The 57671-nt window shown below is 71.2% G+C and carries 53 protein-coding genes (2 of these 53 only partly in view); 24 read left to right on the top strand and 29 right to left on the bottom strand.

Translation table 11 applies throughout. From position 1 onward, the window contains the following. Positions 1-267, bottom strand: partial view of a YlbL family protein gene (locus G401_RS0111955; RefSeq protein WP_027342701.1) — the 5' end (the start) only. Its footprint begins 753 nt before the window's first position; 267 of the gene's 1020 nt are visible here — the first part of the coding sequence; it begins with the start codon at positions 265-267; the stop codon falls past the left edge of the window. Between the two features lie 136 nt (positions 268-403). Here G401_RS0111955 and G401_RS45065 point away from each other — a divergent pair, with 136 nt between their 5' ends. Continuing rightward, positions 404-1708, top strand: coding sequence for a zinc-dependent metalloprotease (locus G401_RS45065; RefSeq protein ID WP_051366514.1), 1305 nt, complete (start codon positions 404-406; stop codon positions 1706-1708). Here G401_RS45065 and G401_RS0111945 read toward each other — a convergent pair. Beyond that, a complete protein-coding gene (locus tag G401_RS0111945) occupies positions 1705-2241 on the bottom strand; it encodes a M48 metallopeptidase family protein (RefSeq protein WP_027342700.1) in 537 nt (178 codons plus the stop codon). The genes G401_RS45065 and G401_RS0111945 overlap by 4 nt on opposite strands. Before the next feature lie 273 nt (positions 2242-2514). Between G401_RS0111945 and G401_RS56695 the strand changes: the two genes are divergently transcribed. The 3 genes from G401_RS56695 to G401_RS0111930 all read left to right on the top strand — a co-directional run bounded on the left by G401_RS56695 (position 2515) and on the right by G401_RS0111930 (position 5126). Further along, entirely contained in the window at positions 2515-2670 is a 156-nt protein-coding gene (locus G401_RS56695; protein ID WP_169734174.1) for a DUF5679 domain-containing protein, read from the top strand. A 163-nt stretch (positions 2671-2833) separates the two neighbouring features. After that, entirely contained in the window at positions 2834-3712 is an 879-nt protein-coding gene (locus G401_RS45060; protein WP_051366513.1) for a hypothetical protein, read from the top strand. An 85-nt stretch (positions 3713-3797) separates the two neighbouring features. Beyond that, positions 3798-5126 carry an ABC1 kinase family protein gene (locus G401_RS0111930; protein WP_027342699.1) on the top strand — a complete coding sequence of 443 codons (1329 nt, stop codon included), beginning with the start codon at positions 3798-3800 and terminating at the stop codon, positions 5124-5126. A 205-nt stretch (positions 5127-5331) separates the two neighbouring features. Here the strand turns inward: G401_RS0111930 and G401_RS55735 are convergent, their stop codons facing one another. The 4 genes from G401_RS55735 to G401_RS0111910 form a co-directional block, all read right to left on the bottom strand. Next, positions 5332-5487, bottom strand: a complete 156-nt coding sequence (locus tag G401_RS55735) for a hypothetical protein (protein WP_157545608.1) — start codon at positions 5485-5487, stop codon at positions 5332-5334. A 90-nt stretch (positions 5488-5577) separates the two neighbouring features. Continuing rightward, positions 5578-5934, bottom strand: a complete 357-nt coding sequence (locus G401_RS0111920) for a WhiB family transcriptional regulator (protein WP_027342698.1) — start codon at positions 5932-5934, stop codon at positions 5578-5580. Between the two features lie 118 nt (positions 5935-6052). Beyond that, a complete protein-coding gene (locus G401_RS0111915; protein ID WP_157545606.1) occupies positions 6053-6373 on the bottom strand; it encodes a hypothetical protein in 321 nt (106 codons plus the stop codon). 118 nt (positions 6374-6491) lie between these two features. After that, positions 6492-8642, bottom strand: coding sequence for an ATP-dependent DNA helicase UvrD2 (locus G401_RS0111910; protein ID WP_245601690.1), 2151 nt, complete (start codon positions 8640-8642; stop codon positions 6492-6494). A gap of 81 nt (positions 8643-8723) precedes the next feature. Between G401_RS0111910 and G401_RS0111905 the strand changes: the two genes are divergently transcribed. The 5 genes from G401_RS0111905 to G401_RS45050 all read left to right on the top strand — a co-directional run bounded on the left by G401_RS0111905 (position 8724) and on the right by G401_RS45050 (position 12473). Beyond that, on the top strand, positions 8724-8957 hold the full coding sequence (locus G401_RS0111905) for a mycoredoxin (protein WP_027342695.1): 234 nt from the start codon (positions 8724-8726) through the stop codon (positions 8955-8957). 92 nt (positions 8958-9049) lie between these two features. Beyond that, positions 9050-9976, top strand: coding sequence for a DUF5753 domain-containing protein (locus G401_RS45055; RefSeq protein WP_051366511.1), 927 nt, complete (start codon positions 9050-9052; stop codon positions 9974-9976). A 191-nt stretch (positions 9977-10167) separates the two neighbouring features. Continuing rightward, positions 10168-10413, top strand: coding sequence for a hypothetical protein (locus tag G401_RS0111895; RefSeq protein WP_027342694.1), 246 nt, complete (start codon positions 10168-10170; stop codon positions 10411-10413). 247 nt (positions 10414-10660) lie between these two features. Then, complete coding sequence (locus G401_RS0111890; protein ID WP_157545604.1) at positions 10661-11221, top strand: winged helix-turn-helix domain-containing protein; 561 nt, start codon at positions 10661-10663, stop codon at positions 11219-11221. A gap of 13 nt (positions 11222-11234) precedes the next feature. Next, entirely contained in the window at positions 11235-12473 is a 1239-nt protein-coding gene (locus G401_RS45050; RefSeq protein WP_051366510.1) for an MFS transporter, read from the top strand. Here the strand turns inward: G401_RS45050 and nudC are convergent. The 8 genes from nudC to G401_RS58285 all read right to left on the bottom strand — a co-directional run bounded on the left by nudC (position 12433) and on the right by G401_RS58285 (position 26094). Further along, the gene (gene nudC / locus G401_RS0111880) at positions 12433-13356 is read right to left on the bottom strand and encodes an NAD(+) diphosphatase (protein WP_027342692.1); all 924 of its coding nucleotides are present in this window, start codon (positions 13354-13356) and stop codon (positions 12433-12435) included. The two genes, G401_RS45050 and nudC, sit on opposite strands and share 41 nt — an antisense overlap. Next, on the bottom strand, positions 13353-14690 hold the full coding sequence (locus G401_RS0111875) for a M16 family metallopeptidase (RefSeq protein WP_027342691.1): 1338 nt from the start codon (positions 14688-14690) through the stop codon (positions 13353-13355). Before G401_RS0111875 ends, nudC begins: the two co-directional genes overlap by 4 nt. Beyond that, a complete protein-coding gene (locus G401_RS45045; protein WP_051366509.1) occupies positions 14687-16057 on the bottom strand; it encodes a M16 family metallopeptidase in 1371 nt (456 codons plus the stop codon). Before G401_RS45045 ends, G401_RS0111875 begins: the two co-directional genes overlap by 4 nt. 68 nt (positions 16058-16125) lie before the next feature. Beyond that, positions 16126-17406 (bottom strand): FAD/NAD(P)-binding protein, encoded by a 1281-nt coding sequence (locus tag G401_RS45040; RefSeq protein WP_051366557.1) that lies wholly within the window; start codon positions 17404-17406, stop codon positions 16126-16128. A 108-nt stretch (positions 17407-17514) separates the two neighbouring features. Then, positions 17515-18627 (bottom strand): S8 family serine peptidase, encoded by a 1113-nt coding sequence (locus G401_RS45035; RefSeq protein WP_051366508.1) that lies wholly within the window; start codon positions 18625-18627, stop codon positions 17515-17517. Positions 18628-18887: 260 nt separating this feature from the next. Next, positions 18888-22148 (bottom strand): ATP-dependent helicase, encoded by a 3261-nt coding sequence (locus G401_RS0111850; protein ID WP_027342690.1) that lies wholly within the window; start codon positions 22146-22148, stop codon positions 18888-18890. Continuing rightward, complete coding sequence (locus G401_RS45030; RefSeq protein WP_051366556.1) at positions 22141-25386, bottom strand: ATP-dependent helicase; 3246 nt, start codon at positions 25384-25386, stop codon at positions 22141-22143. Before G401_RS45030 ends, G401_RS0111850 begins: the two co-directional genes overlap by 8 nt. Positions 25387-25962: 576 nt before the next feature. Then, positions 25963-26094: a hypothetical protein gene (locus tag G401_RS58285; protein ID WP_281174164.1), complete on the bottom strand. Its 132-nt coding sequence runs from the start codon at positions 26092-26094 to the stop codon at positions 25963-25965. A gap of 151 nt (positions 26095-26245) precedes the next feature. Between G401_RS58285 and G401_RS45025 the strand changes: the two genes are divergently transcribed. Beyond that, a complete protein-coding gene (locus tag G401_RS45025) occupies positions 26246-26980 on the top strand; it encodes an LOG family protein (RefSeq protein ID WP_084557105.1) in 735 nt (244 codons plus the stop codon). 107 nt (positions 26981-27087) lie between these two features. On the opposite strand, the gene dapE is transcribed toward G401_RS45025, so the two are convergent. Continuing rightward, a complete protein-coding gene (gene dapE / locus G401_RS0111830; RefSeq protein WP_027342689.1) occupies positions 27088-28158 on the bottom strand; it encodes a succinyl-diaminopimelate desuccinylase in 1071 nt (356 codons plus the stop codon). Positions 28159-28186: 28 nt separating this feature from the next. Between dapE and dapD the strand changes: the two genes are divergently transcribed. The 3 genes from dapD to G401_RS0111815 are packed head-to-tail and all read left to right on the top strand — an operon-like array spanning position 28187 to position 32648. Continuing rightward, a complete protein-coding gene (gene dapD / locus G401_RS45020; protein ID WP_051366555.1) occupies positions 28187-29140 on the top strand; it encodes a 2,3,4,5-tetrahydropyridine-2,6-dicarboxylate N-succinyltransferase in 954 nt (317 codons plus the stop codon). Then, on the top strand, positions 29141-31273 hold the full coding sequence (locus tag G401_RS52600; RefSeq protein ID WP_157545602.1) for a hypothetical protein: 2133 nt from the start codon (positions 29141-29143) through the stop codon (positions 31271-31273). It begins immediately after the preceding gene. Continuing rightward, positions 31266-32648, top strand: a complete 1383-nt coding sequence (locus G401_RS0111815; protein ID WP_084557084.1) for an AAA family ATPase — start codon at positions 31266-31268, stop codon at positions 32646-32648. Before G401_RS52600 ends, G401_RS0111815 begins: the two co-directional genes overlap by 8 nt. Positions 32649-32800: 152 nt before the next feature. Here G401_RS0111815 and G401_RS45010 read toward each other — a convergent pair whose 3' ends face one another. The 3 genes from G401_RS45010 to fdxA are packed head-to-tail and all read right to left on the bottom strand — an operon-like array spanning position 32801 to position 35160. After that, the gene (locus G401_RS45010; RefSeq protein WP_051366506.1) at positions 32801-33670 is read right to left on the bottom strand and encodes an endonuclease domain-containing protein; all 870 of its coding nucleotides are present in this window, start codon (positions 33668-33670) and stop codon (positions 32801-32803) included. 48 nt (positions 33671-33718) lie between these two features. Further along, complete coding sequence (gene dapC, locus G401_RS0111805) at positions 33719-34837, bottom strand: succinyldiaminopimelate transaminase (RefSeq protein ID WP_245601697.1); 1119 nt, start codon at positions 34835-34837, stop codon at positions 33719-33721. Further along, the gene (fdxA, locus tag G401_RS0111800; protein WP_027342686.1) at positions 34834-35160 is read right to left on the bottom strand and encodes a ferredoxin; all 327 of its coding nucleotides are present in this window, start codon (positions 35158-35160) and stop codon (positions 34834-34836) included. Before fdxA ends, dapC begins: the two co-directional genes overlap by 4 nt. A 116-nt stretch (positions 35161-35276) precedes the next feature. Between fdxA and G401_RS0111795 the strand changes: the two genes are divergently transcribed. Further along, the gene (locus tag G401_RS0111795; RefSeq protein ID WP_034591277.1) at positions 35277-36230 is read left to right on the top strand and encodes a GNAT family N-acetyltransferase; all 954 of its coding nucleotides are present in this window, start codon (positions 35277-35279) and stop codon (positions 36228-36230) included. On the opposite strand, the gene G401_RS0111790 is transcribed toward G401_RS0111795, so the two are convergent. The 3 genes from G401_RS0111790 to mshB are packed head-to-tail and all read right to left on the bottom strand — an operon-like array spanning position 36227 to position 38009. Continuing rightward, complete coding sequence (locus G401_RS0111790) at positions 36227-36679, bottom strand: hypothetical protein (RefSeq protein ID WP_027342684.1); 453 nt, start codon at positions 36677-36679, stop codon at positions 36227-36229. The genes G401_RS0111795 and G401_RS0111790 overlap by 4 nt on opposite strands. A 59-nt stretch (positions 36680-36738) precedes the next feature. Continuing rightward, positions 36739-37152, bottom strand: a complete 414-nt coding sequence (locus tag G401_RS45005; RefSeq protein ID WP_051366505.1) for a hypothetical protein — start codon at positions 37150-37152, stop codon at positions 36739-36741. A gap of 2 nt (positions 37153-37154) precedes the next feature. Continuing rightward, positions 37155-38009, bottom strand: a complete 855-nt coding sequence (mshB, locus tag G401_RS0111780) for an N-acetyl-1-D-myo-inositol-2-amino-2-deoxy-alpha-D-glucopyranoside deacetylase (protein ID WP_027342683.1) — start codon at positions 38007-38009, stop codon at positions 37155-37157. Between the two features lie 116 nt (positions 38010-38125). On the opposite strand from mshB, the gene G401_RS45000 reads away from it, so the two are divergent. Beyond that, on the top strand, positions 38126-39916 hold the full coding sequence (locus tag G401_RS45000; protein WP_051366504.1) for an alpha/beta hydrolase family protein: 1791 nt from the start codon (positions 38126-38128) through the stop codon (positions 39914-39916). 32 nt (positions 39917-39948) lie between these two features. Here the strand turns inward: G401_RS45000 and G401_RS0111770 are convergent, their stop codons facing one another. The 5 genes from G401_RS0111770 to G401_RS0111750 all read right to left on the bottom strand — a co-directional run bounded on the left by G401_RS0111770 (position 39949) and on the right by G401_RS0111750 (position 46179). Continuing rightward, the gene (locus tag G401_RS0111770; protein WP_051366503.1) at positions 39949-40977 is read right to left on the bottom strand and encodes an ABC transporter ATP-binding protein; all 1029 of its coding nucleotides are present in this window, start codon (positions 40975-40977) and stop codon (positions 39949-39951) included. Continuing rightward, complete coding sequence (locus tag G401_RS0111765; protein WP_027342681.1) at positions 40974-42032, bottom strand: ABC transporter ATP-binding protein; 1059 nt, start codon at positions 42030-42032, stop codon at positions 40974-40976. Before G401_RS0111765 ends, G401_RS0111770 begins: the two co-directional genes overlap by 4 nt. Before the next feature lie 14 nt (positions 42033-42046). Then, the gene (locus G401_RS0111760; protein ID WP_027342680.1) at positions 42047-43054 is read right to left on the bottom strand and encodes an ABC transporter permease; all 1008 of its coding nucleotides are present in this window, start codon (positions 43052-43054) and stop codon (positions 42047-42049) included. Between the two features lie 123 nt (positions 43055-43177). Continuing rightward, positions 43178-44926 carry an ABC transporter substrate-binding protein gene (locus tag G401_RS0111755; protein WP_027342679.1) on the bottom strand — a complete coding sequence of 583 codons (1749 nt, stop codon included), beginning with the start codon at positions 44924-44926 and terminating at the stop codon, positions 43178-43180. Between the two features lie 131 nt (positions 44927-45057). Beyond that, positions 45058-46179, bottom strand: coding sequence for an ABC transporter permease (locus G401_RS0111750; RefSeq protein ID WP_169734172.1), 1122 nt, complete (start codon positions 46177-46179; stop codon positions 45058-45060). Positions 46180-46476: 297 nt separating this feature from the next. On the opposite strand from G401_RS0111750, the gene G401_RS0111745 reads away from it, so the two are divergent. The 5 genes from G401_RS0111745 to G401_RS0111725 all read left to right on the top strand — a co-directional run bounded on the left by G401_RS0111745 (position 46477) and on the right by G401_RS0111725 (position 53148). Beyond that, positions 46477-47913 carry a TldD/PmbA family protein gene (locus G401_RS0111745; RefSeq protein WP_027342677.1) on the top strand — a complete coding sequence of 479 codons (1437 nt, stop codon included), beginning with the start codon at positions 46477-46479 and terminating at the stop codon, positions 47911-47913. After that, on the top strand, positions 47910-49235 hold the full coding sequence (locus G401_RS0111740; protein ID WP_027342676.1) for a TldD/PmbA family protein: 1326 nt from the start codon (positions 47910-47912) through the stop codon (positions 49233-49235). The genes G401_RS0111745 and G401_RS0111740 overlap by 4 nt, the downstream gene beginning before the upstream one ends. A gap of 220 nt (positions 49236-49455) precedes the next feature. After that, complete coding sequence (locus G401_RS0111735) at positions 49456-50262, top strand: hypothetical protein (RefSeq protein WP_027342675.1); 807 nt, start codon at positions 49456-49458, stop codon at positions 50260-50262. Continuing rightward, on the top strand, positions 50255-52153 hold the full coding sequence (locus tag G401_RS0111730; protein ID WP_407636853.1) for a fumarate reductase/succinate dehydrogenase flavoprotein subunit: 1899 nt from the start codon (positions 50255-50257) through the stop codon (positions 52151-52153). The genes G401_RS0111735 and G401_RS0111730 overlap by 8 nt, the downstream gene beginning before the upstream one ends. Continuing rightward, positions 52150-53148, top strand: a complete 999-nt coding sequence (locus G401_RS0111725; protein WP_027342673.1) for a succinate dehydrogenase/fumarate reductase iron-sulfur subunit — start codon at positions 52150-52152, stop codon at positions 53146-53148. The genes G401_RS0111730 and G401_RS0111725 overlap by 4 nt, the downstream gene beginning before the upstream one ends. A gap of 60 nt (positions 53149-53208) precedes the next feature. Here G401_RS0111725 and G401_RS0111720 read toward each other — a convergent pair whose 3' ends face one another. Continuing rightward, positions 53209-53613, bottom strand: a complete 405-nt coding sequence (locus G401_RS0111720; protein WP_027342672.1) for a (deoxy)nucleoside triphosphate pyrophosphohydrolase — start codon at positions 53611-53613, stop codon at positions 53209-53211. Positions 53614-53793: 180 nt separating this feature from the next. On the opposite strand from G401_RS0111720, the gene G401_RS0111715 reads away from it, so the two are divergent. Next, positions 53794-54102: a 4a-hydroxytetrahydrobiopterin dehydratase gene (locus G401_RS0111715; RefSeq protein WP_027342671.1), complete on the top strand. Its 309-nt coding sequence runs from the start codon at positions 53794-53796 to the stop codon at positions 54100-54102. Here the strand turns inward: G401_RS0111715 and G401_RS0111710 are convergent. Together G401_RS0111710 and ychF are read right to left on the bottom strand one after the other, a co-directional pair. Continuing rightward, entirely contained in the window at positions 54099-54563 is a 465-nt protein-coding gene (locus tag G401_RS0111710) for a hypothetical protein (protein ID WP_027342670.1), read from the bottom strand. The two genes, G401_RS0111715 and G401_RS0111710, sit on opposite strands and share 4 nt — an antisense overlap. A 17-nt stretch (positions 54564-54580) precedes the next feature. Continuing rightward, a complete protein-coding gene (gene ychF / locus G401_RS0111705) occupies positions 54581-55666 on the bottom strand; it encodes a redox-regulated ATPase YchF (protein ID WP_027342669.1) in 1086 nt (361 codons plus the stop codon). Positions 55667-55755: 89 nt separating this feature from the next. Between ychF and G401_RS44995 the strand changes: the two genes are divergently transcribed. The 3 genes from G401_RS44995 to G401_RS0111690 form a co-directional block, all read left to right on the top strand. After that, the gene (locus tag G401_RS44995) at positions 55756-56325 is read left to right on the top strand and encodes an RNA polymerase sigma factor (protein ID WP_034591275.1); all 570 of its coding nucleotides are present in this window, start codon (positions 55756-55758) and stop codon (positions 56323-56325) included. Beyond that, a complete protein-coding gene (locus G401_RS52595) occupies positions 56322-57104 on the top strand; it encodes a hypothetical protein (RefSeq protein WP_157545600.1) in 783 nt (260 codons plus the stop codon). The genes G401_RS44995 and G401_RS52595 overlap by 4 nt, the downstream gene beginning before the upstream one ends. Before the next feature lie 202 nt (positions 57105-57306). Further along, positions 57307-57671 carry the start of a DNA-3-methyladenine glycosylase 2 gene (locus G401_RS0111690; RefSeq protein ID WP_027342667.1) on the top strand. It continues 988 nt past the right edge of the window, so only the first 365 of its 1353 coding nucleotides appear in the window; its start codon is at positions 57307-57309; its stop codon lies off the right edge, out of view.

Genomic DNA, 57671 nt, shown 5'->3' with positions numbered 1-57671 from the left:
CTCGTGCGGGTCGAACCAGGCCTTCATGGCCTCCAGCAGTGTGATGTTGTCGGTGATGTTGACCGTCACCATCCGCAGCTGGCCGTCGCTCGTACTCGTCGGCTTGCCGGTGACCTGGATCACAGACTTGCCGTCGTACTGCCCGAGGGTGTTGAAGGTCGGGCCCGGCCCGAGGATGACGTAGCGCACGGGCGCCTGGCCGATGAGGTACACGAGGAACGCCGCGAGGAGCGCGCCCATCAGTACGGTCCACCCGCGACGTCTCATGGCACACACCCTAATTCAGCGGGTACGCGCGCCGGCGCCGGTGTGCGCCGTCGGCCCGGATCCACAGCCTTCCCACAGCCAAGATCCGGGTGCTCCCTGAGTCGGCAAGACTCAACTTCGTTGTACCGTGGGGAGCGTGCCTGACACTCCTTTCGGCTTCGGCCTGCCGGGCGGCGCGCCCGACCCCAACGACCCGCGGCAGATGCAGCAGTTCCTGGCGGGTCTGCAGCACATGCTGGCGCAGAGCGCCGCGACCGACGGCCCGGTGAACTGGGACCTGGCCCGGCAGGTGGCGACCGGCCAGCTCAACAACGTCGGCGATCCGGCCGTGACGCCGGCCGACAAGGCGGCGGTCGCCGAGGCCCTGCGCCTGGCCGACCTCTGGCTGGAACCGGTGACGAGCTGGCCGAGCGGGCTGTCGAACTCGGCGGCGTGGAACCGCAACGAGTGGCTCTACCACACCCTGGACGCCTGGAAGAAGCTCTGCGACCCGGTGGCCGCCCGCATGGTCAACGCCATGGGCGACCTCGTGCCGGAGGAGGCGCGGGCCCAGCTCGGCATGATGCAGGGCATGCTCTCCGCGCTCGGCAGCGCCGTCTTCGGCGGCCAGCTCGGACAGGCGCTGGCGTCGCTCGCCGCGGAGGTGCTCTCGGCCGGCGACATCGGCCTGCCGCTCGGCCCGGCCGGCACCGCCGCCATCGTTCCGGCGAACCTCAAGGCGTACGGGGACGGGCTCGAACTCGACCCGGGCGAGGTGCGGCTGTACGTCGCCCTGCGTGAGGCGGCCCACCAGCGGCTGTTCATGCACGTCCCGTGGCTGCGCGGACACGTCTTCGCGGCCGTCGAGGCGTACGCGGGCGGCATCCGGGTCGACCGGGACGCGATCGAGGACGCGATGAGCCGCGTCGACCCGAGCGACCCGGCGTCGATGCAGCAGCTGCAGATGGCCGGCATCTTCACGCCCGACGACTCGCCCGCCCAGCAGGCCGCGCTGCGCCGGCTGGAGACCATACTGGCGCTGATCGAGGGCTGGGTCAGCCACGTCGTGGACACCGCGGCCGAGGGCCGCCTGCCCAACGTCGCGCGGCTGAGCGAGGCCTTCCGCCGCCGCCGGGCCGCCGGCGGTCCCGCCGAGCAGACGTTCGCCGCCCTGGTCGGGCTGGAACTGCGGCCGCGCCGGCTGCGTGAGGCGACCCAGCTCTGGAAGGCGCTGACCGAGCAGCGCGGCGTCGGCGGCCGGGACGGGCTCTGGGGCCACCCGGACCTGATGCCCACCGACGAGGCGTTCACCGACCCCGAGGCGTACGCGCGGGCGGACGGCGACGTCGGCATCGACCTGAGCACGTTCGACGAGGACCTGGACAAGCTGCTCAAGGGCGAGACCCCGCCGCACCGGCCGGAGACCGGGGACGGTGGCGAGCCGGACAAGCCGGCCGACTAGTCCTCGGCGTACGCGTCGCCGGCGACGGCGGCGACTCCCTCCAGGAAGCCTCGGGCGCGCTCGGTCTTCGGGTAGCGCCCGACCAGGCGCCAGAACGCCGCGCCGTGGTTCGGCTCGATCAGGTGCGCCAGCTCGTGGATCAGCACGTAGTCGGCGACCCAGGCCGGCATGTCGCGCAACCGGTCCGACAGCCGGATCGTGCGCTCGTCCGACGAGCAGGAGCCCCACCGGCCGCGCTGGTTGCTGACCCAGCGCACACCGGCCGGGACGGCGGCGGTGCCGTGGTCGCCGAAGTAGCGGGCGGCGAGCTGGCCGGCCCGGGCCGTCAGCGCGTCGTCGGACCGCGGGCCCCGGCTCTCCTTCGCCTCCAGCCTGGCCAGCATCTTGTCGATCCAGGCCGACTCCTCCGCCCGGGAGAACTGGCTCGGCATCAGAATGACGACCCGCTCGCCCTCGCGATAGGCGGCGACCGTCCGGCGTCGGCGCGTACTGCGCCGCACCTCTACGAGGGGCGTTTGCTGGGGGCCGGCCATCGCGTGTGCCAGATGGCAGGTTCAGCCGACGCCGAGGGTGACGTTCCGGCGGTTCATGCGTTGGACGGTAGCGGGCCGGGTCCAGGGGTCCGCAAGACCCGTCCGGCGCCTTTTTTCTTCGCATTCAGCGGGAAACCGGCAAATCATCTGAAGATCATCGGGAGAGCGCCCGGCGTGTCCCGGCGTACCTGACAAATCCGGAACGTTGGGGAAGGCACACTTCCGGGCGGACCCGTCGCAATTCCGGGTGGAGAAGGCAACAGGAGGGGCATCGTGGCTGAAGAGACGTACAACGGGTACTGCGTGAAGTGCAAGGAGAAGCGCGACTTCAAGGGAACCGTCAGTGTCTCGAAGACGGGGATGCGGATGGCGAAGGGCCCGTGCCCGGTCTGCGGCACCACGGTGAACCGCATTCTCGGCAAGGCCTGAGACACGCAGCGATAAACCCGTGGCTCCCGCTGCCGGTGACCCCGGCGGCGGGTGCCCGTAGCTGTGGATAACTCGCTGTGTTCTGTGGATAACTGGCCGTCGGCGTATACACAGCCTGTGGATAACTCGTCCACGGGCCGACAGCGCCACCACACTTGAGGCTGTGAAGGCTCGCCCCGCGCTCCTCCCCGGCATCCGCCCGCTGTGGCGGGACCGGCACCGCGTGCAGCTCGGCGTCGGCCACCGCCGCGCCGTGGTCCTCGAACTCGCCGACCCGGCCGCCGGCCGCCTGCTCGACCTCCTCGACGGCTCGCGTACCGAGCCTGACCTGGTCGACGCCGCCGCAAGGCTGGGCATCGACGGCACCGCCGCGCGGACGCTGCTGGCCGATCTCGCGGCGCACGGCCTGCTGATCGCCGCCGACCAGCTCGCCGTCGCCGGTCCCGAGGCCGGTGCCCTCGCCCTCGATCACGACCGGCCCGCCGACATCATGCGCCGCCGAGGTGGCCGCCGCGTGGTCGTGGGCGGCGCCGGCCTGCTGCCGCGGCTCATCGCCGAAGGCCTGCGCGAGGCCGGGGTGGGCAGGGTCGCCGCGCGCAGTCCGGGCCACCGGCTGGCCGGTCACGACCATCCCCGCGTACGCGTGGCGTCGTCCTCGCTGCACGTGGAGGTCTCCGCGGGCCGCCCGGCCGACCCCGGCCCCCGGCCGTACCTGCAGGTCGTGGTGCATGAGGGGATCGTGACGGTCGGTCCGCTCCAGGTGCCGAACCTGGGACCGTGCCTGGGTTGCCTGCGACTGCGCCGGGCGGACCGCGACCCGGCCTGGCCGAGGCTGGAGAAGCAGCTGCCGCCGGACATCACCGGTGAGCCGTGTTCGGCCGCGACCGCGTACACGGCGGCGGGACGGGTGGTCGCCGAGGCTGTGGCGCTGCTCGACGGCGAACCACCGGTGCTGGTCGGGGCCAGCGTCGACATCAAAGGCCCGCACGAGATCGCGGTACGCCGCTGGGACCGCCACCCCGCCTGCCACTGCCCGCCCTGAACCGCCATGTAGCGGAGAGTGCCGACGTGCTCACGCGCCACCGTCGATACCCAAGTCACCGGGCCGGATGAGGGAGAATGGCACGGTGACCGAGATCCCGCGCCGGGCCGTCGCCCGCACAGCCAAGCTCGCCTCCCTTCCGCTGGGCTTCGCCGGGCGTACCGTTCTCGGGTTCGGCAAGCGGGTGACGGGCATGGCCGCCGACGTCGTCGCCGCCGGGATCCAGGAGCGCACCGCCGAGCAGCTGTTCAGCGTTCTCGGCCAGCTCAAGGGCGGTGCGATGAAGCTCGGCCAGGCGCTGAGCGTCTTCGAGGCCGCCCTGCCCGAGGAGCTGGCCGGCCCTTACCGTCAGGCGCTCACGAAGCTCCAGGAAGCCGCCCCGCCACTGCCGGCCGCGTCCGTCCACAAGGTACTGGCCGGGCAGCTCGGCGAGGACTGGCGGTCGCTTTTCGTCTCGTTCGACGACCATCCGGCCGCGGCCGCCAGCATCGGCCAGGTGCACCGGGCGGTGTGGAAGCTGCCCCGCCGGAGGGCCGGGCTGCCCGTCGCCGTGAAAGTGCAGTACCCCGGCGCCGGGGACGCGCTCATCGCCGACCTCGCGCAGCTCGCCCGGTTCTCGGCCCTTTTCGGCGTGATCCAGCCGGGGCTCGATGTGAAGCCCCTCGTCGCCGAGCTGCGCGAGCGCGTCGTCGAGGAGCTCGACTACGACCTCGAAGCCGCGTCGCAGACCGCCTTCGCCGAGGCGTACGCGGACGACAAGGAGTTCTACATCCCGCGGGTGCTCAAGTCGTCGCCCCGGGTGCTCGTCACCGAATGGGTCGAGGGGCAGCCGATCAGCGCCGTGATCAACTCCGGCACGGTCGGCGACCGGGACCGGGCCGGGCAGCTGCTCGCGACCTTCGCGTTCTCCGCCCCGGCCCGGGCCGGCATGCTGCACGCCGATCCGCACCCGGGCAACTTCCGCCTGCTGCCCGACGGCCGGCTGGGCGTGATCGACTTCGGGGCGGTCGCCCGGCTCCCCGGCGGCCTGCCGGCCCCGATCGGCCGGCTGACCCGGCTCGCGCTGGCCGGCGACGCCGACGCCGTCCTCACCGGACTGCGGGACGAAGGCTTCGTCAAGCCCGATGTGGACATCGACGCGGCGGCCATCCTGGACTGGATCCAGCCGATGCTGGAACCGTTGCGGGCGGAGGAATTCCGGTTCACCCGTTCGTGGCTGCGGGGAGAGGCGGCCCGCATCGCCAGCCCGCGCAGCCCCGCGTACGCGATGGGCCGGCAACTGAACCTGCCGCCCGCGTACCTGATGATCCAGCGCGTGACGATGGGCACCATCGGCGTCCTCTGCCAGCTGGAGGCCAAGGCCCACTACGGCGAGATCATCACCAGCTACCTCCCCGGGTATGAGGAGGAATGAGGGCTCCTACCGAGGCAGGCGGATGAACCGCCCCGCACTCGGCCGCGACGTCCGGCAGTGCAAGATCCGCAAGCGCGAAGCGTTTGAGGATCTCTGTGCTGCCGGACGTCGCATAAGGGCCGACGTGCCCTCGTCTCGCCCGAAGGGCGAACGGACAGTAAAGCCCGGTCCGCTCTCGCGGACCGGGCTGGAGATCACCGGTGTATCAGAGGTTGCCCAACGTACGGGCCTGCTTGCGGCGCGCCTTCATGGCGATGCGGCGAGCGGTGCGGGGAGCCTCGGCCTGAGGCTCCGTCATTCGGGCCCGGGTCAGCGCTTCGTTCATTAGATACATCTCGGTGAGACCGTTGATCTGATTCATCTTCCTTCTCTTTTCTTTTCGGTCCGCCGTCCGGCGGGTTCAGGTTTTTCCTTGCCGGTAAGACCGGCTGGTGTTGTGCGAAGCTGCCGATCAGGCGGCGAGGCGTACCGACTCGCGGCCGGTGACCTCCGCCACCCGGGCGACGGTCTCGGCCCGCAGGTCGGCGTCCCGGGCGAGGTCCTCCTTGCGAGGACGGCCACGCGGCCGCTTGCGCGCCACGATCGCCCCACGCTCGAAGATCTCACCACCCCAGACGCCCCAGGGCTCGGCCCGCTCCAGCGCGCCCGCCAGGCACTCGGCCTTCAGCGGGCATTCGCCGCAGAGGGCCCGGGCCAGCTCCAGCTCGGCTGGAGCGTCGGCGAACCACAGGTCGGGGTCGAACTTCCGGCAGGGCAGCTCCGCACCCAGCTCGACGGTGATGTCGAGAGGGGCCAACGCCAGACTCATAGTCCTACTCACCTCTTCTTCCTTCAGGGGGTGTCCCAGGGCTGTGCGGTGCAAATAAATGAGGCCGCGGATCCCGGTGTGCGGGTTCCGCGGCCTCGAAGTGTGCCGGTGGTCTGTGTTAGACCGGCCTACCTCGAGGCGGAACGCCGCGGAATCCATCGAACGTGGGCAGCTTCTGCAGTCCCTGCGTCCGGACGGTCTCCGGCTTGATCATGGTCAGAGTGGTGGCGTGGCTACCGCTGGCGCCCGGGGCCTGGAGGGACTCCTGGCTCGGGACGGCATACGGCCGCGGCGCGGCCACCGGCGAAACGCCGCCGATGACGTGGCCCTCGACGAGGACCGGCAGGTAGGACACACCGTTCGGGCTGATCGCGGCGACCGCGCCGATCGGCGACGGGCACAGGGACGCCAGCCACGGACGCTGCGACGTCAAAGTCACGTTCAGCATCTGGCTCGCCTCCATCTCTGCTCTCGTCGTCGTCGGGCAGCGTTTCCCACGCCGCTCGAAGTGGTGTGACCGAAGGTTATTCCGCCTGCTAAAGACGGCGCAAACGATTTTACGGTTCTGTTGCCAAGTTTTTTTCGGCGACAAGATCGACTGTAAGTTCGTCCACGTCAGCCCCACCCAGCAGGGCCAATGTAGCGGCACCATAGAGTTCGATCTTCCGCGGCCCCACCCCAGCGATGGCCAGCAGGTCATCGGTGCTGGTGGGACGGCGTTCGGCCAGCGCGGTGAGGGTCGCGTCGGTGAACACCACGTACGCCGGAACCTGCTGGGCCGCCGCCACCCGCGTACGCCATTCGTGCAGTTTCTGCAGGATCTGCTCGTCCACGTCGGCGGGGCAGCCCGAGCAGCGGCCGAGTTTCCGTTCGGCGCCGCCGAGCAGGGTGGTGCCGCAGATCCGGCACGAGACCGCGATCGCCCGGCGCCGGTCGACCTTGGCCGCCTCCCGCCGGGCCCGCACGGTCGACGCCGATTCGCCCGTCAGCTGCGGCAGGAACCGGCACGGCTTGCGCGCCCGGCCACCCGGCGACCGCGCCTGCCCGTGGCTGAGCCACAACCACTGCCGGGCCCGGGTGATCCCGACGTAGAGCAGCCGCCGCTCCTCCTCGACCGCGTGGGGCGTCTTCGCGTACGCGGTCGGCAGCGTCCCTTCGACCAGGCCGACCAGGAACACCGCGTCCCACTCCAGCCCCTTCGCCGAATGCAGGCTGGCCAGGGTCACGCCGTCGATGGTCGGGGCGTACTGGGCGTCGGCGCGGCGGCCCAGTTCGGCGGCGAAGTCGGCCAGGGTCGCCGCCCGGGACTCCTGAGCCAGCCGGTGCAGGGCGGCCAGCGCCTCCCACCGCTCGCGGGCGGCCCCGCCGGACGGCGGCTGCGCGGGTTCCCAGCCGAGGCCGCGCAGCACGTCGGCGGCCGCGTCGGGCACGTCGGCCCCCTCTGGCACGGAGCGGCCGGCCGCGCGCAGGGCGACCATCGCCTGGCGTACCTCCGCGCGCTCGAAGAACCGTTCGCCACCGCGGACGACGTAGGGCACCTGCGCCTCGGCCAGTGCCTCCTCGTAGGCCTCCGACTGGGCGTTGGCCCGGAAGAGGACGGCGATCTCGGCGGCGGGGGTCCCGGCGGCGATCAGCTCCCGGCAGCGGGCGGCCACCGCGTTCGCCTCGGCGACCTCGTCCGGGAAGGTACGCATGTCCGGCGCGGGTCCGCTGGGCCGCTGGCCGATCAGGTCCAGCCGCAGCCGCGCCTCCTGCCCGGTCGCCTGCCGGATGACGTGGTTGGCCAGCCCGACGACCTCCGGGGTCGACCGGTAGTCGCGGACAAGGCGTACAACGGTGGCGTTTCGGTGGTGGCGGGGGAAGTCGATGAGGTAGGCGGCCGTGGCGCCGGTGAACGAGTAGATCGTCTGGGCGGCGTCGCCGACGACCGTGAGGTCGCGGCGGCCGCCCAGCCAGGCCTCCAGCAGGCGCTGCTGCAGGGGGTTGACGTCCTGGTACTCGTCGACGACGAGGTGGCGGTACTGGCTGCGGACCTGCTCGGCGACGTCGGAGTGCTCCTCGATCCCCCAGACCATGGCGCGCAGCAGGTCTTCGAAGTCCATCGCTCCGGCCCGCCGCTTGACCTGCTCGTACGCTGTGAACACCGCGCTGATCTCGGGCGGCGTCAGCGGCCCCTCGCGGGCCGCCTTGGCCGCCTGCACCTCGTACTCGTCCGGCTCGACCAGGGACGACTTCGCCCATTCGATCTCGGCGGCGAGGTCGCGGGCGGTCGTGCGGTCGGCCCGGATGCCGGCGCGGGTGGCGGCCAGGCCGATGAGCCGGGCCTTGCTGTCGACCAGTTCGGGCATCGCCCGGCCGCGCAGCAGCCGCGGGGCGAAGTAGCGCAGCTGGCGCAGGGCGGCGGCGTGGAAGGTCCGCGCGGCGACCCCGGTCGCGCCGAGAGCGGCGAGCCGTTCGCGCAGCTGGGCCGCGGCGCGGGCGGTGAAGGTGACGGCGAGCACGTGCCTGGCCTCGACCTGCTCGGTGGTGACCCGGTGGGCGATCCGGTGGGTGATCGCCCGCGTCTTGCCGGTGCCCGCACCCGCCAGGATGCACACCGGCCCCGCCGGCGCCGTCACGGCCGCCAGCTGCTCCGGATCCAGGCCGCGCAGCGATGCGGCCGGGCCGGCGTCCGGTCTGGGGAGGGAACCTCCGGAGTCACGCGCCACAGCTGGCATCATTCCAGGCCGGTGCGACGTTACGGGTAGCACCTGATGCGACACCGGCTCGATCTCGGAGGTTTCCCGACCATGGTCACGATGTACTCCACCACCTGGTGTGGCTACTGCCACCGGTTGCAGTCCCAGATGGACCGCGAAGGCATCGGCTACACGGTGATCGACATCGAGCGGGACCCGGCCGCCGCCGAGTTCGTCATGAGCGTCAACGGCGGCAACCAGACGGTGCCGACCGTCCTGTTCGCCGACGGCACGACCATGACCAACCCGAACATCGTCCAGGTCAAGCAGCGCCTCGGCGATTGAGCGACGAACCCGTGTGGCGTACGCGGGCGCAACCGCATTGTCGGCTTATGCTATGTCTTCCATCACTGTGCGTACTGCCTCAGTGACATGACATGGCGGAGGTCCCCGGCCCCATGCAGCGCCCGCCCAGTCCCGACATGCGCCGGCGCCGCCTCGGCTTGGAGCTGCGCCGGCTGCGCGTCGCCGCCGGCCTGACCGGTGACCAAGTCGTCGAGCAGGTCGGCTGGGCGGCGAAGTCCAAGCTGTCCCGGCTCGAGAACGGGCGCAGCCGCCCGGACCTCGCCGACATCCTCGATCTGCTGGACGCCTACGGCGTACGCGGGCCGCAGCGGGACGATCTCGTCACCCTGGCCCGTGACGCCGGCAACACCCGCTGGCTGCGCGCCTATTCGGTGATGACACCGCGCCAGCGGGGGTACGCCGAACTCGAAGGCAGTGCCGCCGACATCCGCGAGTACGCCGCCACGACCATCCCCGGCCTGCTCCAGACGCCCGATTACGCCCGCGTACGCATCCGGTCGACGCGCGCTCTGCTGTGGACGCCGGCCCTCATCCCCGCCCAGCCGGCCGCGTCCGGGGCCGTCAACGAGGACCACGAGGTCGAGGCCCGGCTGGCCCGGCAGAGCATCCTGACCCGGTCCGACGACGCACCGGCGTACGAGGCGATCCTCGACGAAACGGCCCTCGGCGGGCGGTCCGCGCCGAAGGATGTCCTTTGCGGACAGTTGAACCATCTCCGGGCCATGGCTTCGTTACCGAACGTGACGCTACGGGTGCTTCCAGGCAACGCCCGCGTGTCCGACTTCTATCAACCGCAACACGGGTTCTCGATCTACGCGTACGCCGGCCCGGACGACCTCCCCACCGTCGCCGTCGAAGCCCTCGCGAGTGATCTGATTCTCACGGACCGCGCCGCTGCCAGCCGATATGCCAGAGTGTACGAGTGGCTGCGGTCGGCCGCGCTGACCGCGGAGCAGACGGCGACCTGGTTGGCCGACCATGTCAATGCGACTCGCTGAGGTCCACTGAAAGACCGTCGGGATTCATCCGTACGGACGGGCCTGCGCCCCGTTCGGGGTGAAGTCCTTGTTAACGCTCCGTGCAGTACCGGAGGATAGTCCTCACTCGTGGAAGTTCCACCGATGGATCTCCCCGACCCCCTCCGCCGCCCGGCGCGCACCCGCCCCGGACCAGAACACGGAGACGCAACATGCGGTACCTCATCGTACGGACCGAGGTTCGGCCCGTAGGACTTGACGACATCAACAACCTCTGGTCCGATGACGTGCCGCTTCGCGACGAGACCGAAACCCCCGAACCGCGCCGTCAGACAGCCGAGGCCGACTCGCTGGAAGCGGCGCTTCGTCTTGCCCGGGCACTGGCGTCGGTCGGCGCGGTCCGCGCGGGTCGCCAGCGGGTGAAGGTCCTCAAACTCGGCCAGCCCCGCCTCATCTGATCCACCTCGCGTCACCCGATCAGGCTCCGCCTCCTGATTCCTCTTCGCGCCCGTCGCGTCGGTATTCCCGCTCGCGCATCGCCCGCCCGGCTCGCGCCTTCCGCGCCCATCGGTCGACGATCTTGCGCGAATGCCTCACATCCCGGGGGCTTTGTCCTCAATGCCCGAACATTCGCGCAAGATCGCCGCGTAAACAGCGTTGAAAGAAGTCTTTCGAAAGATTGCTTTCGAGGCGTACAGTGTGGGCGTGACCGAGTTTCGCGAGCACACCGACCCGCAGGCGCTACGCGCCATGGCCCACCCGCTACGCCTGCGCCTGCTGGAAGAGCTGGCCCTGCGCGGGCCGCTGACCGCCACCGAACTGGCCGACCGCCTCGGCGACTCCGCGCCGAACTGCTCGTGGCACCTGCGCCAGCTGGCCAAGTACGGCTACATCGAGGAGGCACCCGGCGGCGTCGGCCGGCAGCGGCCCTGGCGGGCCGTGGCCCGGGGCAACCGCTGGGGTGCACGGACGGACGCCCCGGAACTCGCCCGGGCCGGTGACGAGACCGAGGCCTACCTGGTCGATCGGGAGGTCGGGGAGCTGTCCGGCTGGCGCGAGCGCAAACGCCGCGAGCCGGCCGCCTGGCAGGACGCCGCATTCCTGAGCCAGAGCCTCGTCTGGGCCACCGACGAGGAACTCGAAGCCATCGGCAAGGAGATCAAGGACATCGTCTTCCGCCACCTCGACCGCATGGCCGAACCCCGCCTGCGGCCGCCGACCGCCCGCCCCGTGCGCCTGGTGGCGTGGGGCGTTCCGACGGAGTGAAAGGGCACCCCTGATGCGTTCCGTGCTGCGCCGTCCCGCCTTCCGCCTGCTGTTCACCGGCCTATGCTTCAGCATGACCGCCGAGTCGGTGCTGCTGCTCGCGCTCGGCATCTGGGTCAAGGACATCACCGGCTCCGACGGCCTCGCCGGCGCGACGTTCTTCGCGCTGTTCGCCCCGACCATCCTCGCGCCGCTGGTCGGCCTGGTCGCCGACCGCTTCCGGCGGCGGCCCTTCCTGATCGCCGCCAACGTCTTCTCCGCGATCATCCTCACGCCGCTCTACCTGGTCCACGACCGCGGCGGGCTGTGGATCGTCTACACCGTCGCCGCGCTCTACGGCCTGTCCTACATCGCCGTCGGCGCCGCGCTGTCCGGACTCATCCAGGTGGTCGTCCCGGCGAGCAACCTCAGCGAGGCCAACGGCGCGCTGCAGACCGTCAAGCAGGGTCTGCGCCTGTTCGCTCCGCTGCTCGGCGCCGGCCTCTACACCGCCCTGGGCGGCTGGGCCCTCGCCACGCTCGGCATCGCCGGCTTCCTGTCCGCCGCCGGCGTCATCACCGTCCTGCGCGTGCAGGAACCTCCTCCTGTACGCGTACCCCAGCGGTGGGGTGCCGAGGTGTCGGCCGGCGTACTCCACCTGCTCGGCCGGCCCGCCCTGCGCAGGGTCGCCCTCGGCACGGCGCTGGCCCTGGTCGTCTTCGGGCTGGGCGAGTCGGTGTTCTTCGCGTACAACGATCAGGGCCTGCACCGGCCGGCCGCGTTCCTGGGCGTGCTGATCAGCGTGCAGGGCATCGGCGGCCTCCTGGGCGGGCTCACCGCGGCGGCGATGATCCGGCGGCTCGGCGAGGTCGGCACGGTGGCGCTGGGGCTCGCCCTGTTCGTTCCGATCTACGGCTCCGGCGCCCTGTACGCGTCGCTCTGGCTGGCCTTCCCCGGCATGGTCCTGGCCGGATTCGGCCTGCCGTACCTGATCGTCGGCCTGAACACGCTGCTGCAGCGGTCGACGCCACCGGAGATCATGGGCCGGACCTCGGCCGCGCTGGACGCGCTGGTGAGCGGTCCGCAGGCGCTGTCCATCGGAGCCGGCGCGGTCCTCGTCGGGCTCGTGGACTACCGGCTGCTGCTCGGCGTGATGGCCGCGGCGGCGCTGCTGACCGGCGCGTGGGTGTTCCGGGGGCGGCGGCTGGCCGTGCCCGCCGCCCCGGCGGAACCTACAGAGCCAGCCACCGTCGCAGCAGGAAGTGCGAGATAGCCGAGGACATCGGCAGCCCGAAGGCGGCCGCCTCGGGGTCGGCCAGCGCGGCCGCCACCTCGGTCCGGGTGAACCACCGGGCGTGGGTGATCTCGTCCGGATCCGTCACGATCCGCTCGGCCGGATCGGCCTCGGCGAAGTAGCCGAGCATCAGCGAGCGCGGGAACGGCCACGGCTGGCTGCACACGTACGCGATCTCGGTCAGCTCGACGCCGACCTCCTCGCGTACCTCGCGGGCGACCGCGGCCTCCGCCGACTCGCCGGGCTCCACGAATCCGGCCAGCGTCGAGTAGCGGGGTTTGGGCGCCTTCTGCCACATCGCGTTGCTGCCGAGCAGTGCCCGGCCGTCCGGACCGGCGACCCCGTCGTGGACCAGCACGATCATCGCCACGTCCGTACGCGGGAAGTGCTGGCGGCCGTCGGGGTCACGGCGTACCCAGCCGCCGTCGGAGATCTCGGTCTTCTCCCCGGTGGCCGGCGAGAACAGGTGATCGCGGTGCCACTGGACGAGCGCGAGGGCCTCGGTGAACAGCCCGGCTTCGAGATCGCTGAGCCGCTCGCCCACCTGGTGCAGGAACATCTCCTCGCCCAGCGGCTCGGGCGCTTCTCCAGTAACCGGTTCGACCTGGGCGCTCAGGTCGGCGGTCACTCCGAAGTAGGGCTGCTCGCCGTCGACTCCGAGGAACAGCCGGTCTCCCGCCGGTGCCTTGTGGGCGGGCAGCAGGACGAGCGCGTCCCCGCGTACGAGGGCGCGCCCGTCGACGCCGATGACGAGCACGAGCGCCCGATCCCAGGCGGCCGCCAGCCATTCCGGATCCTTACGCCGATGCGCGGCCCGGTCGAGCGCGGACCGCGACAGCGGCGGGAGTTCGCTCTGCCTCATGCGGAGGTGGACGGCTGCACGGTCACCGGCAGGACCGCCGACAGCGAGTCGCCGACGACGTCCGCGTCGCCGAGCACCACCACGACGCCCTTGGCCGGGCCCATGTACTTCTCGGCCGCCGCCGCCACGTCCGCCAGGGACGCCGACGCCAGCCGTTCCGAGTGCTCGGCCAGGAAGTCCAGCCGCAGGCCGTAGCCCGCGTAGGTGCTGGCGAGACCGGCCAGCCCGGCCTGGGTCGACATGCCGAGCTGCAGGGTGCCGAGCGCGTACTGGCGGGCCTGCTCCAGCTCGGCCGCCTCGACCGGCTTGGTGGAGATCCGGCCGAGCTCGTAGAGCGTCTCGACGAGGGCCGGCGCGGTCACCCCGGTGGCCACCTCGGCGCTCACCAGCAGCGCGGAGCCGGCGATCGAGTGGTCGATCAGCGAGTGCGGCCCGTAGGTGTAGCCCTTGTCCTCGCGGATGTTCTCGACCCAGCGGCTGGAGAAGTAACCGCCGAACACCAGGTTCGCCAGCTGCAGCGCGGCGTGCTCCGGGTGCTTGCGCGACACCGCCGGCAGGGCGATGCGCAGCGACGACTGCACCGAGTCCTTGCGGTCGGCCAGCACCAGCGGCCCCGCCACCAGCGCCGGGGTCGGCGGCAGCTCGACCGGCGAACCCGCGCCCGCCCAGCCGCCCAGCCGCCGCTCGACGACGTCGAGCACGGTGTCCGGGTCGAGGTCGCCGACCAAGATCAGGTGGCCGCCGGTCGGGTGCAGCCGGTCGCGGTGCAATGCCAGCAGCGTGTCGCGCTCCACCGAGCGCGCCTGGTCGACCGTGGGCGTCTGGACGGCGTACGGGTGGTCGGCGTACATGCGGCGCTGCAGGGCGACCCGGGCGAGATGCGAGGGCTGCGACTGGAGCACCTGCAGCCGGTCGATCAGCCGGGCCTGCTCGGTCTCGACCTCGTTGGTCGGGTAGTTGGCGTCGGTCAGCACCTGGGCGAGGATCTCCAGGAACCGGTCGAGGCCGGAGGCCAGCGAGTTGCCCGAGATCATCAGCCGGTCGGGGTCCACACCGGACCCGAGGGCGCCGCCGACCGCCTGCAGTTCGGCGGCGATCTCGACGGTGCTCATCGTGCTGGTGCCGGAGAACAGCGTGTTCGACATCAGCGCCGAGGTGGCCAGGTCCGCGCCCGCGAACGGTACGCGCAGCCGCGCCTCGATGAGCGGCACCGCCGGCCGGCGGATCGCGATGACGGTCAGCCCGTTCGACAGCGTGCGCTCGGCCGCCGGCGGGATGGTCAGCGGCCGGGTCGGGCCGAGTTCGGGCAGGGTGTGTACGGCGGTCGCGGTCACTGCTCGTCTCCTTCGGCGGCCGCGGGGGCCTGTGCGCCGGCACCGGCGCCGGGAATGACCTCGATGGACGCCCGGCGTTCCGGGCGGAGGGTGGCGGCGGCCGCGACGATCTGCTCCTCGGTGACCGCGGCCAGCATGTGCGGCAGCTCGTTCAGCAGGGCGGCGCCGGAGATGTCCGTACCGGCAAGGGTCTGGGTTCCGCGCTGCTGCTCCAGGACCGCCATCCGCAGCGCCCGGTTCAGCGCCGCGTCGTTGTCGCGCAGCAGCTGCGTCGCGATCCGCGCCTGCGTACGCGAGAGTTCGCCGGGGGTCAGGCCGTCGTGGGCCAGCCGGTCGAGCTCCTCGTCGACCGTCGCCAGTACGCGGTCCACGCTCCCGCCCGGGGGCAGGTGCGACTGGAGCACGAGGGCGGTGGGGTCGCGTACCTCGAAGGGCTCGCCCATGAAGCCGATGTAGCCGCCGACACTGGTCACGCTGCGGTCCTTGAGGACCAGCCGCTCCACGAGCCGGGAGGCGTCGCCGTCGGTCAGCACCTCGGCGAGCACCACATAGGACAGATAGCCGGCCAGGTCCACGGCCGGGTCCGGTACGCGCCACGCCGACGCGACGGCCGGCAGCGGGGCCAGCCGGTCGGTGTAGATCTCGCGGCGCTCACCGGTGAGGTCGGGCTCGCTGAAGTCCGGGCGTACCGGCGCGGGGCGGGCCTCGACGTCGCCGAAGTGCTTCTCGATCAGGGCCCGCGCCGCGTCCACGTCGAGGTCGCCCGCGACGGACAGGACGGCGTTGCCGCACGCGTAGAAGCGGTGGAAGAAGTCGGCCGCGTCCTCGACCGTCGCCGATTCGAGGTCGACGAAGGAGCCGTAGCCGTCGTGCGCGTTCGGGAAGGTGTCGAAGAGGATCGGCGGCAGCTTGAGCCACGGGAACCCGCCGTACGGGCGGTTCAGCACGTTGACCCGGATCTCTTCCTTGACGACGTCTACCTGGTTGCGCAGGTTTTCCTCGGTCAGCCGCGGCCCGCGCATGCGGTCGGCCTCCAGGAACAGCGCCCGCTCCAGCGCGTTGCTGGGCAGCGTCTCGTAGTAGTCCGTGTAGTCCAGGTGGGTCGACCCGTTGAACGTGCCGCCCGCGCCCTGCACGTGCCGGAAGTGGGCGAGCTTCTCCAGGTTCGCACTGCCCTGGAACATCAGGTGCTCGAACAGGTGCGCGAAGCCGGTACGCCCCTCGGGCTCGGACCGGATGCCCACGTCGTAGACGACGGCGACCCCGACCACCGGGGCGCTCGCATCGGGCGCGAGGACGACTCGCAAGCCGTTCGGGAGCGTGAACCGCTCCACGGGGTAACGCGTACGCGGAATCTCGATCGCCATAGCCACACCGCGACCCTAGCGCACCGGGCGTTGCCATCGGCGCGGTCTGCGGGGCCGGCCCGTGCGGCTCAACGAGAACCGCGCGCGCCGTCGGGGCCGACTCCTCGCCCCAGCGCACCAGCCAGCACGGAACCACGCCGACGGCTGATCGCCGCGGCGACCTGGCGGGCCTGCGCGCGGATCTCCGGCGCGGCCGTCGTCTCCCACAGCACTCCCCGGCGGGCCGGACCGAGCGTCCACATTGCCGGTTCGGTACGCCCGCCGCGCCCGACCAGCCGCCCCTCAGGAGTGACGTCCAGCCCGAGACCGTGCGGGCCGGATCGGGCCAGCCCCTCGGCGACCAGGACCCGCACGAGCGGATCGGAGTCGGTCAGCCGGCCCGGTCCGGTGCAGTCGACGACCGCCGCGTACTCGGCGGCGATCTCGTCGGAGTAGGTGCCCTTCCGGATCGTCAGTACGCCGTCCGCGCGCAGCCGGTCGATCTCGGCGGCCACGGGCGGCGCCATCCGGTGCCGGTGCACCTCCCAGTACCGGGCCAGGTGCCGCAGGAACCGGTCCTGCTCGGCCGGGGTGAGCCCGCGCCAGAGCTCGTCCCAGTGCGGCCGCAGGCCGTCCAGCACCGGCCGCCAGTCCGCGGACGCCGATCGCCTGATCGCGCGTACCAGCTGGGTGAGACCGCCCACGGGCCGGGACGGGATCGGCGGGGCGGGAGTGCGATGGGCCTGGGGCAGCAGGCCGTGCCGGGAGAGCGCGACGATCTCGCGGCGGCCGAGCCGGGCGAGGGTGAGCACGACGTCGACGGCGGTGAGGCCGGTGCCGACTAGGAGGACCGGGCCGGGCGGCAGCGCGGCGAGCGCGCCGGGAGCCCACGGATCGACGACTCCCGGACGGCGCATGAGCGCCGAACGGCCGTTGCCCACGGCGAGGACGACCTGGTCGGCGGGGATGACCACCCCGTCGCCGAGCAGGACGGTCAGCTTCTCGCTGCCCTCGAAGATCCGCGAGACGCGGCCGCGGTGCACGGCGAGCCGGCTGCCGTCGAGGCCGCGCAGCACCTCGCTGAGGTACTCGCCGTACCAGGCGCGGGAGACGAAGTCGTCGGGTCCGACGCGGGGGTCCTGCGCGCGGCACCAGGCGAGGAAGGCGTCGGGCCGGTCCGGGTCGGCGCTCATCGCCTTGACCGGCGAGTTGAGCAGGTGCCACGGCTCCGCGGCGCCGTACGCGAGTCCGCGCCCAGGTCGCGCCGACGGGTCGACCAGGACGACCGAGCGCCCGGGTGTGGTGAGAAGTTCCCGGGTCACGAGGACGCCGCTGAGGCCACCCCCGATGACGGCCACGACCTGCTCCATGCCGGCCACCTCCCTAATCCCACTTATCCTATCTGGGAGATAGGATTTTGTGCACCCCGACCAGCCACCGATCTTCCTCGGCCCAGGGAACACGTGGTGAGCAGGGGGTCAGTCCGTGACCGGCCGGCGGAAGGCGTACCCGGCGAGGCCCGCGAGGAACAGCACGAGCGGGATCACCACGAGCCACCGGTGCCAGTCCCGGCTGTCGAGCAGCGGGGTCGCGGCGTGCGCGGCCGGTACGCCGGACGGCTCCGCGGCGGGCTCCTCGACCGGCGACGGGGACGCCGACGGGGCCGGGGCTGACAGCGCCTTGCCGAGATCGAGCACCCCGGCGCCGAACGCGCTGTCCGGTCCGGCGGCGCCCTTGTCGTCGGCGGTCGCGCGCAGCCGCTCGGCGACCTGGCCGGCCGACAGCCCCGGGTACGCCGCCCGGACGAGCGCGGCCGCGCCGCAGAGGATGCCGACGCCGGTGGCGCCGGTCTGCATGCGGTAGCCCCCGTTCGGCGCGGCGCTGATCAGGTCGACGCCGGGCACCGCGATGCCGGAGGTGCGATGACTGGCCGGCGGTACGGCGACATTGCCCGAACGGTCGAGCGCGATCGAGGTCAGCACGCCCTCGATCGAGGACGGCCACGGGGAGAAGGCCGTGCCCGCCACGTCACCGTCGGCGGCCACGACGAGCACGTCGGCGTCGGCCGCACCGTCCACGGACGAGCGCAACTGGGCGCTGGGCGCGACGCCGCGGCCGACGCAGATCACCTTGGCGCCCTTGGAGACGGCCATGTCGATGCCGCCGGCCAGCACGTTCGGGTCCATGACCGTGCCCGGCAGGGAAGCCACCGCGACCGGCAGGATCCGGGCGTCCGGCGCGACCCCGAGGACGCCGTCGGCACCGTTCACGCCGTGGCCGTGCCCGGCGATGAGCGAGGCCAGCGCGGTTCCCCGGCCGTCGATGTCGCGGGCGCCGGCGGTCTCGGTCCCGGCGAGCACGGAGCCGACGAGATCGGGATGGTCGGCCGCCACGCCGGAATCCACGACGGCCACGGTCACACCCTGGCCGCGGGTCACCGCGTGCACGGCGGTCAGGTCCAGGCCGGACAGATACCACTGCTGGCCGCGTACGCCGTCCGCCAGCGCCGGTGTCGCGCCCGCGCCGAGCGAGACGACGACGCTCAGAAGGCAGCCGGCGGCCGCGAGGCCGGTGGAACGCACCGCTGACATGAGGGGCTTCTCCAGGGGGACGGTGGGATACGCGCACAGGCTACAACGCCGGAGCGCTCTCGGCTGATCGCGGAGAACGCTCACCGTTCCTGGTGCACCTCGACGACGCGGATGCCCGGCGCGGCGTGTGTCTGCCACGGCGTGAAGGCGACCGCGCCCGCCAGGATCAGCCCGGCCGTCGCCAGGCCCAGCACCATGAGGATCTCCCTCGCCGACGCTCCCACGTGTTCCACAGTGCACCGGTGGTACGACGGAAACAGTCAGGAACCGGACGCCGTCGGCAATCCGGCGATCATCGCGGTGAGGCCCGCCTCGTCGAGCAGGTCGGCCGGGCGTACGGTCAGCTTCTCGGGGACGTAGTGGAAAGCCGCCCGCACCCGCTCCACCGGCACGCCGGCCAGGGCCGCCCAGGCCAGCCGATACGCCGCGAGCTGCACCGCCGCCGCGGTCGCCGTCGCGCCCGTGGGACGCCGGCCGGTCTTCCAGTCGACCACGTCGTACGTGCCGTCGTCGTCCTGGAACACGGCGTCCATCCGGCCGCGGACGACGACGCCGCCGAGAACCGTCGCGAACGGGACCTCCACCTCGGCCGGCTGCCGGTCGGCCCACTCGCTGCCGAGGAACGCCGCCTGCAACGCGGCCAGCTTGGTGTCCTCGGCCGCCTCGCCGTCGGCGTACCCGGGCAGCTCGTCGACGTCCAGCAGTCGCGACGCTCCGAACCGCCGTTCCAGCCACAGGTGGAACGCCGTTCCCCGGCGGGCCACCCGGTCCGGGCGCTGGGGCAGCGGGCGGCGCAGCGTGTACGCGAGTTCGCGCGGGTTCTTCTGCAGCGAGACCAGCTGCGACACCGACAGGTGCCGGGGCATGACGACCTCGACGGCGGCGGCCGACCGGGCGAGCTCCGCCCGCTCGGCGAGCAGGAGTTCGGCCTCCCGCCGCCAGCGTTCGACCGTGTCGTCGCCGGACGCCTTCCGCCGGCGCCGCGACGGCTTGGCGGCCAGCGCGTCGAGCACGAGATCGGCGGCCTCGCGTACGCGTGGACGGCGCCGGCCGAGCGGGTCGGTCGGCCACTCCGCGACCGGGATATGGGCCAGGGTCGGGTTCGTGGCGCCGGCCTCGGGTTCGGGGTGCCATTCCTCGACGATGCCGTCCCCGTCGCGGCAGACGGCGGCGATCTCCTCCAGGAACAGCGACGGGCGGCGGTGGGTGATCCCGGTGCCCCACCAGGAACCGCTGGCCAGCAGCCACATCCGGGGCCGGGTCACCGCCACGTACGCCAGCCGCCGCTCCTCGCGCTCGTCGTGCGCCTGCCATTCGGCGCGGAACGCCTCGACCGAGTCCCGCAGCGCCTTCTGGTCCGGCGAGCCGGCGAGGTCGATCGCGGGCAGGCCGTCGTGGTCGCCGCGCAGCGGGAACGGCAGCACCCCGAGCCCGTCGAGGTAGTGGTCGCTGTTCTTGGCCTTGCCCGGCCAGACGCCCTGGGTCAGCCCGGCGACGGCGACCAGGTCCCATTCGAGGCCCTTGGCCGCGTGCGCGGTGAGGATCTGCACCGCCCCCTCGACGACCTCGACCTCGCCCAGCGCCAGGCCGCGCTCCTCGTCCTCGGCCGCCCGCAGGTACGCGAGGAACGCCGACAGCGTCGCGCCCTCGGTCTCGGCCGCGAACCGGGCCGCGACGTCACCGAAGGCGTCCAGGTGGGACCGGGCGAGCCCGGCGTCGCCACCGGCCGCCGACTGCGCGCGTACGGAGACCTCGACTTCGAGCCCGGTGACGCGTTCGATCTCGGCGACGAGGTCCGGCAGCGGCTGATCGAGATGCCGGCGCACCTCGGCCAACTCGGCGGCGTACGCGCGGAAGCGTGCATAGCCCGGCGCGGAGTAGTGCTCGGGATCGCCGAGGTCGTGCAGCGCCTCGCTCAGGGCGGCCTCGTCGAGCCGGTCGCGGACGATCGCGTCGGGATCGCCCCGGCGGGCGGCGGCCAGCTGACGGGAGCGGCGGTGCAGCGCCACGAGATCGCGGGGACCGATCCGCCACCGGGCGCCGGTCAGCATCCGCAGCAGCGAGGCGCCGTCCGCCGGATCGGCCAGTACGCGCAGCGTACAGACGACGTCGCGGACCTCCGGGGTGTCCAGCAGGCCGCCGAGACCCACCACCTCGACCGGGATGCCGCGCTCGCGCAGGGCCGCCTCGATCGGCTCGATCTGCGACCGGACGCGTACCAGCACGGCGGTGGTGGGCGGGGCGGCCTGCGTACCGGCGCGCTCGGCCTCGCCCGCGACGTCCTGCCAGATCTCGTCGATCCGCCGCGCGATCCACTGCGCCTCGGCCTCGATGGTCTCCGTGAGTGCACAGTGGACGAATCCGGTCCGCCCGTCGCCGCGCAGCGCCAGGACGCGGGCGCCCCGCTCGCGCAGCGGCGCCGAGATCGCGTTGGCGACGTGCAGGATCTCCCGGCGGTTGCGGAACGACCGGCTCAGCGCCTGCCCGGTCGCCGGCCGCCCGTCCGACTGCGGGAAGTCCGCCGGGAAGCGGTCGAGCGTACCGGCCGAGGCGCCGCGCCAGCCGTAGATCGACTGGCACGGGTCGCCGACCGCCGTCACCGGATGGCCGCCGCCGAACAACGACTTGAGCAGCACCACCTGCGCGTGGCTGGTGTCCTGGTACTCGTCCAGCAGCACCACGCCGAACCGCTGCCGCTCGATCTCGCCGACCTCCGCGTGGTCGCGGGCGACCTGGGCCGCCCGGGACAGCTGGTCGCCGAAGTCCATCGCCTCCAGCACGGCCTTGCGAGCCGCGTACGCGCGGACGATCGGCATCAGCTGCAGCCGGGCGCGCTGGTTGTCGAGCAGGTCGCGGACGGGCGCGTACACCCGGCCGGGCAGTCCCTGGGCGGCGCCGATGAACCGGCCGGTCCACGCCGACAGGTCGTCCGGGCCGACCAGGTGCTCGGCCATCTGCCCGGCCAGTTCGAGCACGGCCCGGGTCACGGTCGACTTCGCCTTGTCCACATGCGACATGTCGCCGTCGTACGCGCTCACGACCTCGTCGGCGAGCTGCCAGCAGGCCGCCTCGGACAGCAGCCGGGCGCTGGGCTCGAAGCCGGCCCGCAGCCCGTGCTCGGACACGATACGTGCCGCGAACGAGTGGTACGTCGAGATTGTGGGCTCGCCCGCCGGCCGGTGCTGACCCGGTTCGGGCATCCGGCGGCGCAGCTGGCCCAGGCGTACGCGGACCCGGTGGGCCAGCTCGCCCGCGGCCTTGCGGGTGAAGGTGAGGCCGAGGATCTGATCGGGCCGGACGTGCTCGTTGGCGACCAGCCAGAGGACGCGCGCGGCCATGGTCTCGGTCTTGCCGGAGCCCGCCCCGGCGACCACGAGCAACGGTGCGACCGGCGCGGAGATGACGGCGGCCTGCTCGTCGGTGGGCGGCGGGAGCCGGAGCCGGTGGGCCAGCTCGTGCGGCGTGTACCGGGGGCCGGAGTCGTAGCGCTCGGGGGCCAGGCGGGGCGGCCGGTCACTCATCGGACACCACCTGGCGGCCCTTGCCGGAGACGGGACAGCTGGGCCGCACCGGGCACACCCGGCACTTGTCGTTGGCCTTGGCGACGAAGGTGGCCGCCGCCATCGTGGTGCCCGTGCGCCGGACCATCTCCAGGGCCCATTCGGGGTTGCCGCTGACGCCGAGGGCGTCCTGCACCTGCTCCCGGGCGTCCTTGCGGTCCCCGCCGAGCTGGACCAGGGCCGCGCCGCCCGATTCCACCCCCTCCGGGAACGCCCCCGCCTCGACCGCCACCTGGTACGCGCCCAGCTGCGGATGCTCGGGCAGCTCGGCGGCGGTGGCGACCGTGCTGTTGCCGGTCTTCAGGTCGATGACGACCAGGCGGCCGTCGGCGTCCACCTCCAGCCGGTCGACCCGGCCCTTCAGGTCCACGGGGTGCGCGGTGTCCTCGGTGACGCGTACCAGGAAATCGCGCTCGATGGCGATCAGCCGGCGGGGGTTGTCGGACAGCCAGCGGACGAGCTTGTCGACCATGTCCTCGGCGCGGCGCTGTTCACGCGGGGCCAGCCATTTGGCGGCGAGCTCGATGACCTCGAAACGCTCGGTGACGTAGTTGAGCAGCGCGCCGCGGTCGACGACGGCGTCCTCGGCGAGCATCGCGGCCGCGTGCACGAGGTTGCCCACGCCCTGCTGGTAGCTGTCGGGGGCATTGCCGCCGTGGCGTTCCAGCAGCCAGCGCAGGCTGCAGCGGAGAGCGGACTCCATGGTGGACGGTGTGACCGTCACGACCTCGCCCTCGTCGGACAGCGGCCGCTCGTCGGACAGCTCGGGCAGTCCCCACCACTCGTCCGGATGCGCCCCCGGTACGCCTTCCCGCGCCAGCCGGGCCAGCTGCTCGGCGGCCGCCTTCCGGCGCGGCTCGGACTGGCGCGGATCCATCGCGGCGACCCGCAGCTCGGCGACCAGCGCGGGCAGTGTGAGAGCGCGGGGCGGCCGGCCGACGGTCAGCTCGGCGGCCTCCTCCGGCTCGGGCTCGCCGGGTATGACCTCGCCGCCGGCCAGCTCGAAGAGGAACCGGCTGGGCCGCTCCTCGCCGTCGTCCCCGCCGACCGCACCGGAGTCGACCGCGGTGACCAGCAGCCGCCGCCGCGCCCGGGTCACGGCGACGTGGAACAGCCGCCGCTCCTCGTCGAGCAGCGCGGCCGACTGGGCGACGACGATCTCCCGCTCGGTGCTGCCGGACCGCTCGGCGAGCACGTCGACGAGCCGCTCGGAGCCGAGCAGGCTGCCGCGCAGCCGCAGGTCCGGCCAGACGCCCTCCTGCACACCGGCGACCACCACGACATCCCACTCCAAGCCCTTCGCGGCGTGGGCGGTGAGCAGGCGTACGGCCGCGCCGCGGTCGGCGTGCGGGGCGATCGAGTCGAGCGGCAGCTGCTGCCCCTCGACGTGGTCCAGGAACGTGTCGATCTTCGCGCCGGGCAGCCGGTCGGTGAACCGCGCGGCCGCGTCGAACAGCACCATGACCACGTCGAGGTCACGGTCGGCGGCCTCGGCCCGGCGCTGCTGGTCGGGCCCGGCGGCCGGCGCGGTCGCCACCGCCGACCAGCGTTCGGCCAGGCCGCTCGCCCGCCAGACCGCCCACAGCACGTCCTCCGCGGTCGCGTTCCGGCGGGCCGCCGCCTCCCGCGCGGTCGCGAGCAGCGTCGCGATACGCGTCGCCGGGATCGCCCAGTGCCGGTCGAGGACCGCCAGCTCGGCCGGCTCGCGCAGCGCCTCGACCAGCAGCTCGCCACTCCCCCGGTGATCGTCGGCGGCGTGGGCCAGCGCCCGCAGCCCCTGTCGCAGCTTGCGCTCGGAGTACGGATCCGCCCCGCCCAGCGGCGAGTGCAGCAGGGCGATCGCGGTCTGCTCGGTCAGCTCGGCCGGCCGCAGTGCGCAGCGCAGGAGCAGCAGGAGCGGGCGTACGGCGGGGTGTTCGTGCAGGGCCAGATCCTCGCCCAGCACGTACGCCGGAACGCCGGCCTGCCGAAGTCCTCTGTGGAGGCTGGCGAGCCGGATCGCGGGCGACCGGAGGATGACGGCCATCCGGTCCCAGGGGATGCCGTCGACCAGGTGGGCCTCCCGCAGCCGGTGCGCCACGAAGGCGGCCTCCCCGGCGGCACTGCGCAGGCTCACGACCTCGACGTGTCCGGTGGGACCGCCCGCCGGTGGGACCGCGCGGCGATGACCCGTCCCGAGCCCGGCCGGCGTACGCAGGCGGACGGCGACCCGCGCGGCGGCATCGGAGAGCGCGGCACCGCCCCGGTGATCGACCGGCAGCGTGAGCACCGGCGCGGCCCGGCCGTCGGCCTGGTGGAAGGTGGCCGGGAAGGCGCCGGTCAGGCCGGGGTCGGCGCCCCGGAACCCGAACGTCGACGAGTCCGGGTCGGCGAACGCGATCACCGGCGCCCCGCCGCCCGCCACGAGCTCGAGCAGCTCCACCTGGGCCGGGTCGACCTCGGCGTACTCGTCGACGTAGACGTGGCCCAGCCGGCGGCGCTCCCCGTCCAGCAGGGCGGGGTCGCGCAGCAGCAGTTCGCTCGCGGCGCGTACCAGTTCCGCCGGGTCGTAGGCGGCCGCACTGCGGGTCGTCATCTCGCTCAGGGCCAGGATCTGCTCGTACTCCCCCAGGAACTCGGCGGCCGCGTGCCAGTCGGCGCGGCCGGTCCGCGCGGCGACCTCGTCCAGGCCGGCCGGACCGAGCCCCCGTTCGGCCGCCCGCTGCATCAGATCGCGCAACTGCTCGGCGAACGCGCGGGTCTTCAGCGCCGGGCGTACGCCGTCGGGCCAGGCGATCTCGCCGTCCTCCAGCAGCTCCCGGATGAGGAGGTCCTGCTCGGGTCCGGTGAGCAGCCGGGGGGCCGGCTCGCCGCGCAGCGCGGCCGCGGAGCGCAGCAGGCCGAAGGCCCAGGCGTGGAAGGTCCGCACCACCGGTTCGCGCATCACCCGGCGTGGTGACGCTCCGCTCACCCGGGCCTCGATCCGCCGCCGCAACTCGGCGGAGGTACGCCGGCCGAACGTGAGCACCAGGATCCGCTCGGGATCCTCACCCTCCGTGACGCGCGCGGCGACCGACTCGACCAGCGCGGTCGTCTTGCCGGTGCCGGGTCCGCCGAGCACCAGCAACGGCCCGCCGCGATGCGCGACGACCGCGGCCTGGGCCGGATCGAGGACGGGCGGGGGTGCGGTCGCGTCGCCGTCCGGCGCGGGCCGGACCAGGCGGAAGGCACCCCTCGTCACAGCGCTATGGAACCACACACGACCGACGTCGCACGCGCGCCGAAGGGACAGATCACCCGCAAAAGCCCGATCGGCTCGGCCATGGCGGAGACCGGGCCGATCGGACCTATGTCATCCAATAGCACTGCGGAATCGGTTACAAGACCCTTCGCTGGTGAACAAAAACTGCACTTCCTCCCGCCGCAGCCGGGGAGCGCTCCCCGGCCGGGGCCGCCGGCACGCCGTCACCCGGATAGGGCCAGGGGTTCGGCCTGCATCCGGCCAGCCCGAAGTACCGCCGCGTCACCGGCGGGGCGAGCCGCCCGGCACCCGGACGGCCGACATGGCCGAACCCGAGAAAGTGGCCCACCTCATGGTTGACCACGAGGGTGCCGACAGTCGCGTTCCCGACCCGCGTACGCCGGATCAGCCGATGCCTCCGCCCCGGTCCGCGTCTGCGTCCCGATCCGCGCGAGGTCACTCACCGTGACGCCGCCGCCGACCGTCCACGATGGCGTGGCTTGCGCTCAACGCGTACCCGGACGCGGGAGAACCGCGGCAGGCGTTCAGAAAGTCCTAATCACGCCGCTCGGCGGCGACCGGCTCGGCCGGCTGCGGAGTCTCCTGGGCGAGCCTGCGCTGCGCGATGACGACGCGGATACGGCGGCGCATCACTTCCCGCTGCCGCAACTGTTCGTTCCGATTCACTGCTCAACCCCCCTCCACCGGGCCCGTGTTCCGTCCAGCATTACCCCAGGACCCCGTGGTGTCACACCCTTTATAAGGGGCTACGCGGCTCGGAGGGTTGCCCGACGCGCCGAATCTCGCACACTCGGCCGAGGGCGCTATGTTCACAGGCATGAGCAACCGAGAGCGGCACACCGGTCCGGTCACGCTGCGCGGCACCTCCGTGCGTACCGGCACCGCCGACCAGGCCCTGCTGGACACCGTCAACCGGCCCGACTGGAAGACCCGGGACGCCTGGCGCACGCTGCGGATTCTCAGCGAATTCGTGGAAGGCTTCGAGGAGCTCTCCGACCTGCCCCCGGCCGTCAGCGTCTTCGGCTCGGCCCGCAGCGCCGAGGACAGCTTCGAGTGCGCCCTGGCCGAACAGCTCGGCGAGCAGCTCGCCCGGGCCGGCTACGCCATCATCACCGGCGGCGGCCCCGGCGTCATGGCGGCCGCCAACCGGGGTGCGACCCTCGCAGGTGGACTGTCGGTCGGCCTCGGCATCGAACTGCCCTTCGAGCAGGGGCTCAACGAGTGGGTCTCGGTCGGGATCGACTTCCGCTACTTCTTCGTCCGCAAGACGATGTTCCTCAAGTACGCCCAGGGCTTCGTCGTCCTGCCGGGCGGCTTCGGCACCATGGACGAGCTGTTCGAGGCGCTCACCCTGGTGCAGACCCGCAAGGTGACCCAGTTCCCGGTCGTGCTCATGGGGACGGCGTACTGGGGCGGGCTGTTCGAGTGGATGCGTACCACGATGCTCGCCGAGGGCAAGGTCACCAAGGACGACCTCGACCTCATCATGCTCACCGACGACGTGGCCGAGGCGGTCGCCCACATCGTCGACACCTCCGAACCCACCCCATAGCCGTTCAGACAACGCCCAAGATCCCGCTTGGATCAGGGAAATCACCCGAATCTTGGACCATGATTACGTGGCGATCCCTGATCCAAACCGGATCATGAGGGGGTACTTCAGGCGGTGAGCCAGGCGCGGAGGATGTGGGCGCCGGCCACGATCTTCTCGATCTCGACGTGTTCCTCCGGCTTGTGGGCGAGGTTGGGATCGCCCGGGCCGAAGTTGAGCGCGGGGATGCCGAGCCCCGCGAAGCGCGACACGTCGGTCCAGCCCAGCTTCGCCGCCGGCCGGGCGCCGGTCGCCTCGATGAACTGGGCGGCGGGCGGCAGGGTGAGGCCGGGCAGGGCGCCGGGCGCGGCGTCGGTCAGCTTCACGTGGTAGCCGTCGAACACCTCGACGAGGTGGGCGTACGCCTCTTCGACCGAGCGGGACGGGGCGAACCGGTAGTTGACCTCGATCTCGCACGCGTCCGGGATCACGTTGCCGGCCACGCCGCCCCGGATGGTCACGGCGTTGAGGCCCTCGCGGTAGACACAGCCGTCGATCTCGACGGTACGCGCCGCGTACGCCGACAGCCGGGTGAGGACGTCGCCGGCCGCGTGGATCGCGTTGACGCCGAGCCAGGACCGGGCCGAGTGGGCGCGTTTGCCCTCCGTGGTGACGACGACCCGCATCGTGCCCTGGCAGCCGGCCTCGACCGCGCCGTACGTCGGTTCGAGGAGGATCGCGAAGTCGGCGGCGAGCAGCTCCGGGCGGGCCTGCGAGATCAGGTAGAGCCCGTTGCGCTCCGATTCGACCTCTTCGGCCTCGTAGAAGAAGTAGGTGACGTCGAACTTCGGTTCGGCCACCGTCGCGGCGAGGTGCAGGGCGAGCGCGGTGCCGCTCTTCATGTCCGAGGTGCCGCAGCCCCACATGATCCCGTCGGCCGTACGCGACGGGAAGTTCCCCGCGAGCGGCACGGTGTCGAGGTGCCCGGCGAGGACGACCCGCTGGTCGCGACCCAGGTGCGTACGCGCGACGACGGTGTTGCCGATCCGCTCGACGGTCAGGTGGCCGAGGCCGGCAAGCGCGTCGACCACGGCCGTCGCGATCTCGTCCTCGTTGCCGGAGACCGACTCGATGTCGACGAGGGCGCGGGTCAACTCGACGGGATCCGCCAGCACCTGTGGGGTGAGCACCGTAACCATGCAGGTAGCCTATGTGACCGTGAGCAGACTGACCGACAGGGCTGACCGAACTCCTGGCGACTCGCGCGAGCGCTCCTCGGCATATGGCCACGGACTAGCCACCGTCACTGAGGACGGGCAAATTCTCGACGTCTGGTACCCCGCCGGCCATCTCGGCCTCGGCGAGCCCGGCGAGGCGCCCAAGTTCGACGAGGTGGACCGGCCGCTCGGCATGCGGCTGACGCCGGTCACCACGATCATCGCCAGCCTGGCCGACGCGCCGGACGGTACGGCGGACGCGTACCTGCGGCTGCACCTGCTCTCGCACCGGATCATCAAGCCGCACCAGGCGAATCTCGACGGCATCTTCGGCGCGCTGCCGAACGTGGCGTGGACGAGCGCCGGGCCGTGCCCGATCGACCGGGTCGACGAGCTGCGTTTCGCGGTCCGGGCCACCGGCGGGCACCTGTCCGTCTACGGTGTCGACAAGTTCCCGCGGATGACCGACTACGTCGTGCCGAGCGGCGTACGCATCGCCGACGCGGACCGGGTCCGCCTGGGCGCCCACCTGGCCGAGGGCACCACCGTCATGCACGAGGGCTTCGTGAACTTCAATGCCGGCACCCTCGGTACCAGCATGGTCGAGGGCCGGATCGTGGCCGGCGTGGTCGTCGGCGACGGCTCCGACATCGGGGCGGGATCGTCGATCATGGGCACCCTGTCCGGCGGCGGCAAGGAGATCATCTCGATCGGCGAACGCTGCCTGCTGGGCGCGAACGGCGGCATCGGGATCTCGCTCGGCGACGACTGCGTGGTCGAGGCCGGCTGCTACATCACCGCCGGCTCGAAGCTGACGCTGCCCGACGGCCGCGTGGTCAAGGCCCGCGAGCTGTCCGGCGCGAACGGCATCCGCTACTGGCGCAACTCCGTGACCGGCGCGCTCGAGGCCACACCCCGCGAGGGCCACGGCATCGCGCTCAACGCGGCGCTGCACGCCAACTAGGTGACCATCCCACTCACGCCCCGAGGGGTGGCCGGGCTCCTGGCCACCCCGGGGTGCGAGCGCCGCTCCCGGCTCGTGACGGCCGGGGCGGACCTCGACGCGCTCGCCGTCTCGCTCGGCGCCGCGCAGAGTGGTCAATCGCCGTTCGCCCTGGCCCGGTCCGCGCAGTTCGAGGCCCGCGTCAGAAGCCAGGAGTACGCGGATCTCCGTGCTCTGATCACCGAACATCTCGGCATCGCCGTCGAGTCCGTTGTGGACGGATCCGGCCTTCCGGCGGTCGCCGCGGATTCCGGCGTACGCCTGCACGTGCTCGGACCGCAGCGGCTGCCGCTCGGGGAGGGCGTCCTCGACCTGGACTCCGCACTGCTCGTCAGCGGTCCGACCGTGCACCTCGTCGGCATCCGCACGTACGCGATGCTCGGCGAGGTCGCGGATCCGGCGAAGGTGGCCGCCACCGCGAGGGAGCTGGCCGTCGCGATCACCGCGTTGCGGGGCGAACTGGCCGAGCGGCTGTCCACGCGTACTCTCCTGGTGCTGCCGAGGAACTTCGGCCTGAAGCCGACCGCGAGCGTGCTGGACGTGGCGCCGGGGGTGGCCCGGGTGCGCGGGCTGCTCGCGCGGCTGGAGTGGGGCGGCGAGCCGCGGATCGCGGAGCTGGCGCCGAGGTTCGGCGACGGATGCACGCAGTGCGCGCTGATGTCCCATTGCGCCGGTGAGCTGGAGCGCTCGCGGAGCGTCGGCCGGCTAGGCCCGACGGTCGCCAACCTCGTCGAGCACCCGTCGATCGACGAGGCGCTGCCGGACGCGCCGCCGGACCTGGCGGTGCGGCTGCGGCTGCGGGCCGCGGTGGAGCGACGCGCCGTCCGGCGCGCGACCGTCCGGCACACGCACGTGGCTGCCGCACCCTTCGTGGTGGCGGGCTACCACCTGGCCGGGGAGCCGGCCGCCGTGCTGGCCCTCCACTATGGGACGTCGCCGGACGGCGGGAAGCTCGTCGTCGCGGACGAACCGCGCGACCGCGACCGGCGCATGGCCGCGTTGCGGGAGTTCGCGCTGGACCTGAACGCGTACGCGGGCGGATTCGAGGCGGTCGAACCCGTCGTGCGGCGCGACATGTCCGTCGTGGAGTGTTCCGTCGACGCGCCGCAGATCGTGGTGCCGAACGCCGCCACCGCGCACTGGCTGACCGATGTGCTGGGCCGTTACCTGCGCGCGTCCGACGACCCCGACCTGCAACTGGCCGGCCGCCACCTGGGCTGGTACGCGTCCCGCCGCGTCCTGCCCGGCTCGGACGCGCTCGTGGCGGCCACGACCGCGCTGAGCACGCACTGGGTGACGGGCGGGCTGCCGGCGGAGGAGAGCCATCTCCCCTACCTCCTTGCGTGGCAGGGACTTTCCGTGGCGGATCAGCCGGCGGGGCCGGTGACCGATCCGTCCTGGGACTCGGCGCTCGCGCCCCTCCTCGGGACCGACGGGGTCCGGGCGGCGGTCGAGCCGCTGACGACCGTCGCGTGGGGACAGACGTGGGCGTCTCTGGAGCTGCTGAGGACGCTCGGGGAGCCCGGCGGCCACGTCGCCGACCGCTGGGAACGCGACCGCTGGTCGTTCACCTCCCACCGGCAGCGCATCGCCGAAGGCACGGCCGCGTACGCCGCCCGGCTGTCCGGGGTGCCCGCGTACCGGTTCCTGCACGAGCTGGAGACGCGTACGGTCGCGCTGGAACGGCAGATGGCGCTCGACGACCCGCTCGTGATGTCCGGCTACCTGCTCAGCGGCGACGCCCTCGGCGGCACCGTGGCGAAGGTCGACCGCGAGCACACGCTGGCCTCGCCGACCGGCCGGGAACTGCTGCGCCCGCGGATCTGGCTCGCGACCGAGACCGAGTTCGCCCGCCCTCTCGGCACGCAGCTCTGGCTCGCCGCCGACCCGCGCGTCATGGCGACGGTCACGGCGGTCGAGCCCGCGTCGGTCGAACTGACCGTCCAGAAGGGAGCGGTCCAGCGCAACGCGCTCGGACGGCTGCCGCAGGCGGGCGAGGCCGTGGTGTTCGCGCCGTTCGGCGGGGAGGACGTGTTCCCGGCCCAGCTGCCGGAGGCGCTCCCCTGGCAGTTCGGGGTGGTCGCGGATGAGTGAGCCCTCGTCTTCGCCGCCCGCCGCCGCGGTGTCGCCGGACTCGGCGGCTTCGCTGCATTCGACGGCTTCGCTGGACTCGGCTGCTTCGCTGGACTCGGCGGCTTCGCTGCATTCGGCGGCGGAGGCGGCGATCTGGGATCATCTCGTGGCCGGCACCCGGACGGTCGTGGTCGATTCGCCGCCCGGGGCCGGGAAGTCCACCCTCGTCCGAGACCTCGCCCTGCGCCTGGTCGCTTCGGGGGCCGACGTTCCCGTGGTGGTGCAGACCAACGACCAGGCCGATGATCTCGTCGCCGCCCTCGTACGCCGCCACCCCGCCTTCGAGGTCGGCCGCCTGCACGCCTCCGGCTGGGAGGCGCCCGCGTCCTTCCTCCGCCGGGGCGTCCGGTTCTCCGGCAAACTCGACGACCTCGCCGGCTGCCGGATCATCGTCGCCACCGCCGCGAAATGGTCCTTCAGCAGCGGCCGGACATTCGAACTGGGAATCATCGACGAGGCGTACCAGATGTCGGCGGCGAACCTCGTCCGCGTCGGCGACCTCTTCGACCGGCTGCTGCTCGTCGGCGACCCCGGCCAGCTCTCCCCGTTCACGGTCGCCGACGAGCACGCCGTGCGTACGCTGTCCGGCTGGCCGTTGTCCACGGCGGCCGGCGTGGTGCTCCGCCACCATCCCGCGACGCCGGTCGTACCCCTGCCGGTCAGCTGGCGCCTGGCCGCGCATACCGCCCCGGTCGTCTCCTCCTCGTTCTACGTCCGCCCCTTCCGTTCGGGAACCGGCCCCGGCGCGCGTACGCTCTCCGTCCCGTCCTCGGCGCATCCCGTCCTGGAGATGGCCGCCACCACCGGATGGGGACTGCTGGAACTGCCCGCCGCGTACCGTCCGCGTACCGACCCGGAGATGGTCTCGGCCCTCGTCGGCCTGGCCCGCGAACTGTCCACAGCCGACGTCACCGCGGCCGACGAACGACGGGAACGCCCGCTGCGCCCGGCCGACGTGGCGATCGGCGTCGCCCACACCGACCAGCGCGACCACGTACGCGCCGCCCTCGACCGCGCCGGCCTCACCGACGTCGTCGTGGACACGGCCAACCGGCTCCAGGGCCGCCAATTCGAGATCACCCTCGTCTGGCACCCGCTGTCGGGCCGCCGCGACCCGTCCGCCTTCCACCTGGAGACGGGCCGGCTGTGCGTACTCGCCTCACGGCACCGCCAAGCCTGCGTCGTGGTGAGCCGCGGCGGAGTGGAGTCCCAACTGCACGACTTCCCGGCGGACGAACCGGTCTGGCTCGGAACGGACCCGCCGGCGATCGACGGGTGGGCCGCCAACCTCGCCTTCCTCGACCACCTGACAGCCTTCCGCGTCCCCCACTCCTGAGGCCCACCCAGGCCATGATCATGTAGCGCTATTCCGGCACTTGGGCACCTTTCAGCTCGATCAAGTAACACCATTTCGGCGATAGAGCGCTCTTTTGCCGAAATAGCGCTACATGATCAAGGCAAACACTGCGATCAAGGCCGTCAGCATGATCAATTCCTCCGTGTCGCGAGAATCGCCAGCACCTCGCTTCGGACTCGCTCGGGCTCTCTGATCAGCCGGCTGTAGCTGTAGCGAACGACAAGGATGCCCCGGGTCGCCAGGGCCGCGTCGCGGCGCAGATCCGCCTCGCGCTGATCACGCGAAGAATGCCAGGCCGCGCCGTCCAGCTCGATGTCGACGCGTTGTCTCGGCGCATAGAGGTCGAGGTAGTAGCGATGATGCCCGACCTCGACCGGGACCTGTCTGCGCAGGCCGGCCAGCCCGGCGAAGACGTGTTCGGCGCCGAACACTTCGAGCGGGCTCCGGCAACCCGCTGCCATCCGATCGACCAGGGCGACCAGTTCTCGGCGCCCCGGCAGGTGCGGCGTTCGCCCCAGATGGACGGCCAGCCGGTCCGGCGTGGTCAGCCGGTTGGCGACCGCTGCGAACACGACACCCGTACGACGGGCGGAATCCAGATACGGCCAGCTGTCGACGAGCGCGTCTTCGACCATCGTGACCGGTAGGCCGCTTCGTTCGCGCAGGCCGCCGAGCACATGTCTGGTGTGGACGACCACCGAACCCGACGAGCGCAGACCGGTTCCCCGCGGGACGACCACGTGGAGCGTGTCATCGTGACCGAACTCGCTCACCTCCCACACGGCGAGTGCCGTCGTGTGGCTGAGGGCGCCGCGGCCGCGCAGGTACAGGGTGGCCGCTCGCATCATGTCGGGCGCCTCGTCATCGCTTCGCACGTAGACGCCGGGCAGGAGCCGCCGGATACGTCCGCGGCGCAGCGCGTCGTGAACCGCCCAGGGCGGTCCGATGGGTGCCCGCAGGAAGCCGGTCCGACACAGTTCGAGTTCGAGGGCAGGGTGCACGGTGGCAGCCTGCCCTCGGTCACACCGTGGGACCCACCCCGCTCAAGATCAGGATGTGGATGACGACAATCTGTGGACGGCCGCTCGCACTCGCTCGTCCGTCGCCGTCAGCGCTACGCGGACGAAGCGGTCGCCGGCCGGGCCGTAGAAGGAGCCGGGCGCCACGAGGATGCCCCGCTCGGCGAACCATTCGACCGTCTTCCAGCACTCCTCGTCGCGGGTGAGCCACAGGTAGAGGCCCGCCGTCGAGTGTTCGACGCGGAAGCCCGCCTGCTCGGCCGCCGTACGCAGGGTCGTGCGCCGGGCGGCGTACCGCTCGCGTTGGAGGTGGACGTGCTCGTCGTCGGAGAGGGCCGCGACCATGGCCGCCTGCACGGGCTCCGGCGTGATCATGCCGGCGTGCTTGCGTACCGCGAGGATCTCCGCGATCAGGCCGGGGTCGCCGGCGACCAGGCCGGCCCGGTAGCCGGCGAGGTTGGAGCGCTTGGACAGCGAGTGCACCGCGAGCAGGCCGGTGAGGTCGCCGTCGTTGACGGCCGGGTCGAGGACGCTGACCGGGGTCTGCTCCCAGGGCAGGTTGATGTAGCACTCGTCGGAGGCGATCACGGCGTCCACCGACCGCGCCCACGCCACCCAGGTACGCATCTCGTCCAGGCTCAGTACGCGACCGTGCGGATTGCCGGGCGAGTTCAGCCAGACGAGGGCGGCGGGTTCGGCCGGCGGGGTGTCGGCGCGGACGACGGTGGCCCCGGTCAGGCGGGCGCCGACCTCGTAGGTCGGGTAGCAGACGCCCGGGATGACGACCGTGTCACCGGCGCCGAGCCCGAGGAGGGTGGGCAGCCAGGCGACGAGTTCCTTGGAGCCGATGCTGGGGATCGCGCCGAAGCCGTCGGGTGCCGAGCACGTACGCGTCACGTACGCGTGCAGCGCCGCCCGCAGTCGCGGGTTGCCCATGGTCAGCGGGTAGCCGGGCGCGTCGGCGGCGTCGGCGAGCGCCTGCTGGATGACGGGTGCGACCGGGTCGACGGGCGTACCGATCGACAGGTCGACCAGGCCGTCCGGGTGCGCGGACGCCCTGGTCTTGGCGGGTTCCAGCGTGTCCCAGGGAAAGTCGGGCAGGCCGGCGGCGAGTGACCGGCGGCCCGCCCGGGCGACGTGCGTGCTCAGTGCTCCGACTCCCGCGGCGGCTGGCTGACGACGAACGGCGCGTCCTTGTCGATCTTGCCGATCTTGGAGGCGCCCCCGGGCGAGCCCAGGTCCTCGAAGAACTTGTAGTTGGCGTCGGTGAAGTCCTTCCACTCCTGCGGGACGTCGTCCTCGTAGAAGATGGCCTCCACCGGGCACACCGGCTCGCAGGCGCCGCAGTCCACACACTCATCGGGGTGGATGTACAGCATCCGGTTACCCTCGTAGATGCAGTCCACGGGGCATTCCTCGATGCACGCCTTGTCGAGGACGTCGACGCAGGGCTCGGCGATGATGTATGTCACGGGTCGTCCTTCCATGGCGGTGCCATATCGGCTGCTCACCCGGGGCGCCACAGCGTGCGGGGCGGTGAATTCCGGGCAACGGGGTACAGCCTATATTCCCCACCGGGAGGTGGTCGATGGTGCTCGGGCTCACCGCGGCCGACATCGGTCGCCGAGTCGTGGTACGCCGCCGGATCGACGCCGGCGAGCGCCCGCTTTACACCGATTTGCTGGGAGAACTCCGGTCGATCGACGCGTCCGGGGTCGTCATCCGCACGGCGTCGGATGAGGTACGCGTACCACTGAATGAGATCCATCGGGCGAAAACGGTGCCGGAGCGACGCGGGGTGACCGCCCGGGAGGTCGCCGCCCTGGAACTGGCGGCGGCGGAGGCGTGGCCGCCGACGGAGCTCGCGTGGCTCGGCGACTGGCGGCTGCGTGCGGCCGGCGGGTACACGGGCCGGGCGAATTCCGCGCTGCCGGTGGGCGATCCCGGCGTGTCGCTGGGCGAGGCGATCGGGCGGGTCGTGGAGTTCTACCGCGAGCGCGGGCTGCCGCCGCAGGTCGACGTGCCGCTGCCGCTCGCGGGGCCGGTCGAGCGTGAGCTGATCAAGGCCGGCTGGCACCCGGAATGCACGGTCTACCTGCAGGTCATGGCGCTGGACGAGCTGATCGCGGCGACCCCCGAGGCGACGGGATGGACGCTCGCCGCACAGCCGTCGGCCGCCGCACTGGAGATCGTCGCGGGCCGCCGCGGACCGCTGCCCGAGGCGGCGCGGCATGTGCTGACCGCGGTGGCGGACCTGCGCTTCGCCGAGTACGCCGAATCCGGCGATCTGCTGGCGATGGCCCGCGGCAGCGTGACCAGGCAGTGGCTGGGACTGTTCGCGATCGAGACCGTCACGGCGGCGCGCCGGCGGGGGCTGGCCCGGCAGGCGGTCGGCGTCCTGGCCCGGTGGGCGCGCACGGCCGGGGCCCGCAACGCCTTCCTCCAGGTGGAGTCCACGAACACGACAGCGATGGCGCTGTACGAGAAGCTCGGCTTCTCGACGCACCACCGCTATACGCGCTACCGGAAGGTCGAGGCCTAGACGCGCTTCGGCTTCGCCTTGGCGGCCCGGGTGTACTGCTTGAGCTGCTTGGCCCGCAGGTCCTGGCCGGTCGCCATGAGCACGAGGAAGCCGAGCAGCGAACCGCCGATCGCGAGGCCGGCGTACTGCCAGATCTCGGCGAAGAAGTCGCCGGCCCCGTTGGCGAACGGGCTCTGCCCCATGATCAGGGGCGCGGCGAAGATGATGAGCAGGCACGACCCGAGCGCGGCGGCGGCCAGGTCGGCGGCGACGACACCGGCGGGACGCGTACGCCCCCAGGAGAAGGCTAGGACGGCGAAGATCAGCACGATCGCGCCGACGCCCACGACGGCGATGACCTTCTGCTGACTGTTCGACGTGAGCCAGTATTTCGACGCCAACCGACTGAGCAGGTTGACCACGAAAAGCACCCCGGCCAGAATGCCGATGCGCTTCCACCGCTGCGCCATCTTGTCGCCCTCCCGCGTACGCGTTGCTGTAGGGAATCCTTATACGCCGCGGATGGAAGTTACGCCATACCCCCGGGTGCGGGCCGGGAGTCCGCTGTGGATTCGCTGAGCTTCCGGCGGGGCCGCACGAGCCTGAGGAAGGGCGCCGCGAAGCCGAGCATTCCGGCGACGACGGTCACCGCGCCCGCCCAGCTGTCCGGCAGGATGATCCAGTCGCCCTCGGCCGTCTGGCTCACCGCGGCGATCATGACGGCTGCCCAGGGTGCGATGGCGAGCGCGGGCGCCCAGTACGCTCCGACGGTCGTCCAGGCGAACAGCGTGAGCAGGTAGCAGGCGGCGAACGCGCCCAGGATCGTGACCGGCAGCGGGATCGAGCCGATCCGCAGGTTGGCGTAGAACGCCTCGTAGACGGCGGTGACCGCGCCCAGGACCGCCACCACGATCCCGCCGGCGATCCGCAGCAGGAGATCCACGGCTACAGGCCGGCGAAGAGATCTCGTTCCCAGCCGTGCCTTCCCTCGCCCGGACCCTTCTCCCCCACCGCCAGCGTGTAGTACTCGACGCCCATGAACTCGTTGCCGAAGTTCCCCGCGATCGAGTAGAGCCAGGAGCTGGTGGGGATCTGCGAGGCGTGCGCCCGGACCGCGCCGAGCTTCGCCTCGTGCAGGTCGGTCGCGTCGATGCAGGCCGCGATCTGCTCGTCGGGCGTGCCGAACGGGAAGTCCTCCACGTTCTCGACGCCCTCGAACGGGTTGTCGCTGGAGTCCTGGAACGCTTCCAGCCCGGCTTTGAGCACGCCGAGCGGCATCGCCGTCCAGTAGATCTTGGCGGGTCCGAAACCCTCGGCCGCGGCCAGCTCGCTCGCCCGCATCGCGACGCGGTGCGCCTGGATGTGGTCGGGGTGGCCGTAGAACCCGTTCGGGTCGTAGGTGACGACGACCTGCGGCCGGGTCTCGCGCATGATCTCGACCAGGTGCGCCGAGGCCTCGTCCAGGTCCGCCCGCCAGAAGCAGCGCGGGTTCTCGTTGGCCGGCGTTCCCATCATCCCGGAGTCGCGGTAGCGCCCGGCGCCCCCGAGGAAGCGGTGGTCGCCGACGCCGAGCGACTCGCACGCGCGCTCCAGCTCCACCAGCCGGTAGCCGCCGAGCTGGTCGGCCTGTGCGGCCTCCAGCTGCGCCAGCGCCGGGACGTGGATCTCACCCTCCTCGCCGAGCGTGCAGGTCACGAGGGTGACATGGGCACCGGCCTTCGCGTAGTAGGCCATGGTGGCCCCCGTGCCGACGGTCTCGTCGTCCGGATGGGCATGCACGAACAAGATGCTGCGGTCCACCCGGCCACTCTAGTCCTCGCGCGTCCGTCCCCGCGCGTCGCGATGCGCGCCGCGCGTCCCGCGGCGAATCACCAAAACCACCACGAATCGGCCACCTCGCTGCTTAGGCTCACGGTGTGACGGCGAAGGCGGAAAGGCCACGGTGCATCACGGTCGGACGCGACGGCGAGCGTGTTCTCTACCTGCTCGGCGATCGGCTCCGCGTCTTCGAGACCGCCACGGGCCGGTCCCGCACCGTCGCCGAGGGCGTCGCCACCTACGCCACCGATCTGCGCGCCACGGTCGCGGCGTACACGTCCCACACCGCCATTCATCGAGTACGCGTGGCGGAGCCGGACGCCACCGACGAACTCACCATCGTCGGGTGGGAGCCGCGGCCGGACCCGACCGGCCGGCATCTCGCGTACCGCGGCGGCCGGGGGCTGCACGTGCTGCTCGACGGCGCCGACGCCCCGATGCTGCTGGCCGGCGAGGAGAACCCCGACGTCAGCTGGGGCGGCGTGGACGCCGACGGGGCCGGCTTCGGCCGCGGGCGCGGCTGGTGGTGGGCGCCGGACGGGACGGCGATCCTGGCCGCGCGTACCGACGGGCCGCACAGCACCTCGCTGCACCTGCTCGAACTCGACGGCGGCTGGGTCGACGTGCACTGGGACCGCTGGGTGTACCCCTATGTCGCCACGGCGAGCTGGCAGGACGGTCCGCCGTTGATCACCGTGCTGCGCCGGAGCCAGAGTCACGGTCTCGTCCTCGCGGTCGATCCGCGTACCGGGGAGACGCAGGTGCACGCCGAGCTCTCCGATCCCCGCTTCGTACGCCCCGTCGCCGGCACCCCGTGTCACCTGGCCGACGGCCGGGTCCTGGTCGGCAGCGAGATCGCGCACGAGTCCTACGATTCCCGGTGCCTGTTCGCCGACGGGACCCTGCTGACCCCGCCGAATCTCTACGTACGCCGGGTCGCCGGCCGTCTCGGCCCGTTCTGCACGGGCACGCCCGAGGCGGGCGCGCTCGACCCGGAACTCGGCGACCTGCTCGTCGAGGCCGGTACCGACCCGGCCGAGCAGCACCTGTACCGGATCCGGGGTGCGATCGGCCGCGGCGGCGGACTGACCGCGCAGCGCCTGACCCACGAGCCCGGCTGGCACACCGGCCACTGCGGCGGCGAGACGCTGGTGATCGGATCGGCGGGGCTGGACCACCCCGGCACCCGCTGGACCGTCCTGCACCGCGGTACGCCTGTCGGCCGCCTCGAGGACGACGGCGCCCCGGCGACACTGGTCCTGCCGCCGGAGCCGCAACCCCGGCCGGTTCTCGACCGGGTCACCGACCGGCGCCTGCCGGTGGGCGTGCTCTACCCGCCCCGGCATCTCGTCGGCCGGCGGCTGCCCGTCCTGCTCGACCTGCCACCGGATCTCGGCGGTCAGGCGGTGCTGGCCCGGGCCGACGTGTGGGAGGCCCGCCAGCTCTGGGCGGACGCGGGTTTCGCCGTGGTGGCCGTCGACCCGCGGGGCAGCACCGGCGTGGCACCGAGCTTCGAGAAGGTGGTCCACCGCCGGCTGGTCGACCTGATGGTGGCCGACCTGGCCGACGCGGTGGGCGAACTCGGCGCCAAGGACCCCGATCTCGACCTGAGCCGGGTCCTGCTGCGCGGTATGGGACTCGGCGGCTGGCTCGCGGCGCGCGCGGTCGGCGATCGGCCGGAGGTCTTCCGGGGCGCGGTGGTCCGCTCCCCCGTACGCTCCTGGTCCGAACTGCCGCCGGTGCTCGGCGAGCGCTACCTGGGCAATCCCGAGGACAACACCGAGGTGTGGACCCACCACGAACTGAACCGCCTGCCCGACGGCGTACGCGAAACCGATGCGTACGCCACCGTGCAGGCGGAACTGGAACTGCTGCGCGAACTGCTGTGACCCTGAACCGCTGTGACCCTGAACCGCTGTGATCAGGCGGCCTGCGGGATGAGCACGCCCTCCTCGGGGAAGTGGCACGCGGCGAAGGCGCCGTTGTTCTTCAGCGTCAGCGGCGGCTCCTGGACGGCGCAGACATCCTGAGCCTTCCAGCAGCGCGTACGGAAGCGGCATCCGGACGGCGGGTTGAGCGGCGTGGGCACGTCGCCTTCCAGCCGGATGCGGCCGGCCGACTGGCCGATGCGGGACGCGTCCGGCACGGCCGACAGCAGCGCCTTCGTGTACGGGTGGGCGGGCTGGCCGTAGATCTGCTCGCGCGAACCGATCTCGACCAGCTTGCCGAGGTACATGACGCCGATGCGCTGGCAGAAGTGGCGCACGATCGACAGGTCGTGGGCGATGAAGACGAACGCCAGGCCCATCTCCCGCTGCAGATCCCGCAGCAGGTTGATGACCTGTGCCTGGATCGACACGTCGAGCGCCGACACCGGCTCGTCCGCGATGATCAGCTTCGGCCGCAGGGCCAGCGCGCGGGCGATGCCGATGCGCTGGCGCTGGCCGCCGGAGAACTCGTGCGGGAACCGGTTGTAGTGCTCCGGGTTCAGACCCACGAGCTCCAGCAGCTCCTGCACGCGCTTCTTCACGCCGCCGGGCGGGTTCACGCCGTTGACCAGCAGCGGCATGCTGATGATCTTTCCGACCGTGTGCCGCGGGTTCAGCGAGGAGTAGGGGTCCTGGAAGATGATCTGGACGTCCTGGCGGACCTTCTTGGACCGGCGGTGCGTGACGTCCTGCCCCTGGTACGTGATCTTCCCGGCGGTCGGGTCGAGCAGGCCGACCAGCATCCGGCCGGTGGTCGTCTTGCCACAGCCGGACTCGCCGACCAGGCCGACCGTCTCACCGGGACGGACGTCGAACGAGACGCCGTCGACGGCGCGGACCTTGGCGGCGGTGCCGAGCAGTCCACTGCGGACGGTGAAATGCTTCGTCAGGCCGCTGACCGTCAGCAGGGGTGCGACCGACGCCTGCTCCAGAGGCGAAGCGGAGGGCTGCGTGATGATCATTGTGCGACTCCGACTTCCGAGACCTCGTTGGTGTAGATGGCGACCCGGCGGTCCTCCGGCAGGTGGCAGGCGACCGAGTGGCCGGGCTGGCTGATCGCCAGCAACTGCGGCACTTCGAGGTCACACGGGCCGGGGTTCATCATCCGGTAGGGGCACCGCGGGTGGAAGGCGCAGCCCGACGGGACGTTGATCAAGCTCGGCGGGTTGCCCTTGATCGGCTTCAGGTCCTCTTCCGGGTCGCCGTGCAGCGACGGGATGCTCTCCAGCAGACCCCACGCGTACGGGTGCTGGGCGGAGCGCATCACCTGCTCGATCGAGCCGTGCTCGGCGACGCGGCCGGCGTACATGACCAGGACCTCGTCGGCGATCTGGCTGATCACACCGAGGTCGTGGGTGATCATGATGATCGCCGAGTTGAACTCCTTCTGCAGGTCCGTGAGCAGGTCGAGGATCTGCGCCTGCACCGTCACGTCGAGCGCGGTGGTCGGCTCGTCGGCGATCAGCAGGGCCGGGTTGTTGACCAGCGCCATCGCGATCATCGCCCGCTGGCGCATGCCGCCGGAGAACTCGTGCGGGTACTGGTCGACCCGGCGGTGCGGCTCGGGGATCCCGACCCGGTCGAGCATCTCGATCGCGCGCTTGCGGGCGTCCTCCTTGGACGCCCGCGGGTGGTGGACCTTGTACGCCGTCGTGATCTGGCGGCCGATCGTGTAGAACGGGTGCAGCGCCGACAGCGGGTCCTGGAAGACCATCGCCATGTCGTTCCCGCGCATCTTCCGCGTTTCCTCGTCGGTCATCGTGACGATGTTCTTGCCGTTCACGAGGATCTTGCCGGCGATCTCGGTACGCTTTCCCCGCGCGTGCAGGCCCATGACGGCCATGCTGGTCACGCTCTTACCGGAGCCGGATTCGCCGACGATGCCCAGCGTGCGGCCGCGCGGCAGTTCGAAGGAGACGCCGTCCACGGCGCGGACCACGCCGTCCTCGGTCGTGAAGCGGACCTTCAGATCCTCCACCACGAGGTACGGCTGCGCCGTCGTCGATTGTGTCGTCATGGCAGCGGCCCCTTTCAGCTCAGCTTGACGCGCGGGTCGATGAACGCGTACAGCACGTCGACGATCACGTTCATGATCACGACGAAGACGGAGGCGATGAGCACGGTGGCCATGATGACCGGCAGGTTCAGGTCACTGGCCGCCTGCACCGAGGCCCAGCCCATGCCGTGCATGCCGAAGATCGTCTCGGTGATGGCGACACCGCCGAGGAAGGCGCCGAGGTCGAGGCCGAACAGCGTGATCACCGGGGTGATCGCCGCCCGCAGCGCGTGCCGCAGGTGCACGGTACGCGCCGGTAGGCCGATCGCCCGCGCGGTGCGGATGTAGTCCTCGGACAGGGTTTCGAGCATCTGCGACCGCGAGTACCGCGCGTAGCCGGCGGCCTGGACGAAGGTCAGCGCGATCCAGGGCAGGATCAGCGCGAGCGCCCACTTCGCCGGATTCGTCGCTATCGACGTGTACTGCGGATACGGTAAGAGGCCGGTCGAGAAGACGAAGATGCTCAAAAGTAGGAGGGCGAAGAAGTACACCGGCATCGACGTGCCCACCAACGAGACGCCGATCGCGAACTTGTCGCCGAATTTGCCCCTGTGCAAGGCTGAATAGACGCCGAGCCCGACCCCGGTGACCAGCCACAGCACGGCGGCACCGATGACGATGCTCGTGGTGACCGGCAGCGCGCGGCCAATGACGTCGGTGACCTGCTCCTGCGTCTTGAACGAGTACCCGAGGCACGGAATGTGGCAGTGGTCGATGACCGGCTTGCCGTTGAGCACACGGCCACCGTCGACGTCGCGGCCAAGGAAGATGCCCCGGTTGAACTCGGCGAACTGGACCATGAACGGCCGGTCCACACCGAGGTAGTGGTTGACCCGGGCGATCGTCTCCGGGGTGCAGTTCTTGCCGCAGTTCGCCTCGGCCGGACTCGACGGGATGGCGAAGAACATCACAAACGTGATGACGTCGATCGCGACGAGGGTCAGAAGCGCCGCGAGGACGCGTTTGATGATGAAGCGAAGCATCTCGGGCCTTTCAAGCCTGCACCGGTCCGGTGCCCGGGTGGGGGTGGCAGCCCCGGGTTCGAGACTGCCACCCCGGTGAATCTCTCGGATCGACCGATCAGATCGATCGATCAGATCGACGTGTTACTGGATGACGTACGCGTTCTGCAGCGACGGCGAACCCCACAGCTGGCTGAGGTAGATGCCGCCGACCTTCGAGCCGTTGATCGTGTAGGAGTGCACGTAGTAGATCGGGATCCACGGCGCGTAGTCCTTCATGATCTTCTCTTCGAGGTCGCCGTACTGCGGCAGCGCCGAGGCCGGGTCCGGGTTCGAGGCGAGCTCGTCGAGCTTGCTGGTCACCTCGGGCACGTCCAGCCACGAGTTGTTGTTGCTGCCGTCGTGGGAGGCCTCGTGGCCGCTGGCGAGAACGCCGAGCACCGTGGTCGGGGACGGGTAGTCCTGGCCCCAGCCGGTCGGCGCGAGGTCGCAGTCGTTGCCCTTCTTGCCGATCAGGCTGTAGAAGGTGGTCCGGTCGAGCTCGGTCGGCACGATCTCGATGCCGGCCTTCGCGAACGCCTCCTTGACCGCCGCGGCGACCTGCGGGCGAACGCCGCCGGCCCGGTAGCAGTACTTGAACGGACGCAGCGTCTTGCCCTGCAGCAGCGTCTTCGCCTTGTCCGGGTCACCGGTCAGCGGGACGTTGTAGGCGTCGAACTTCTTGTAGCCCGGGGTCACCGGCGGGGTCAGCGTCGTCGACGGCGTACCGGCCGTGGCGCCACCGATGATCTGCAGCACCGCCTGCTTGTTGTACGCGTAGATCATCGCGCGACGGATGTCCACATCGGTCACACGCTGGGTGTTGATGCTGACGATCTGCGAGAAGATCGTGTCACCCTCGATGACCCGCTTCTTGGCCGACTCGTTGCTCTGGATGTCGGGGAGGCTGGCCGAGGTCGGGTTCGGGAACCCGATCGCGAGCTGGTCGGCACCCTGGTCGGCGACGAGGCGCTTGGTGATGATGTCCGGGTCCGACTGCGAGAAGTCGAAGACGAAGCCGTCGGCGTAGTTGTGCCGCAGCGGGTCGCTGGTCGGGTCCCAGTTGTCGTTGCGCACCCACTCCAGGCGCTGGCCCCGGGTGTACGACTTGATCTTGTAGGGACCGGTCGACATCGGGGATTCCATCTTGCCGCCGCCCGGGTCCTTCGCAGCCAGGACCGGAACGGTCGTCGGCAGCGCCGCGGCCAGCGGGAAGTCACAGTGCGAACCCTGGAGCGTGAAGACGATCGTCTTGTCGTCCGGCGTGGTGATGCCGGGCGCGATGGTCCCCGGGTTCTTGAACGGGCCGGTGTACGCCTTGCCGAAGTCCTCGCCGGCGAGCCAGCGCTGGATGTAGGTCGGGCCGTCCGCCTGGCTCTCGTCGAACGCGCGGGAGACACCGTAGGCGATGTCCTTCGCGGTGACAGCCGTGCCGTCCTCGAACTTGATGTTGTCGCGCAGCTTGTACGTCCAGACCTTGCAGTTCTCAGTCTGCTGGCCGGTCGTGGTCGCCAGGTCGCCCATGAGCTCGATCTGGCCGTCGTCCTTCTCGTAGTAGCTGGTCAGCGTACGCAGACCGAGCTGGTTGCCGACCATGATGGCGGCACCGACGTACGTGTTCTGCGGCTCCAGGTGGTCGAAGTCCTGAACGTTGAGAACGGTGAGGATGCCACCCTTCTTCGCGTCCTTGATCTCCGGAGCCGGACCCTTGGCGTCGTCCACGTAGACGAGCTTCGAGTTGTTCTGCGGACCCTTGCTACCCGTATCGTCGTTGCCGGTGTTCTTGGTGCAGCCGGCTGCGCCGACCGCGACAGTGAGCAGGCCGATCGCGGCCACACTCCAAGTGCGTCGCACTTTCTTCTCCCTCCCCGCCTGGCTATGGCCTGTCGGCCACCCGTAGTTGCCAGACGACGTCTCAATGTGGTTCCGGCCGGTGGGCCGGTAGGCGGCGGGCGCTTCGTGGCGCCCGCCGGGTGGATCTCCGGTCAGCGCAGGGACCTGGGGTCCAGCGCGTCGCGCAGGGCGTCGCCGAAGAGGTTGAAGCACAGCACCAGAACGAAGACCAGGGTTCCGGGCAGGTAGACCGTCAGCGGCGCGAGGTGGGCGTTGCTCATGTAGCCCACGCCGAAGTTGACCAACTGGCCGAGGTCGGCGACGTCGTCGGAGGGCTTGATGCCCACACCGAAGATCGCCAAGGCCGCCTCGGCGCTGATCGTCGTCGGCACCGCCAGCGAGAACGCGACCAGGATCGGCGCCCAGAGGTTCGGCAGCAGCTGCTTGAACAGGATGTGCCCGAGGCCCGCTCCGGCGGCCTTGGCCGCCTCCACGTACTCGCGCTCACGCATCGAGATGACCTGGCCGCGCACGATGCGGGCGGGATAGGTCCAGCCGAAGAGGAAGAAGACCGACATGATCACGAACAGCTTCTTCCAGAGGGCGACCCGGCCCACCTCGTCCTGCAGGTTCACGATGAGAACCGGCACGATCGCGAGCGCGAACAGGAAGAACGGGAAGCTCAGCCAGACGTCGATCAGCCAGGTCAGGAACTTGTCCAGCCAGCCGCGCGCGTAGCCGGCGGTGATGCCGATGACGACGCCGATGGTCAGCGAGATGATCGAGGCGACCAGGGCGATGCCGAGCGACGTCCGCATGCCGAAGATCAGCTGCATCATGAGGTCCTGGCCGCGCTGCGGCATGACACCGAGCCAGTGGTCGCCGCTGACCCCGCCGATGTAGCCGAGCGGGATGCCTTGCAGGTCCAGCAGTTCGCTGTGGCCGTCGCTCGGGCCGTCGCCGTAGAACTTGCTGATCAGCGGCGCCAGCAGCGAGAGTACGACGAGAACCACCAGCACGTAGAGGCTGACCATGCCCGCTTTGTCGCGCTTGAGGCGCAGCCAGGCGATCTGGCCGGGCGACCGCCCGGCGACGATCTTCGCCGGCGCCTTGGTCTCCGTCAGCACGCTGCCGACGGTGACCGAATCGTCCGTCCGCCCGGCGGTAGCGGCCTGTCCCGACGCCGCGGTGGCGACGCCGGCGGCCGCGGTCGCGTCGGCCTGGTTGCCGTCGCGCTGCATCGGCTCGCCCATGGGCCGTGTCTCCCCACTCAAGAACGTGCTCCGTCCGGTTGCCTGTGCACACGCGAACATGAGCCGACCGCGTGTTAGGTGTGGACGCTAGTGCCGCGAGGCTTCGGCGTGAAGGCTGCTCAACATCAGTTCGATAACAACAGCGTCACGGATGTACGCGCCCTTGCCCGACCCTTGCCGATGCAAGATGCACCGCTGATGACCTGCTGATTAGCGGTTTCTTCGGCTGGTGAAGAAAATGATCGAAAAATCTACCGGGTTCGCGGCACACCGTGCTTCGTCGATGGCTTGTCATTTCGTGACTTGTAGTGTCGGCCCATGTCACATTTCGACGTCGCCTCGACGGCCGTCCAGGCGGCCCTCGACGCCGGCGCGCGCTACGCGGACGCCCGCGTGATGCACCGGCGTACCGAGTCGATGAACGCGCGTAACGGGGAGATCGAGGATCTCACCCAGAACGAGGACGCCGGGATCGGCGTACGCGCGCTCGTCGGCAGCGGCTGGGGTTTCTACGCGGTCCCCGATCTGTCCGATGCGGCCGCCCGGCGAGCCGGTACGACCGCGGCAAGGGTAGCCGCCGCCAGCGGCAACGTTCCCGGGCCCCCCTTGGATCTGGTCGCCTCGACCCCGGTGGCGGCCTCGTGGTCGTCCGGCTGCGCGGTCGACCCGCTCGGCGTACCGCTGGGCGAGAAGGGCGACCTGCTGACCACGGCCACCTCGATCATGCTGGAACACGGCGCCGACCTCGCCGAGGGCCTCTACCAGATCTGGGACACCCGCAAATGGTTCGTCTCCAGTGAGGGCCACCGCATCGACCAGCACGTACGCGAGTGCGGCGCCGGCATCTCGGCGACCGCGATCGGGCCGGACGAGACCCAGCGCCGGTCCTACCCCTCCTACCGCGGCCAGTACGGCACCCAGGGCTGGGAGCTGGTACGCGACCTCGACCTGACCGCGCACGCGGCCCGGATCGCCGACGAGGCCCGGGCGCTGCTGACCGCGCCCGCCTGCCCGGCCGGCGAGACCACGCTGGTGCTCGGCGGCGAGCAGATGTGCCTGCAGATCCACGAGTCCGTCGGGCACGCCATCGAGCTCGACCGGATCCTCGGCTGGGAGGCCGCGTTCGCCGGAACGTCCTGGCTGGACCTGTCGAAGCTGGGATCGCTGCGGTACGGCTCCGAGCTGATGAACATCACGATCGACCCGACGATCCCCGGCGCGCTGGGTTCGTTCGGCTTCGACGACGAGGGCACCGCCGCCGTGGCCCGGCCGGCGGTCCGCGACGGGATCTGGGTCGGCGTCCTGGCCGGCCGCGACTCGGCGAGCCGGGCGGGCCTGGACTACGCGGGCAGCGTACGCGCGGACGGCTGGGCGCGGCTGCCGATGGTCCGGATGACCAACGTCGGCCTCGAACCGGGCCCGCACACCCTCGACGAGATCATCGCCGAGACCCGCGACGGCGTCTTCATGGACTACAACCGGTCCTGGTCGATCGACGACAAGCGGCTGAACTTCCAATTCGGCTGCGAGGTCGGCTACGAGATCAAGAACGGGAGGCTGGGCCGGATGCTGCGCAACCCCACCTACACCGGCATCGGGCCGCGCTTCTGGCAGTCCATGGACATGCTCTCCAGCGAGACCGTCGCCTGGGGCACGCCCAACTGCGGCAAGGGCCAGCCCGGCCAGATCGGGCACACGGGACACCCGGCCGCCCCGGCCCGTTTCCAGAACGTCCGCGTGGGGGTGACGGCATGAGGGACCTCGTTCAGCAGACCCTCGACCTGGTACGCGCCGCGGCGCCGAACGCCGAGGCCGCGGTCGCCGCCGACCACCGGTCGCAGTGGCTGACCCGGTTCGCCACCTCGTTCATCCACCAGAACGTGGCCGACGAGACGACCACGGTGAAGTTGACCGTGCACCTGGACGGGCGTACCTCCGTCGCGACCACGACCTTGACCGGCGCGGACGGTGTGCGGGACCTCGTGGAGCGCACCGTGTCCGCGGCCCGGCAGGCGCCGGCGGACCCGGCCTGGCCCGGGGTCGCCACTCCCGCGGACCTGGCCGGGCGCGGGACCGTCGACGCCGCCACCGCCGGGGCAACCCCCGCGGACCGCGCGGCCCTGGTACGCGCCTTCGTGGACGCGGCCGGCGGCCTGGAGACGGCGGGCTACTGCCGCACGATCCACTGGACCGGCGCCTTCGGGACGACCGGCGGGCAGCTGATCGACGGTGAGTCCACGGTGGCCGACTTCGACGGCATCGCGCGGTTCGAGGGCAACGACGCCGCCACGCGGATGGCCTCGACGGCGCTGGGCGACATCGACGCCGCCGCGATGGGCGCCCGGGTCGCCCGGCAGGCGCCCGGCCTGGCCGCGGCGGTCGAGCTGCCGGCCGGCGAGTACGAGGTGGTGCTGCTGCCCGAGGCGGTCGGCGACATCCTCAACAACTTCGCCTTCTACGGCTTCAACGGCAAGCACCACAACGAGGGCCGGTCGTTCGCCCGCCTGGGCGAGCAGCAGTTCGACGAGGCCGTGACCCTCATGGACGATCCGGTGAGCCCGGGCCGCATCGGCGTACCGTTCGACGGCGAGGGCACTCCCCGGCACGCGTTGACCCTGGTCGACCGGGGCGTCACGGCGGCGCTCGGCCACGACCGGCGCAGCGCGGCCGTCGCCGGCACCACCAGCACGGGCCACTACTCGGGCGGCGACTGGGGGCCGATGACGGAGAACCTCGTCCTCGCCGCCGGCACCGCGAGCATCAACGACCTGGTGAAGACGGTCGGCCGGGGCCTGCTGATCAAGGACTTCTGGTACACCCGGGTCCTCGATCCCCGCAAGCTGACCCTGACCGGCCTGACCCGCAACGGCGTCTGGCTCATCGAGAACGGCGAGATCGGTACGCCGGTCAAGAACTTCCGGTTCACCCAGGCGTACGCGGGCGCGCTCGGGCCGGGGCGGGTGCTCGGCGTCGGCGACACCGCCGTGCCACAACCTTCGCGCTGGGGATTCGGTTCGTGGACCGGCCCCGCGCTGCATCTGGCCTCGTGGAATTTCACGGGAACCGCGTCCGGCTGAGCCACTCTCCGCTCTGGACGGGCACGCCTGTGACGTATGCCGGGTCCCGCGGAGGCTCGCGGCCGGCCGGGCCGCGAGCCTCTCACATGCCGCATCGCGATCTCCTCATACCTGCGGCTACCAGGTGAGGCGTGCCTGTCCACCAATATCCACTTCCTCGGGCGTAACCTAAGCCACGTTCACTCGCCCCGCGAGACGAGCTGCCAGCCCGGGAGTACAGATGACATCGACGGCAACGAGGCCGATCGGAGCGCGCCCGCGCGCCGCGATCGACGCCAAGACGTTGCGGACGGACAAGTGGTGGATCGCACCGCTGCTGACCGTGATCGGCCTGACGGCATGGGTCGCGTACGCGACCGTGCGCGTCTTCATGCACAAGTGGTTCTGGGTCGAGGAATACCACTACCTGACCCCGTTCTACTCGCCTTGCATCACCGACCGCTGCCCGCCGGGGGCCGCCGAGTTCGGCACCTTCCTGCCGGCGAAATGGTTCATCCCCGAGGCCGCGCTGAGCCTGCCGTTCCTGCTGCTCTTCCGGCTCACCTGCTACTACTACCGCAAGGCGTACTACCGCAGCTTCTGGATGTCGCCGCCGGCCTGCGCCGTACCGGACGGGCACAAGACCTACTCGGGCGAGACGCGGTTCCCGCTGCTGTTCCAGAACGCCCACCGGTACGCCTTCTACGCCGCGGGCCTCATCTCCCTCATCAACACGTGGGACGCGGTCAAGGCGATGCACTCGCCGGGCGGCTTCGGATTCGGCCTCGGCAACGTGGTGCTGTGGGTGAACGTGATCGCGTTGTGGGCGTACACGCTGTCCTGCCACTCCTGCCGGCACATCGTCGGCGGCCGGCTCAAGCACTTCTCCCAGCACCCGGTGCGGTACCGGTTCTGGACCTTCGTGTCCAAGCTGAACACCCGCCACATGGGACTGGCCTGGACGACGCTGGCCACGCTGGCGATCACCGACTTCTACGTGATGGCCGTCTCCGCCGGCTGGATCACCGATCTGCGATTCGTTGGGTGACACAGTGGAAAACATTGAGAAGCACGAGTACGACGTCGTCGTGATCGGCGCCGGCGGCGCGGGCCTGCGGGCAGCGATCGAGGCCCGGCTGGCCGGCAAGCGTACGGCGATCATCTCCAAGTCGCTGTTCGGCAAGGCCCACACGGTCATGGCCGAGGGCGGCGCGGCCGCCGCGATGGGCAACGTCAACAGCAACGACAACTGGATGGTCCACTTCCGCGACACCATGCGCGGCGGGAAGTTCCTCAACAACTTCCGGATGGCCGAGCTGCACGCCAAGGAGGCTCCGGACCGCATCTGGGAGCTGGAGACCTACGGCGCGCTGTTCGACCGGACCAAGGACGGCAAGATCAGCCAGCGCAACTTCGGCGGCCACGAGTACCCGCGGCTGGCCCACGTGGGCGACCGCACCGGCCTGGAGCTGATCCGCACCCTGCAGCAGAAGATCGTGTCGTTGCAGCAGGAGGACAAGAAGGCCCACGGGGACTACGAGGCGCGGATCAAGGTCTTCGCCGAGACGACCATCACCGAGCTGCTGCTGGACGGCGACCGCATCGCCGGCGCCTTCGGCTACTACCGCGAGAGCGGCAACTTCGTGCTGTTCCAGGCGCCGGCCGTGGTGCTGGCGACGGGCGGCGTCGGCAAGTCGTACAAGGTCACCAGCAACTCCTGGGAGTACACCGGCGACGGCCACGCGCTGGCCCTGCGCGCCGGGGCGACGCTCATCAACATGGAGTTCCTGCAGTTCCACCCGACCGGCATGGTGTGGCCGCCGTCGGTGAAGGGCATCCTCGTCACCGAGTCCGTACGCGGCGACGGCGGCATCCTCAAGAACAGCGACGGCAAGCGGTTCATGTTCGACTACGTGCCGGACGTCTTCCGCAAGCAGTACGCCGAGACGCCGGAGGAGGCCGACCGCTGGTACACCGACCCGGACAACAACCGGCGTCCCCCGGAGCTGCTGCCCCGCGACGAGGTGGCCCGCGCGATCAACTCCGAGGTCAAGGCCGGCCGGGGCACCAAGGCCGGCGGCGTCTACCTCGACATCGCGTCCCGCCGGCCGGCCGCCGAGATTCTCAAGCGGCTCCCGTCGATGTACCACCAGTTCAAGGAGCTGGCCGACGTCGACATCACCAAGCAGCCGATGGAGGTCGGGCCGACCTGCCACTACGTCATGGGCGGCGTCGAGGTGGACCCGGACACGGCGGCGGCGCTCTCCGTCACCGGCACGGTGCAGGGTCTCTTCGCGGCCGGCGAGGTCTCCGGCGGCATGCACGGCTCGAACCGGCTGGGCGGCAACTCCCTGTCCGACCTGCTGGTCTTCGGCAAGCGCGCCGGCGAGTACGCGGCCGCGTACACCGATTCGCTGGAGAAGCGGCCGGCCATCGCGAATGCCGACCTCGACGCGGCGGTCGAGACCGCGCTCGCTCCGCTGAACCGCGCCGGCGGCGAGAACCCGTACACCCTGCACCACGAGCTGCAGCAGGTGATGGGCGACCTCGTCGGCATCATCCGGCGCAAGGGCGAGCTGGAGGAGTCGCTGGCCCGGCTGGGCGAGCTGAAGGAGCGGGTGGCCAAGGTCGGCGCGACCGGCGGCCGCCGCTACAACCCGGGCTGGCACCTCGCCCTGGACCTGCGCAACATGCTGCTGGTCTCGGAGTGCACCGCCATGGCCGCCCTGGAGCGCGAGGAGTCGCGCGGCGGGCACACCCGGGAGGACTTCCCGAAGATGGACGCGACGTGGCGCAAGGTGAACCTCGTCAGCTCGGTCGCCAAGACCGGCGAGGTCGACCTCACGCACAAGCCGATCCCGGTCTGGCGCCAGGACCTGCTCGACCTGTTCGAGCGCTCGGAGCTGGCCAAGTACTTGACGGAGGACGAACTCGCATGACGGTCAGGAACTTCAAGGTCTGGCGTGGCGACGGCTCCGGCGGCCAGCTCAACGACTACCAGGTGGAGGTGAACGAGGGCGAGGTCGTCCTCGACATCATCCACCGCCTGCAGGCCACCCAGGAGCCCGACCTCGCCTGCCGCTGGAACTGCAAGGCCGGCAAGTGCGGCTCGTGCTCGATGGAGATCAACGGCATGCCCCGGCTCAGCTGCATGACCCGGATGTCGACCTTCGAGGAGGACGAGACGGTCACGGTCACGCCGCTGCGTACCTTCCCGGTGATCCGGGACCTCGTCACCGACGTGTCCTTCAACTACGAGAAGGCCCGCGAGACCCCCGCCTTCGCCCCGCCGGCCGGCGTCGCCCCCGGCGAGTACCGGATGAAGCAGGTCGACGTCGAGCGCTCGCAGGAGTTCCGCAAGTGCATCGAGTGCTACCTCTGCCAGAACACCTGCCACGTGGTACGCGACCACGAGGAGAACAAGAAGGCGTTCGCCGGTCCCCGGTTCTTCATCCGGGCCGCGGAGCTGGACATGCACCCGCTGGACGCCAAGACCGACCGCAAGGAGTACGCCCAGAGCGCGATGGGTCTCGGCTTCTGCAACATCACCAAGTGCTGCACCGAGGTCTGCCCGGAGCACATCAAGATCACCGACAACGCGATCATCCCGATGAAGGAGCGCGTGGTCGACCGGCGCTACGACCCCCTCGTCTGGCTGGGCCGTAAGATCATGCGGCGAGACGAACTGGAGCAGGAGGCAGTAGCGGTGACGACCTTGCACGCGGGTGAGCCGACCCCGCAGCCGGACGGTGCGGCCCCGATCAACTGGCACCGGGAGATCCCGGCGCCGCAGGCCGCGGTGGCGGAGGGCGACAAGCTGCCCCTGAACGAGGTCCTGTCGGACCGTACGGGCGCGAGCTCGCCGTTCGGGGACGAGATCGAGTTCCCCGTCGACCCGGCGACCCTGAACTACTACCACCCGGACCGGGACTGATCCCGTAGACACCGAGAGCGGGGCCGGCCACGTCGCCGGTCCCGCTCTCTTTCTGTCCGGCTAGCCGAGCAGCTCGGGCAGGACGGCGACGATCGGGGCGTCGGCCGGCAGCCACGGCACGTCGCCGAGTTCGCCCGCCGTGAGCCAGCGCAGGTCGGCGTGCTCGATCTTTCGCGGTCGCTCGCCGTCCGCTAACGTCGCCGCATAGACCTTCAGCACCGCGCGGCCGTGCCCCATCGGCACGTCACCGCCGACCCGGTCCCCGATGGTGACGTGTACGCCCAGCTCTTCCCAGCACTCACGGATCAGCGCCTGCTCCTCCGTCTCGCCGGGCTCGACCTTGCCGCCGGGGAACTCCCAGCGCCCGGCCGTCTCCGGTGGATCGGAACGCTCACACGCCAGGACGCGGTCGCCCTCGATGATGGCCGCGCCGACGATGACGCGTACGGGGTGATCGAAAGTCACGGCGAAAGACTGCCAGAGAAATCAGCCGTTCGGGTAGCACCCTTGTCCTTTAGCGGGGCGGAAGTCGGGAATGTGGCCGTGGACACACGCACCCGAGCGCGATAAGACTGTGGGTGAAGATTTATTGCGACACGGCGACGACTAGGCCACAAGCCGGCAACGACGCCTGGAGGTGGGCCCATGGGTGCGGTCTGGCGGCGGGACCAGACGAACTATCTGACGGATGCGCTTTCGCAGCTGCAGGGGTGGACACGTGACCCCCGTGGCCTGCGCAGGACGCTCACGTTGGACGATTCACAGCATCGCGAGCTGGCCGAGCACATCACGGTGTACGCGGACGCGGCCGAGGTGCACGCGCAGATCCGTCGGCTCGACGGGCACACTCAGATCCAGCTCTGCACCGCCGACGACACTGGGCCCCTCACAGCCAGTGAAGTTTCACTCGCGGCCCGTATCGAAGCCGCGTACGGCGAGATCGCGAATCGCTAGTACGCGCCCTTGACGACGAAGTACGAGCCGCGGATGGTACCGGCGAGCTTGGACTTCTGGCGGACGAACTTGAAGCGGTCGGCGAGCTCCGCCGGGATCTCCATCCCGTCGGAGAGCTTGAAGCCGACCGCCCGCTTCCCGCCGTCTTCGAGCGTGTAGAGCACGTTGACGGACAGGCCCGACTCGTAGAAGACGTAGGTCCAGCGAACGCCCTCGACCTCGAAGGCCGTCGCCTCCAGCGGCCGCGAGCCGATGACGATGCCCCGCTCGTCGCGCAGGATGCGGTGCACGTAGGTCACCGCATCCTCGGCCGCCGACGCCGGCTCGACCGTGAACGCGTGGTCGTACTTGTTCCTGAAGTAGCGGGCTTCGTTGGCCCGCAGGCCGGCCAAGGCCTCCGCGACCGGCGACGACTCCAGACCGACGGTGGAGACGTGCTCGAAATCCACGACGTACGACATCCGCGCCCTCCGGCGTCCTAGACGTTGAACCGGAACTCGACCACGTCGCCGTCCGACATGATGTATTCCTTGCCTTCGATGCGTACCTTGCCGGCCGCCTTGGCCGCCGACATGCTTCCGGCCGCCATCAGGTCGTTGTACGACACGACCTCGGCCTTGATGAAGCCACGCTGGAAGTCGGAGTGGATGACGCCCGCCGCCTCGGGTGCGGTGGCACCGATCGCCACCGTCCAGGCCCGGGCCTCCTTGGGGCCGGCCGTGAGATAGGTCTGCAGGCCGAGCGTGCGGAAGCCCACCCGGATGAGCTGGTTGAGACCGGGCTCCTCCTGGCCGATCGAGCCGAGCAGCTCGCGCTTCTCGGCGTCGTCGAGGCCGATCAGCTCGGACTCGATCTTGGCATCCATGAAGACCGCCTCGGCCGGGGCGACCAGCGCCCGCAGTTCGTCGAGGAAGGAGGCGTTGCCCAGCTCGGCCTCGTCGACGTTGAAGACGTAGAGGAACGGCTTGGCCGTGAGCAGGTGCAGCTCGTGCAGCTCGGCCACGTCGATGCCGGCCTTGGCCGCGCCCTCGAAGATCGTGGTGCCGCCGTCGAGCAGGTCGCGGGCCGCCTTCGCCGCCGCCAGGATGCCGGCGCGCTCCTTGCGGACCTTGGCCTCCTTCTCCAGCCGCGGCAGCGCCTTGTCCACCGTGCCGAGGTCGGCCAGGATCAGCTCGGTGTTGATCGTCTCGATGTCGTCGCGCGGCGACACCTTGCCGTCCACGTGGACGACGTTGGGGTCGCTGAAGGCCCGCACGACCTGGCAGATCGCGCTCGCGTCGCGGATGTTCGCGAGGAACGCGTTGCCCCGGCCCTGGCCCTGCGACGCGCCCCGGACGAGGCCGGCGATGTCGACGAAGGAGACCGGCGCGGGCACGACCTTCTGCGAATCGAACATCTCGGCCAGCTTGTCCAGCCGCACGTCGGGCAGGCCGACGACGCCGACGTTGGGCTCGATCGTCGCGAACGGATAGTTCGCCGCGAGCACGTCATTGCTGGTCAAGGCGTTGAAGAGGGTGCTCTTGCCGACGTTGGGCAGGCCGACGATGCCGATGGTGAGACTCACCCGCCCAGTCTACGGCCCGCCTGTGTAACGTCCCCGGCCCGGCGAACGCTCATGCGATGAGGAGCACTGCGAGCGGAGGAGGACGGCCCGTGGCCGACGAGTGGGACGAGCGCCTCGGCGCGGCCCGCGCGGGCGACGAGGGCGCGTTCCGGTCGGTCTACCGCGCGCTCGCCCCCTCCCTCCAGCGGTACGCGACCACGCTGGCCGGTCCCGACGGCGAGGACGTGGCGTCCGAGGCGTGGCTGCAGATCATCCGGGATCTCGGCGCCTTCCGGGGCGGCTGGACGGACTTCCGCCGCTGGGCCGCCACGGTCGTCCGCCACCGGGCGCTCGACCATCTGCGCCAGCACAGGCGGCGCAACGCGTACGCGGTGGCGCCCGAGGAGCTGGCGGGACTGCTCGACCCGGCCGATCCCGCCCAGGCGGTGGTGGACCGGGCCGGAACCTACGCCGCCCTGCGACTGATCGCCACGCTCCCCCGGGACCAGGCCGAAGCCGTGATCCTGCGGGTCGTGCTCGACTTCGACGCGCGGACGACCGGGTCGATCATGGCCAAGCGGGAGGGCACCGTCCGCGTACTCGTGCATCGGGGTCTGAAGGCCCTGGAGAAGCGGCTTGTAACGGTGGCGGCGCGCTCGGCGCTGGAGGAGGTGAGATGAGCACCCGACACGATCTTCCCGCGAGTGGCCCGCACGTGGCCGCTCTGCTGGCGGCGGCGACCGCGGCGCCGCACGCCGGTGAGTACGCGGGTGAGGAGGCAGCCCTGGCGGCGTTCCGGGGTGCCCGTCGATCCACCGACACCCGGAGACCGAGCATGATCAAGAGTCTTTTCGCCCGGTACGCGGGGGCCAAGCTGGCCGCGGTCTGCCTCGCGGTGCTCGGCACGACCGGTGTGGCCGTCGCGGCCGGCACCGGGGCGCTGCCGGAGCGGGTCAACCCGTTCGCGGGTTCGACCCGTCACGACCAGCCCGGCCAGGGCAAACCTGGCAGCGGCGAGCAGCCCTGGAGCTGCGTCAGCGGTACGCCCCGCCCCGAGAGCACCGGCGGCGACCACGACGGCCGGCAGGGCGACGCGCAGGCGGCCAAGAGCGCTGAGCCGAGCCTCTGCGCCGGGTGGGACAGGCCGGACTTCCCGGCGCTGTGCCGGCGCTGGCACGACCACGACGGCGACCAGCGGCGTGCGGACCTGGACCGGCCGGAGTTCGCCGACCTCGTCCGCGGCGCCGGCGGCAAGGACGCCGAGCACGTCGAGCGGTTCTGCGGCGGGCGCGGCCCGTCGGCCTGGCCGTGGCCGAGCGGTTCCCGAGCCTTCCCCCGGCCGTCGGGCTCGCGCGTCCCCCAGTCCGGCGACTCCGACCAGCCCGGTGACTCCGGTCAGCCCGGCGGTCAGGGCCGGCCCGGCGGGGACCGGCCGCAGCGTTCTCCGATGGCCCGTTAGACCTTCCACCCCGATCCGCAGCCGGGTCGCGTACGCACATCCCGTGGGATTCCCCCCGACTGAAATCCCACGGGCGCCTGCCGGGACCCCCAACCCGGTGGGCCGGGCGTACGCGACCCGGCTGCACCCCTCCACCCGGCGCGCGAAACGTGATGGCGGATTTCCGCTAGCGAACGAGCTCCGGCCGGGCCAGACTGGGGCTGTGGATCTATACCCTGCGATCTCTGGCCGCGACCGGCGCTTCGACGGGACGTTCTGGTTCGGAGTCACCTCTACCGGCGTCTTCTGCCGCCCGAGCTGCCCCGCGCGTACGCCGAAACCGCAGAACGTCCGGTTCTTCCCGAGTCCGGCGGCCGCCACCCGGGCCGGTTTCCGGGCCTGCCGCCGGTGCCTGCCCAACGCCGTGCCGGGCTCCCCGCAGTGGGACCTACGCGCCGACGTGACCGCCCGGTCGATGCGGCTGATCGCGGACGGCGTGGTCGACCGGGAGGGCGTACCGGGGCTGGCGAACCGGGTCGGCTATTCGGAGCGGCAGCTGAACCGGCTGCTGACCACCGAACTCGGGGC

Origin of the sequence: Hamadaea tsunoensis DSM 44101 (assembly GCF_000428945.1) — a bacterium.
Taxonomy (GTDB): domain Bacteria; phylum Actinomycetota; class Actinomycetes; order Mycobacteriales; family Micromonosporaceae; genus Hamadaea; species Hamadaea tsunoensis.
Note: the sequence above shows the minus strand (reverse complement) of the source record. Positions and strands in the feature narration are given on the sequence as shown.

Bases quoted from the DNA above. Each gene is read 5' to 3' on its own strand.
- dapE (WP_027342689.1), bottom strand. From the start codon at position 28,158: ATGGTTACGGTGCTCACCCCACAGGTGCTGGCGGATCCCGTCGAGTTG.
- G401_RS0111765 (WP_027342681.1), bottom strand. From the start codon at position 42,032: ATGACGACACAATCGACGACGGCGCAGCCGTACCTCGTGGTGGAGGAT.
- G401_RS0111710 (WP_027342670.1), bottom strand. From the start codon at position 54,563: ATGTCGTACGTCGTGGATTTCGAGCACGTCTCCACCGTCGGTCTGGAG.
- G401_RS0111905 (WP_027342695.1), top strand. From the start codon at position 8,724: ATGGTCACGATGTACTCCACCACCTGGTGTGGCTACTGCCACCGGTTG.
- G401_RS0111725 (WP_027342673.1), top strand. From the start codon at position 52,150: ATGACGGTCAGGAACTTCAAGGTCTGGCGTGGCGACGGCTCCGGCGGC.
- G401_RS45040 (WP_051366557.1), bottom strand. From the start codon at position 17,406: ATGGAGCAGGTCGTGGCCGTCATCGGGGGTGGCCTCAGCGGCGTCCTC.
- G401_RS55735 (WP_157545608.1), bottom strand. From the start codon at position 5,487: ATGAATCAGATCAACGGTCTCACCGAGATGTATCTAATGAACGAAGCG.
- G401_RS45055 (WP_051366511.1), top strand. From the start codon at position 9,050: ATGGCGGAGGTCCCCGGCCCCATGCAGCGCCCGCCCAGTCCCGACATG.
- G401_RS0111715 (WP_027342671.1), top strand. From the start codon at position 53,794: ATGGGTGCGGTCTGGCGGCGGGACCAGACGAACTATCTGACGGATGCG.
- G401_RS0111850 (WP_027342690.1), bottom strand. From the start codon at position 22,148: ATGAGTGACCGGCCGCCCCGCCTGGCCCCCGAGCGCTACGACTCCGGC.
- G401_RS0111795 (WP_034591277.1), top strand. From the start codon at position 35,277: ATGGTGCTCGGGCTCACCGCGGCCGACATCGGTCGCCGAGTCGTGGTA.
- G401_RS0111770 (WP_051366503.1), bottom strand. From the start codon at position 40,977: ATGATCATCACGCAGCCCTCCGCTTCGCCTCTGGAGCAGGCGTCGGTC.
- G401_RS0111740 (WP_027342676.1), top strand. From the start codon at position 47,910: ATGAGGGACCTCGTTCAGCAGACCCTCGACCTGGTACGCGCCGCGGCG.
- G401_RS45035 (WP_051366508.1), bottom strand. From the start codon at position 18,627: ATGTCAGCGGTGCGTTCCACCGGCCTCGCGGCCGCCGGCTGCCTTCTG.
- G401_RS0111745 (WP_027342677.1), top strand. From the start codon at position 46,477: ATGTCACATTTCGACGTCGCCTCGACGGCCGTCCAGGCGGCCCTCGAC.
- G401_RS45050 (WP_051366510.1), top strand. From the start codon at position 11,235: ATGCGTTCCGTGCTGCGCCGTCCCGCCTTCCGCCTGCTGTTCACCGGC.
- G401_RS52595 (WP_157545600.1), top strand. From the start codon at position 56,322: ATGAGCACCCGACACGATCTTCCCGCGAGTGGCCCGCACGTGGCCGCT.
- G401_RS0111815 (WP_084557084.1), top strand. From the start codon at position 31,266: ATGAGTGAGCCCTCGTCTTCGCCGCCCGCCGCCGCGGTGTCGCCGGAC.
- G401_RS45025 (WP_084557105.1), top strand. From the start codon at position 26,246: ATGAGCAACCGAGAGCGGCACACCGGTCCGGTCACGCTGCGCGGCACC.
- nudC (WP_027342692.1), bottom strand. From the start codon at position 13,356: ATGAGGCAGAGCGAACTCCCGCCGCTGTCGCGGTCCGCGCTCGACCGG.
- G401_RS0111895 (WP_027342694.1), top strand. From the start codon at position 10,168: ATGCGGTACCTCATCGTACGGACCGAGGTTCGGCCCGTAGGACTTGAC.
- G401_RS0111760 (WP_027342680.1), bottom strand. From the start codon at position 43,054: ATGCTTCGCTTCATCATCAAACGCGTCCTCGCGGCGCTTCTGACCCTC.
- G401_RS0111945 (WP_027342700.1), bottom strand. From the start codon at position 2,241: ATGGCCGGCCCCCAGCAAACGCCCCTCGTAGAGGTGCGGCGCAGTACG.
- G401_RS45045 (WP_051366509.1), bottom strand. From the start codon at position 16,057: ATGGCGATCGAGATTCCGCGTACGCGTTACCCCGTGGAGCGGTTCACG.
- G401_RS0111790 (WP_027342684.1), bottom strand. From the start codon at position 36,679: ATGGCGCAGCGGTGGAAGCGCATCGGCATTCTGGCCGGGGTGCTTTTC.
- G401_RS0111735 (WP_027342675.1), top strand. From the start codon at position 49,456: ATGACATCGACGGCAACGAGGCCGATCGGAGCGCGCCCGCGCGCCGCG.
- G401_RS0111920 (WP_027342698.1), bottom strand. From the start codon at position 5,934: ATGAGTCTGGCGTTGGCCCCTCTCGACATCACCGTCGAGCTGGGTGCG.